The organism is Paenibacillus sp. J31R120, assembly GCF_056269225.1.
The window spans coordinates 1-57,671 of sequence record NZ_JBWDNN010000007.1 but is presented as its reverse complement, the minus strand read 5'-3'; the positions used below and the strand labels follow the sequence as shown (position 1 = coordinate 57,671).

The window sequence follows — 57,671 nt, the reverse complement described above, 5'->3', positions numbered from 1 at the left end:
GCCGCGCTCTGCGGACTCATAGATGGCGCTTAAAATTTTGATCATATCCACGCCATGCTCCGGTGTAATAATCGGCTTCTCGCGGCCCAGCACGCATGCGATGAAGTGGTGAATGTTCGCCGTATGCTGCGGGACTTCGTCTGACTTGAAGTGCGGCTGTTGATTGATCAGCGTGCCCTCGTTCTCCGTGAAGAGGCTAAGCTTGTCATTCACGAGGCTGAAGCCGCCTTCCGTACCGCGCCATTCGAGGAATTTCTTTTCCTCTTCGATATTGGAAGCCCAGCTGAATTCGATCTGCAGCGAAGCGCCGTTATCGAACCGGATGAAGCCGGCCGCCAAGTCTTCTACGTCGAAGGTGCCTGCCGGAATCTTGCCCGAGGCATCCGGACGATCTGCGAACTTGCGATAAGTGGACCCCGATACCGTCACCGGCTTCGGATTGCCGCTTAGCCACATCGCCATGTCGATCATATGCACGCCGAGATCGATTAACGGGCCGCCTCCCGACAGCTCCTTCGTTGTGAACCAGCCGCCGCGTCCCGGAATGCCCCGGCGGCGAATCCAGCCGCAGCGGCCCATGTAGAGCTCGCCCATTTGGCCTTGCTCGATGATGCGCTTGGCGAACTTCGCCGACTCGGTGAAGCGATTGTTGCGCATGACCATAAGCAGCTTGCCGGAAGCGCGGGCGGCGTCGGCCATCTTCTGCGCTTCAATCGGATTAATCGCATCAGGCTTCTCGCAGAAGACATGCTTGCCTTGCTGCAAGGCCGCAATCGCAATCTCCGAATGCAGCAGGTTTGGCGTGCTGATGTCTACGATATCGATGGAGGGGTCCGCAAGCAGCTCCTTGTAATCCTCATACACCTTTGTCCCCGGATATTCAAGCGCCAGCGCTTCTGCGGAAGCGCGGAACGGGTCGCAGAACGCTACGATTTCGACTTCTTTATGAGTAAGCCAGCCCGGTAAATGTACAGCTTTGAATATGCCGCCGGTGCCAATAGCGCCAACTTTCAATGTCATGATGATCTCTCCTTAAGTGGATGTATCGGTTGTTGTCATGTGCAAACAAAATTAGGTTTGGGATGCATCCCTATCGTATCACGAAAGCGCCTTCCTATGCGCGATCCTCACTTGATCCATCTTGTCCTTTTCTTATCCATTTTTGCCTTTCACTATCCTTAGGCTGGCATAGACGTTGTCTTCTTCGCAGGCCGGTCAGTACTCCATAACAGTCGCTGGATGACAAGGCCGATCAGACCAATCCCTCCGACAGACAGACCTACATACAAGAAAGTGGTGGAGGCGCCCCATAGTCCGATCAGAACCCCGCCGGAGAGTGGAGCGATCACGAAGATCACGCTGCTCAAGGAATCGAATATGCCGCTAACCCTGCCTATGGCATCAGGCGGCGTCTCCTTCTGCAAGATATAGTTCATGCCGGTCGACGTGAATCCCGTTCCGATTCCGCCGACGAAGGAAGCACACAGAAGGAGCCATATCGGCGAGCCCGGCTGGAACAGCCCCGCCGCTGCAAACATGACGCCGATCAGCAAGACTCCTCCGCCTAGCAGCCACCCATAGGCGGAGAGCTGCTGGAATCGGCGCAGCCAGGCTACGCTGGTGAGGCCACCCAGTCCAATCGCGGTCACTAGCCAGCCCACCAGTTGAGGCTGGTCAGGCGCAATGTCTCGCAGCAGGACGGTGATCTGGGCGTCAATCATCTGAATGCCCGCCAGCCCAATGAGGCAGAAGAGGAGACTGACCTGCAGCGTGCGGCTGCGCAGCAGAAGATGCCAGCCATCGCGCCACGCGGCACGCAGCGTAAGGGTGGTCCCGGATGAGGAATCGGCGGCGGCGGTTCGCCCTTCCCTCACAGGAATGCGCAGAAGCAGCAGCGCCGACAGGATGTAGCAGACAGCATTGACGGCCATACACGCCGAAGGGGATAGGGCCGCGGCGACAGATGCGCCAAGCAGCGGGCCAAGCACCTTCGACAGCTGGAAGACGGCGCCATTCAGAGAGGTGGCTTGCAGCAGCTGATCGGGCGCCACCACATTTCTTGTCATCGCTTGCTGAGCGGGATAATGAAAGACGCGGGCAGTAGAACGGATCGTAATGAGCCCAAGCAGCACCCAGGCATTCGGCGCGAAGATGAGCAAGATCGTGAACATGGCGCGAATCAGGTCGGTAGCAATCATGAGATTCCGCTTGTTCCAACGGTCCGCCAGAATGCCGGCCAACTGGCTGAACAGAATGCTCGGCACGGCGAAGGAGAGCGGAACGAGCGCCAGCGTCATGGCATCCGCCTTCCAGATGAAACCGAGCAGAATGGAGACTGCCATAAAGTCGAAGTAGTCCCCGAATGCTGCGAGACCGTATGCGGCGAACATTTTGGCGAATGAGCGATTCTTTTTTAACATATGAAAAAACCCCCTGACGACATCATTGAGATGATCGTAGCAAGGGAATGTCAGAGAATGATCAGAGGCACTCGCGAAGCAGGCGTTCCGTCTTGGCAAGCAGACTGTTGAATTGATATTGCTCGCCTAGCTGGTCCCATTGCCGCTGATAATTTTTGCGATAGGCTTCATCGCAGGAATACCTGCCCAGGAAGGACAGGACCAATCTCAGATTGGCAAGCAGATGGGGGATGAACTGTGTCCGTCTCGTTATCTCGATACCGTCATCCAGCGCTTGTCTTGCCGAGCGGATGTCTCCATCCCGGTAATGGAGCATCGCCTTGGCGACGAGACAAGCTCCCCGTTCCCGCTGAATCGGGTGGAGGGCAAGCAGCTCCTCGCAGGCCCCCAGCTTGACGGCAGCTTCTTGAAGCTGGCCTTCCTCAATATGCAGGTACATTTCTTTCAACATAAATACGGCTGTAAAGCTCGGGGAGTTAAGTTCAGCGATGTCGTCTCGAATGGCATCCAGCTCTTCGCGCGCTTTGTCCAGCATTCCGGCTTCAATGTACAAGATAACCGCGTTTAGTCGCAAGTCGATTCTCCATGCCGGCGATAGCATCTTGCCCTTCGCAATCAACCCTTCAAAGTAAGGGATCGAGACGGTCGGCTCTGATTGAAGGGCTGAGTAGATAAAGACCGCGTAAGCCGCTTTTTGCCAGCTGTTGATGCTGTCCGTCGCCAGCAGCCATTCGAAGTCTCCCCTGACGAAGTGGAGATACACATCGTAGTACGGATCGCCGGGCAGGCTAAGCACCTCCCGATGCGCCGATAAGAGCTGCAGGGCCGCTCCCATGCCCAGGCTATGGTATTTTGAGAACATGCGATTTACATCGGCTGCGAATTGATCATCCTGCAGAAGAGGGCTGTCTCCCCTGGCCGCGGAATGGCGCACTAGCTTGTAGCCTTGGCCGCGAATCGTCTCAATCTGAAGCAGATGCGACCACGCCGCTACCTTTTTGCGAACCCGGTAGATATGATCGTCCACCGTCCGGTCACTTGGTTCTTCAAGCGGCCAGACCGCTTCGAGCAAGGCATCCCTGGAGAAGGAACGTCCCGAATGCTCATAGAGGTAACGGAGCAGGGCGAATTCCTTGGGCAGAAGCGAGATGCGTTCTCCCGCGTAAACGGCTTCATAGCGATCCGGCTCAAAATGAATCATCATGTTCCTCCTTGCCTTTCAATTGCACATAGGCTCTCTTTATAGAGATGATGGCATGGGCAATGGGAGAAAGCAAGAGGGGCTAGTCAAAACGCCAGGCACGATGCAATCCGCTCATCCTTGAAAATAAGCGGTTCAGGAACATATCCGTTTGCCGCATGATTTGGTCCAGGTTAGGATTCTCCAATGTGCCGTTTCCAGGATGACAGCCTATCGCCAAGTCGTTTAGTTTCGTATAGTGAATCAATAGGTCGTCTCCAGGGTTCGTATCTGTATGGATGCATGCGATTAAGTCCAACATCGTGAGATTGGCGTGCAGCTTGAACCTATTCTCGTGCAAACACAGTGCTCTCAGCATGGCTTGGAATGCGGAGTTGCAGAGCTGTAGAGAAGTACGGCTCTGATTGTGATCCTGCATCCGATAGGCCAGCAGCATATGGTAATACGATAGGGTATAATACCCTTCGATTTTACGCTGAACGTGATTTTCCACGATTGCAGCCTCCTTGCCCCTGAAAAAGTACAATCTTCCCAATAATACCTATAGATATCGAAAATATCAATGATATCATTTGTTTGGTGTTTACCTTTCAGAAACTTGTCTACACTTTTGTCATAGAGAGAGGTGAGCCATCATGAAGGACAGAGAAGTACTGAAGCTTGTAGGAACCCGTATTCGGGTGCTGCGGAAGGAGAAAGGGCTCTCGCAAGAGTCGCTTGGAGAGAAGGGCGGATTTCATTTTTCCTATATCGGGCAGATTGAACGGGGCGAGAAGAATGTGTCGCTCTTGAATCTTGCCAAGATCGCAGAGTCGCTTGATGTGAATTTGATCCAGCTATTTGCTTACATAGATGAGGGATTTGAGGCTACGCCACTTGATGAAAGCATTCAGGAAATCGTGGGTATGCTTCGTGAGGCTAATGAAGAGAAGGCAAGGCTCGCCAGAAATGTGTTGAGAGAGATTATAAAAGGCAATTCTTCGGTATAGGGTGTTCTATCCCATTGTATACGTCAATCTTGCCTCTTTACCTATGAGGAAAAACAAAAGTGCACCGCTCAGCATAGTCGTGACCTCCCAGGGAGAAGTCCACTGTACGTTGAAGCGGTGCACCTTGTTATTTATGAGACTGAGTCTTTCGTTATGCCCAAGCTAGCGGAAAAGGCTTGCACTTCCGCTATATCCTTATATCGAAATATGGCAAGCTCGCCTTGTCTCCTGACCTATGCATCTACCCGTTTTTTTGAGATGGCCTATGGTGAAATTGCGACATTAAAAACTGAAAATTTCCGCAATATAAACATTTTACTCCGCAGTCTTAAGGCGAAATCCGCAGAATATGCTCTATACGGGTCTTCAAATAAAAGGAAATTGGGAGGAACGGAAATGGCTGTCGGATTGGTACTTAGCGGCGGAGGAGCGCGCGGAGATTTTCAGGTAGGAGCGGTGCGTTACCTCTACGAACGCAACATTAAACCCACTGTTATCACAGGCACATCGGTGGGAGCGATTAATGCAATCAAGCTTACGGAAGGCGAGGGAGACGGCAATGATGCCTCTCGAGGTCTGCACGGACTGATGGGCATATGGCGTGAATTGAAAACAAGTGCGGATATGTGGAAAGAGGAAGCTTGGCTAGTGAACGTTCAGAACTCGGAAATTATTAAGTTTTTGAACGAGTCGGCTGGCCGCCAGCTCGGCACGGTTGCTTTGGAGGTTGCGAAGCTGGGACTGGGGCCGATCGGCTGGGCATGGGTCGCCTATGATATTGCTCAGGTAGTGGGCGATTTGGATGAGTTGAAACGCGAGCTTGGCAAAGTAGTCAACGCACAGGCTCGTTCCTTATACAATCTGGGACCGATTTTGTCTAAGCTGAATGATCCCGCCAAGCTGGATTTGAACAAGGTGAGACAGAGCGGTATTAAGCTGCGGTTGGGTGTTGTCGCCCTGGAGAGCGGCGCTCTGCGCTATGTGACCGAGACGGGTCAACTGCTGGAACGCGACAGCGTCAGCTATGTGCAGACGGGACCCATGCTGGCGCCAGAATGCCGTCCAATCGCAGATACGATTAAGAACCTGGAACTCAGCAGGGCCAATCTTCAGGAAGAGCTTCATAGAGCTGCTACCGGGGAGAAAGCGCAGCTGGTCGCACAGATACGCGATCTGAACGCCCAAATCTCGCATCAGAGCAACTTGTTGTCCGCGTGCAAAGCGGCACATCCTTCTCAGACCAATTCCTTGAATGTCAGCTTGATTCAAGGCACGCTCGCATCGGCTTCCATTCCGCTGGCTTTCCCGCCTGTTAAGCTTGGCGGTGAGAATTACGTAGACGGCGGCGTACGGGAGATTGCGCCGATTCAGGCGGCTATTCAGGCTGGTGCTACTGACATTTATGCCGTACTGGCATCGGATAGCCGAATGGACCCTGCCCGCAGCGCTATTGGCGGACATCTGCTGCCATCCTTTGACGTAGGTGTCGCGAATGTAGGGGATGTCATTAACCGTTCGACAAGCGATATTATGACCAATGAAATTGTACTTAACGAGGTAGAGCCGCATAACGGCTGGAGCCCGGGCATTAACGTGACCATTATTCAGCCTGATAATGATATTCACGATATTATGACGATTGACCCCGGCCTCATCGATATTCGCATGGCACATGGCTATATGAGAGCAGACGATACGTATCAGGCTAAGCAAAATAATGCGCCGGGCTATAAGCAGTTGGCAGAGCAGTATTCCCGTGACCGGAATACGATTCTGATCTATGAGACGCGACATGAGATCTGGAAGCTGGAGTATGCAGCGAACGGCTTCAAGCTGGAATATGACAGCAACGGCAGGCCTGTCCATCCTGCTAAGAGGATGGAGGCTAGCCTGCAGGCGATGCGCGAGGTTCGCGCGCTCAAAAATATCCTGCGCGACCTGGTGCGCGAGCGTCAGCAAAAAGGGGGTTATGTTCCGTCGGAGGCCGAGAGCTGGTGGACGACATGGGAGCGCCATCCCTGGACGCCGGAACGCGGCTTGTGGCTGTCCACAGGTCCCGTGGCGCAAGGCGATGATATGCTGGCGGGGGAGATGCTTGCTTTCGAACAAGGCATTCATTCGCCGAACGGACAGTATTCGTTCGTCTTTCAAGGAGACGGCAATCTCGTCCTGTACAAGATTACGAAAACGACAGGTTCACTATCGCCTCAATGCCGTCCGATCGCTACGGAAATATCGAATTTGCAAAATAACGTCGCTCTTCTGCAAGCGGAATTATCTACAGCATCGCCGAGGGAGAAGCCAGGTATCTTGGCCGAAATTCGCCAGTTGAACACGCTCATTGGGCAAAAGCAGACAGCGCTGAATACCTGCAACGTAACCTACCCGCCGCAGGTGAATATTCAGCGGACGGCTATCTGGGCAAGCGGCACAGGCGCGCCGGCAGGCGTGTGCATCATGCAGCCGGACGGGAATTTGGTTGTTTACGATGAGCTTAACCGCTCCCGCTGGCATTCCAATACCTTCAATCACCCTGGCAGCCGCCTAGTCGTACAAGACGACGGCAATGTCGTCATCTATCGCCCGGATGGCCGGGCGGTGTGGTCGACGAGAGGATAGAGATGTCAATCGCCGCACGCTTCCAGTAACGGGAGCGTGCGGCGATTTTTTTGGACTAATTAAATTTCACCAGAAACTTCGTCATCCAGGCAATATATTGAGCACCTGGTATAAAGAGCAGCTGCGCAAGCAGCGTACCCAGCAGACGTGAGACAATCATGATGACGGAGATGCCTTTGAGATGCAAGTAGCTGCCCCGGCCGTTCACGACATCGTCGGCGAGCACCGATATTTTGGGATCGATGAAGAGGGCCAGCAGAATGGTAGCGATTCCGTTAATCAGTCCGGAAGCCATCATGGTGGCTCCGGATCGGTCGGGAGCGAGCAGTGATGCGTATAACGCCGATAAAACTCCGATTGTGTACACGGCCGTGACGATCATATTGAAGAAAAACAGCCGGAGCGGCACATCCTTTATCTTGATATCTTTGAGATAGGAGAGCTTCGGAACATGAATGTGCTTAATGCCTCGTCTGATATATTCAAGAGAGAAGCCCTTTTTGACCAGAGATGGAATAGAGCCGCGCTCCTGGGACATATGGATGATTGCCCGGGAGAAGAGGGCGGTGAACGTAGGGAGCAATATAATACCCACAATTGTACCGAGCGTAGAAGCGCCAATCAGCACCCGGTACTGCTGCTCCACGAAAGCAAGTGTATTTTCCTTGGGAGCGGTGTCAATCAGACTGCCTGTGACGGGCAGCTGCATCATATTCGCCATGCGCGAGACGATGACCATCATGTTGAACAGCGACAGCGCCGAGGCGATCAGCTTAACCCTGGCTCCCGACAGCCGCACGGCATAGGCAAGCGTCTCAATGCTATGAATGATGAGGATAAATAAGGCGATAAATAGAACTTTGCCTGTTAGAGCATCCAATGCGCACACTTCTCTCTAGTTATCTGTATATGGGTGCTATTGTACCATATCCTACCTTTTCCTCCTATAAGCTCCCGGCGAAATTCCATACCGCTCCCGGAACAACCGGTGGAAGTACGCATAGCTGCCAAGTCCGGTCTCCGCTGCAATTTGCTCCAGTGACATAGGGCTGTGATCCAGCAGCTTAATCGCATGGCTGAGGCGCAGCTGCTGTGCGTAGCCAATTATCGAGACGCCAAAATGCGCCTTGAACAGATGGACGGCCCGGGATACGCTGAGGCCGGTATGCTGGGCTACTTGGTCCAGCGTCAGCGGCTCCGTCGCATGCTCCTCGATATATTGCCTCATGCGAAGAGCATGAAAGGCGAGCGGCGACTGGCCCTCCGGCGATTCCTCGACTGCCCGGTCGATCAGCATGAGCAGCGACCACACCAGTGCCGAGGTGATGTCAGGATTGCCGCCGTCAAGACGCCTCTTCTCCAATATGATCTGGTACCACACGGCCCTCAGCCGATTGTCCTCGGCAATCTTGGTCAGAGTAGGCCGCTTCTTCTGATCCCACCACTGGCGCATGCCGGGACCGTTGCTCATGACGTAATAATCGCCGGAGAGCTTGGGTGCCCCTTGCAGGTATCCGATGCGCAGATCGTAGATATCTCCCGGTTGGAACAGCAGCAGGTCCCCCGGACGAATCTCCTTCATCTCGCCATGGACAAGCGCCTGGCAGATCCCCTCAACCTGAAGCCTTATAATATAAGTATCTAAACCAGTGCCATAAGTTTGGCGGAACGGCTCCTCATGTCTGGAAAACTCACTCAATTGGACGTTAATGGGATTCATCGACATTCACTCTCCCTCCACTATCATTATAACATTCAATCAGATTGTTGATGTATTCGATTATATTGTTTCTACAAAGAAGGGAGGGGCTCCCATTATAATGAAAGCATCACGGATCAAGGAAGGGGCATACATTCCCTATGATTACTCGTACAGTTACAACGATTCAGACATCGCAAGGTACACAAGACCGGCTGACGGAGGTTGCATCGTTATCGCTGCGGCCCGATGAGGCCGGTGTAGAGAACCAAGTGATTAACGTATATGAAGACGTCGAATACCAGTCGATTATCGGCTTCGGCGGTGCAATCACCGAGGCTTCCGCTGTGACTGCCGCGAAGCTGAGTGAAGAGAATAGCAATCGTATCCTGAATGCTTATTATGACGCGGAAGAGGGTATTGGCTATACGATTTGCCGCACACATATCAATAGCTGCGATTTTGCGCTGGGCAATTACACTTACATAGAAGATGGCGATGTCGAGCTGAAGACCTTCGACATTAGCCATGACCGCGAAGTTATCATTCCATACATCCAAAAGGCCAAGCAACTGGCTGGCGAAGACTTTACGTTCTACGCCTCGCCTTGGAGCCCTCCCGCATGGATGAAGACCAATGGGGAGATGAACCACGGCGGCAAGCTGAAGCCGGAATACTGGGATGTCTGGGCGCGCTATTATATCAAGTTCATGGAAGCCTATGAGGCGGAAGGTCTGCCGCTATGGGGACTGACGGTGCAGAACGAAGCGAAGGCGGTGCAAATTTGGGATTCATGTATCTACACAGCTGAGGAAGAGCGTGATTTTGTCCGCGACCATCTGGGACCAGAGCTGCACAAGTCGGGCCGCCAGGACGTCAAGGTCATGATCTGGGATCATAACAAGGAGCGCGTGTATGATCGCGCGAAGACGGCATTCGAAGATGCAGAAGCGTCCAAGTACATTTGGGGCCTTGGTTTCCACTGGTATTCCGGTGACCACTTCGATGCCTTGTCGGCTGTGAAGCATCGCTTCCCGAACAAAGGGCTGATGTTCACCGAAGGCTGCCATGAGGGCGGCGTACAGCTTGGCTCGTGGAAGAGCGGCGAGCGTTATGCGCATGACATTATCGGCAATCTGAACAACGGCATGGAAGGCTGGACAGACTGGAACATCGTTTTGGACGAGCAGGGTGGCCCGAACCACGTAGGCAACTACTGTGACGCACCAATAATCGCCGACACGAAGTCGGATTCCTTGACGTTCCAATCGTCGTACTACTACATCGGGCATTTCAGCAAATACATTCGTCCGGGCGCTGTTCGTGTCGCTTGCTCCAAATATACAGAAGCATTGCAAACCACGGCATTCAAAAACCCGAACGGCGAGCTTGTGGTTGTGATCTTGAACCGTTCCGACGATCAGCACCCGTATGTGCTTCGCAACAACGAGCAAATCGCGGAAGGGCATATTCCTGCGCATTCTATTCAAACGCTGATTTTCCCAAGTGTATGAAGGGGGACTGAGAAAGCATGACCGCAACTTCTAAAAGCAATTGGCTGACAACGGCCATCCTTGATCAAGCGAAGCAAATTCTGTCCGGTTTGACTCTGGAAGAGAAGGTCGGGCAGATGACGCAATACGATTGGGGCTATAACCCGATCAACCCGGAGACAGGGGTGTCCCAGCGAGACCTGCTGGTCGAGGAAATTCGCCAAGGCCGAGTCGGCTCGATCTTTAATTTGGCCGGTGCCGAGCAAGCGAATGAACTGCAGAAGCTCATTCAAGAGAATACAGCGAGCCGTATTCCGCTCTTGATTGGACGTGACGTCATTCACGGCTATAAGACGGTATTCCCGATTCCGCTGGCGCAGGCATCGGCATGGAATCCGGATCTGGCGAGAAGAACAGCGGAAGCGGCATCCCGCGAATCGATGGCGGATGGCGTAGCTTGGGTATTCGCGCCAATGATCGATATTAGCCGTGATCCCAGATGGGGACGCATCGCCGAGAGTATCGGCGAGGACCCGTTGCTGACAGGCGAATATGCGAAGGCTTGGGTTGAAGGCTCGCAAATCGATGACGGAGCAGGCCAGGCTACCGCAAGCTGTCCGAAGCACTATGCTGCGTACGGACTTGCGGAAGCGGGGCGCGACTACAATACCGTCGACCTGTCCGATCGCGTATTGCGCGAGGTGATTCTGCCGCCGTTCCGCGAAGCGGTGGACGCCGGGGCGCTGAGCATCATGGCTTCTTTCAACGAAGTGAATGGCATTCCGGCTTGTGCCAACGAATATTTGCTGAAGACGATTTTGCGTGATGAGTGGGGCTTTGAGGGCATTGTAGCGAGTGATTATAATGCCCTTCAGGAGCTGATCACGCATGGCGTCGCCGGCAGCGAAGAAGAAGCTTGCGAGCGCAGTATCTTGGCGGGATGCGATATGGACATGCATTCCGGCTTCTATATGCGCTACCTGCCGAAGCTGGTCCGTGAGGGCCGCGTGCCGGAGAGCGTCGTAGATGAGTCGGTGCTGCGCATTCTCACGGTTAAGATCAAGCTGGGCTTGTTCGAGCAGCCATACGTGATGGTTCCAACGGAAGAGGCGGCTACTGCGGCACGCGCTTCGTTCACGGAGCTTGCGCGCGAAGCGGCGAGAGAGTCGATTGTATTGCTTCACAACGAAGGGAAGACGTTGCCGCTGAGCAAGCAAGTTGCGTCGGTTGCTGTGATCGGGCCGCTCGCGGACAACCGCAAGGACCCGCTCGGCTGCTGGGCATTCGACGGCAATCCGGAGGATGTCGTCAGCTTGCTGGAGGGCGTCCGGTCGGCTGTTGGAGCTGACGCCGCGATTCATTATGCGGAAGGCTGCTCCATGGAGTCAGACGGCGAGGAGGGCTTCGAGGCTGCGCTTGATGCGGCTCGTCAAGCGGATGTCGTTGTGCTGGCACTGGGCGAGGCGCTGGAGATGAGCGGCGAGTCCCGATCCCGGACGTCGCTGGACCTGCCAGGTGCGCAGCGCAAGCTCGTCGAGGCTGTGGCTGAGCTGGGCAAGCCGGTTACGGCGGTGCTGCTGAGCGGCAGACCGCTCGCACTGCCTTGGCTGCAGGAGAAGGCTGATGCCATCGTGCAGGCTTGGCATCTCGGCGTACAAAGCGGTCATGCGATTGCCGATGTGTTATTCGGCGATTACAACCCGGGCGGGCGCCTGCCAGTCACCTTCCCGCATAATGTCGGCCAGGTTCCAATCTATTACTACCGCAAGAAGACGGGCCGTCCGCCGGGCGGCGTCTACTCTTCTTACTACATCGATTCGACGACAGAGCCGCTGTATCCGTTCGGTTATGGCCTGAGCTATACACCGTTCAAGTACAGCGACATTACAGCCGACCGGACCACAATTGCGACTGATGGCGAGCTGACTCTTTCAGTAACGGTATCGAACGTCGGCGACCGTATGGGCGAGGAAGTCGTGCAGGTCTATGTGCGGGACGAGGTAGCGAGCGTCACCCAGCCGCTGAAGAAATTGATTGGCTTCAGTAAAGTGAGCATAGGGCCAAACGAATCGGCTACACTCAACTTCAAGGTTGGCAGGGAGCAGCTTGCCATTATCGATCAGCATATGAAGCTGACCGTCGAGCCGGGCGACTTCACGCTGTGGGTTGGACCGAACTCCAGCGAGGGACAATCGATTACTTTAAAGGTAGTATAACGCAAGGAGGGCTTCTGCTTATTTCAACAGAAGCCCTTTTTTGATTTTTATGCGCAAAGACGGCGATGCACATGGCGATCTGATGATCGCGCTGGTTTATATGCTTAAGGCGGGCGCGATTAGTGGCAGGAGGCAACGTTATTTCACCAGTTGAGGCGGTTACGAGTATTTAGCGTTTCCCAGCACCACTAATTCTGAGTTTCCATCCTTTTGACGTAATTAGTGTTGTGTAGCAGCGTTAATTCACCTTTGGAGCATTCTAGCGCCTTTCGCCATACCTGATTCAGGTTAAAGTGTAGCTGGTAAGCCAGTTATTTCAGTTCGCTACAGGCCCCCAAAGCGCCCGCGTCCAAGCGAGACTCATGCCGAGACGCTCCATGTTGTGCTGGCTGGAGCTGCCGAAGCTGGCTTGGCCTGCCACGAGGTCGCAGCCGGCTTGATGAGCCTCATGAAGCCGCCACTTTAGAAGGGCGGTCTGCAGTCCTTTCCGCCTGTATTCAGGCAACGTAGCAGCCAGCGCAAGCGAGGCTGTACCCTCATGGATATGCATGACGCCTACTGCAGCCGGGATGTCGTTCCAGTTCGCCAGGAAGAGCTTCCAGCCGGAGCGGTTCAGCAAGCCGATATTGTTGTTGACGAAGTGATGCTTATCGTCCAGGCTCATACCAGCGCCGACGCAATGAACACGGGCATAAAGATCAAAGTCCGCTTCATTCTCAATAGGCTGGATCGTAATAGAAGCGGACAGCTCCGGTTGCTCTGCACATGGAAGCCCGTACAGCACGGATTGAAAGCCCATCTGGAGTAACCCTTTCCCAGCCAAGTGCTGAAGCGTCTCTGCGTTGTTGCCGGCAGGATCAATATCCATCTGAAAGCGACGCTCCCTCGCTCGATAGAAGGCTAGAATTTCGTCGAGATGGCCGATATCCTCATGCGAGAATCCTCTTACCGAATTGAACAGTCCCCAAGGCATCGTTCTAATATAGAAGGCTGTTGTGTTGCCGAGCTTCAACATTTCTACCCCTTCGGGATTGCCGATCCTCTCGCCAATCGAGCTAATACGCGATGTCATAAATGCTGCCTCGGATTGTTGAATACGTGCTGTTAACGTTTCATTTAGAACAGGAGGTCTCATTGTACAGTCACACATCCTTTTCAGATTTTACGGTGAACGCCGTGAGTAAGGGGCTATTGACTGCCCTTGCTCTTCTGTTGATCGGGTATGATGAATGATACGCTCGTTCCCTCGTCAGGCGTGCTCTGAATCAACAAGCCTTGACCATACAGCTGGAGGAGTCTGCGGTTCGTGTTGGAGACGCCGATTCCGCTCTTGCCGCTCATTGTCCGGTTCAGCAATTGGTGAATTTTGTCCGGACTAATGCCAATCCCGTTATCCTGCACCTCTATCCGCGTTCCTTGGTGTTGCCGCGCGACCTGGATCAGCACGGTGCCGCCTTTTCGGCGTTTCAGCAATCCATGCTTGACGGCGTTCTCGATCAGCGGCTGAATGGTCAGCGGAGGAAGCAACGGATTGAGGCCGGGCTCCACTTCCCATTCCACGGTCAAGCGCTCTCCGAACCGCTCCTGCTCAACGAAGAGATACGCCTTGGCGAGATCCAGCTCATGGGATAGCTCAACCAATTCCTCTGTATTCAGAAAATCAAAGCTGATGCGAAGATACGAAGAGAAGGCTTCAACGAGTGAACGCATCTTTTCGGTATTCGTCATGCTTAGCGCCATAATCGAATTGAGCGTGTTGAATAAGAAATGCGGATGAATCTGTGCCTGCAGATAAGCGGCCTCCATACGCAGCCGTTTGTGTATCGATTGCTTGAGTGTGATCAGCGCTTTAATCCGGTATTTTAACTCCAAAGCGTCTACCGGCTTGGTCACATAATCATTGGCACCTGAAGCAAAGCCGGTATAGATATCGGTAGACTGGCTGCGTGCGGTCAGCAGCAATACCGGAAGTTCGGATAAGGAATAGTGCTCCCTGATCTTCTGAGTCAGTTCATAACCGGACATCTGCGGCATCATCACATCGGCAATGACAAGATCCCAAGTCCGAGTCGGCAGCAGCTCCAATGCTTCGCGTGCGGAATGGACAGTGGTCAGCTGATAGGGCTCTGCCGACAGGATGCCGGCCAACACGCTCAGGTTGACCGGATCATCGTCCACGGCAAGAATATGAACCTTGCTGTCATTCAGCAGCGAAGGAATGGATTCCTGCGTGAATGATGCTGGATCGTACAGCGAGCCGATCCCGGCAGCCATCTCCGCCTCGCTGTCAATGGCTGCGGATAGGGCCGGATTAAGTGCAGATGCCAGATGCTCCGCGCCTGCAAGCGGAAGCTCGAAGCTGAATGTCGAGCCATGGCCGGGTGTTGACCGGACGGCGAGCTCGCCGCCGTGAAGCTCGATCAGTTGCTTGCATATGCTGAGGCCAAGTCCCATGCCTCTGCCGTCGCTAACCCCGTAGGCTCCTTGCTCGTAAGGAAGGAATATGCGTGCCTGGGTCTCTTCATCTATGCCAACACCAGTATCGGCTACATGAATCATCACAAAGCCGTCACGGACTTCAGCGGATATGTCGATCTGGCCTTCTTCCGTGTACTTCAACGCGTTGTGCAGCAGATTATAGAGAATTTGCACCAGCCGCTTCTCATCGGCCATGACAAGCGGCGTGGAGTCCGGAATGTTCATTTGCAGTTGAACGGGCTTGCCCTCCATAAGAAACGCCAGCATGGCCATAATGCCTGGAACCAACGCCTGAATATGCATCGGTTCTTGCTTCAGTATGATGCGATGCTCCTTGAGCCGTGCGACATCGAGCAGATCGCCCAGCATATGGGACATGCGCCGGCTAATCTGGATCAACAGCTCCATATCTTTGATGCTGCTGGCGTCCATCCGTTCCTTTTCTTTCATAACAACGGTTTCGGCGATATTCATAATGCCGTGCAGAGGCGTCCGAAGCTCATGCGACGTATTGGCCAGGAATTGGTCCTTCAGTTTATCTTCCTTCTTCAATTGTTCATAAAGCCCGGAGTTTTCTCTGGACTGGCGGTAATACTTCTTGAACCAATAAGTAGAGAAACCAATCATGGCCGCCATAATATCGAACGGATAATAAGCGGTTGTCACATCTTTCGATGTAGAGGCGAAGCTCCATAGCAGATTGGAAATAATGCTTACGGCTGACAGCACCAGAAATACGATATCAATGTCATTTTTCTTATGAAAGATCATGCCGCCAGCAACTCCGGCAAACCATATAAACGGCACGAAGAAAAAGAAGTAAATGATCTTATAAGTGATCAAGATGTCGATCAAATACGCCGGAGTCGCAAACACTACGGCTGTAAAGGCAACAAGGGATACCGTGAAGGCACGAATCCATATATTTCCTGGCTTTGCTGCCGAAAATCGTCTGAACAAGAGCAGGATAAGAAAAATCTGCCACATGAGAGAGACCAGCCTGATCTTTATCGCCCAAGTGTAGTTGATGGGCAGCCACAGCATAAGCAAGTGGTCGTGACCGGCAGCGATAGAGACGCCAACGGCAATCAGCAGCAAGCCGGTAAGCAGCAGGGTGCGCTCTTTCCGATTAAAGTAGTAAAGAATAAATGCGTACAGGCTGTGCAAAACAAGCAATACAACCGTAACCAACTGGAATCCAATCGAATACCATCGGACTGTGTCTATCGCAGCGAGCGAGCCGAACCGAAGGGATCGAATAATACCGCCCTTGCTTGGCTTGTCGTAGTTGGCGACGCGAATAAGCACATCAAGCTCCGTTGTGCCCTCCACCGAATAGGTAGCTGTATAGGACACGCTCTTCGGGGTATAGTCGTCAGCCTTGGCGGCAGGCTGGCCTACGATGGCCAATGTATTTCCATTAATCTCAACTTCCGATGAGGCTTGAATCCCCTTCAGCCAGATCGATACGGGCTGCACGAGCGGGTCGGTCAGAATGCGCAGGCGATACGTGCCATAGCCGTAGGCATATCCCTTCTCATGGTTCAATAGATTTCCCCAGCTGCCAGGTACTTGAATGGACTGCGGTGTCGGGGCATCGGTGTGCACATCCTGGCTCGACAACAATTGCTCCGGATAGAAGAGCCATTCCCCGTCCATATAGAAAGAGTGAGAGGCTTCCAAATCTATACCGCGCATGTCCAGCACGCCATTCACAATCGAATGAGACTTCGAGGTAGGGAAGATATCCGACCATGCCCACCGAAGCCCAGTGAGGCAGCCTAGAAATAGAATAGCTATTATTAAATAAGCAATCGTTTTATGTTTGAGTAGTCGCGTCGTCATAATCATAAAATTCGACATAAGCGGCTAACAATCCTTTAGGCTATGTGGATTGCACAGAAGATTGCAGAGGTTGAAGTGGCCGGTTGTTTCATACCGCGAATGACAAGTATTTCAACATAGAATGAGCAAATCCATTGATAGGTTTGAAAGGATGGCCCATAAGCTTTACACTATAACGAAGCGGGTTAGAGATAGGAGGAATGTCTTGGATCATATCGGGATTTTCATAGCGATTATTCTGGCCGCTTCGATCTTGCAGACTAGTACCGGCTTTGGTTTCTCGATCATGGCAACGCCATTTTTACTTCTGTTATTTCAGCCTCAAGAAGCGATCCAGATCAACATTATTTTGTCTCTGGTGATCTCGGTATCCTTAATTGTGAAGATAAGAAGAGACATCGATTTCATGCTTCTCAAAAGATTTACCGCAGGCAGCATAGCGGGTGTGCCCTTTGGGTTGCTAATTCTGTTGTCTGTGGACATCAACACCTTCACATTAGGAGTGAGTATCCTTCTGCTGGCGTTAACCGCACTGCTGATATTCAGATTCAAAGTGAGAGCGACAAGGCGGCGGGATTATATCGTAGGCGGCATATCCGGATTGCTCACGACCAGCATCGGAATGCCGGGGCCGCCGTTATTGCTGTATTTCACGGGAACGGATGCGGAGAAGGGGAAGATAAGAGCCACTACACTCGCTTTTTATTTGTTTATTTATTTCGTAAGTTTGTTGACCCAGATGATCTTTGCAGGCACGAGTGAGAGGACTTGGACATGGAGTCTTTATGCCATTCCGATTGTGTTCCTCGGTTTGCTGATTGGCCAGATATTGTTCAAAAAGTTGAATCAACGCATATTCCGAATCATAACGTACATTCTGCTGAGCGGAACGGGGCTATATCTGCTTGTCGATAGTCTGGCCAAGCTGTAAGCAGCGGTGGCGGGCGACCCCTATGAAGATCATAAGGAAAATCAAAACCGGCCCCTGTGCACAGGAGCCGGTTTCTTCATGCTTATATTTAGAGAAAAAATGATTTCAATCGAAGAACTTTATTATACAACGCCTTGCTCGATCATCGCGTCTGCTACGCGTACGAAGCCTGCGATGTTGGCGCCGACAACAAGGTTGCCCGGGTAGCCGTACTTCTCGGCTTCGGCCATGCTGTTGTGGTAGATGCGGCGCATAATGTCATGCAGCTTCGCGTCTACTTCCTCGAATGTCCAGGACAAGCGCATGCTGTTCTGCGACATCTCCAGCGAGGAGACAGCTACGCCGCCTGCATTCGCGGCTTTCGCCGGTCCGAACAGGACGCCGTTGTTCAAGAATACGTCGATCGCGTCAAGCGTCGATGGCATGTTCGCGCCTTCGCCAACTGCCACTACGCCGTTCTTCACGAGCAGCTCGGCCGCTTTGTCGTCGATCTCGTTCTGCGTTGCGCACGGAAGCGCGATATCGCAAGGAATTGTCCAGATGTTCTCACAGCCTGGCGTGTATACAGCATCAGGATGAGTCAGGACGTATTCGCTAATGCGCTTGCGCTCTACTTCCTTCAGCTGCTTCACAAGTGCAAGGTCGATGCCCTTCGGATCGTAGATATAGCCGTTGGAGTCGCTGCATGCAACGACATGTGCACCGAATTGCTGTGCCTTCTCAATCGCGTAGATGGATACGTTGCCGGAGCCGGAGACGACGACGGTACGATCCTGGAAGCTCATGTCTTTGGCTTGCAGCATTTCGTTGACGAAGTAGACGCAGCCGTAGCCCGTTGCTTCTTTACGCGCAAGGCTTCCGCCGTAGAGGAGGCCTTTGCCCGTCAATACGCCGGCTTCATTGCCGCTCTTGATCCGCTTGTATTGGCCGAACATATATCCGATCTCGCGAGCGCCCACACCGATGTCGCCAGCTGGTACATCCATGTATGGACCGATATAACGGTATAGCTCGGTCATGAAGCTTTGCGTGAAGCGCATAACTTCGCCTTCCGATTTGCCCTTCGGATCGAAGTCGGAGCCGCCTTTGCCGCCACCGATTGGTTGGCCGGTCAAGGAGTTCTTGAAGATCTGCTCGAATCCAAGGAACTTGATAATGCTCGCGTTCACGGAAGGGTGGAAGCGAAGTCCGCCTTTGTAAGGGCCTAGTGCGCTGTTGAATTGAACGCGGAATCCGCGGTTGACTTGTGGCTTGCCCTTGTCGTCAACCCAAGGTACGCGGAAGTATACGACGCGCTCAGGCTCGGTAATTCTCTCCAGGATGCTGTGCTTCATGTAATGCGGATTGGCCTCAATGACAGGGATCAGGGAGTCAAGAATTTCTTTCACCGATTGGAAAAATTCCCGCTCCCCTTGATTGCGGTTGAGAATCGTTTCATAGACCGACTGGACATATTCCTTGGCGGTCTGCTCCTTTACCAATACATTGTTCACGTGGGTGGACGCTCCTTCTATCGAGAAAATGACTAGCTAGTTACTTTCTATCTATCAAACCGAGAGATTACAGAAGATCGCGGCGAAGCTCTTCGCCGGATTTAGGCGACAGGTAAGCGAACGGAATATCGAATACCGTCTTCGCTCCGTTTTGACCTTCTTGGCTCAATCGGTTGGCAGCTCTTGCATAGGCAACGAGTACGCTTGCCGTGAATTCAGGGTTGCTTTCCAGCTTCAGGCCGAAATCGATAATTTGCTTTGTTCCTGCACCGGTTACACCGCTGCGAATAACGAATCCGCCATGCGGCATGCCCTGATGCTCGGCATTCAGCTGTTCCTCGGTAATAAACGTTACAGTTGTATCGTAGTCTGAGAAGTAGTTCGGCATGGACACAATCGTCTCGCGGATCACGTCTTGGTCAGCGCCTTCTTCCGCCACGACATAGCACTGACGAAGGTGCTTCTCGCGTGTCGTAAGCTCTGGCGTCTCTCCATCGCGGATGCGGTCGATAACGGACTGGACTGGAACGGTGTATTGCACGCCGGCTTTAACGCCCGGTACGCGGCGAATCGCATCGGAGTGGCCTTGGCTTACGCCTTTGCCCCAGAATGTGTACTCGGTGCCTTCAGGTAGAATGGATTGGCCCAGCAAACGATTGAGCGAGAATAAGCCTGGGTCCCAGCCTGTGGAGATGACGCTCAGATTGCCGCCTTGCTTTGCTGCAGCGTTAACCGCGTCGTAGAACTCCGGAATTTTCGCGTGTGTATCGAAGCTGTCCACTGTGTTGAACATGCTAGCGAAGAATGGAGTCTGCTCAGGCAGGTCTGTTGCGGAGCCCCCGCACAGAATCATGACGTCGACTTTGCCTTTGTATTGTTCTGCTGCCGAAATGTGCTCGAATTTCACGCTGCCTGTTGCCAGCTGCTCTGGCTGTCTGCGCGTAAATACTGCAACGAGCTCCATATCCGGATTTTGCGCCAGGGCCTTCTCGACCCCTTTGCCTAAGTTGCCGTAGCCTACGATGCCAATCTTGATTCTACCCATGTTAAATCCTCCTAAAATAATGCGAGATTCAGCCTAATGCCAGTCACTCTCTCAGAGCGCGATTTCGTATTATTTTAAGTTTTTTAACGCAATAATGCAAATTAATAATAACATAGTACAAACCAGTTCGGGAGGAATTAGAAAGATATGGTGTTTTTTTGTTCAAAAACCGAACGATTCAAATATCGTGGAAGCCGCATGGAATAAGGCTTTATTGCTGTGACAGAGTAGTGAATTAACTCGTTTAAGCGACGCGAAAAAATTTTTTTATCGCGTACATTTAAGGGCCTTGGCGGATAGTGGGAAGGGTATAATAAGGGGATAAAGAAGACGAATTTCTCATAACGATGTTTTCCAAAGGAGATATCATGACGGACCAAAAACCGAACATAGCCGCTGGCTGGAACTTTGACAATAGTTATGCCGGCTTGCCGGAATTGTTTTATAGCAGGATGGAGCCGAACCCTGTACCCGAACCGGAGCTGATCGTGCTTAATGAACCGCTTGCCGCGTCGCTTGGTCTGAATGTGGAGGCGCTGAAGAGCGAGGAGGGCATAGCTGCATTCGCAGGTAATACGATGCCTTCAGGCTCGCTGCCGCTTGCTCAGGCGTATGCGGGGCATCAATTCGGACATTTCACCATGCTGGGAGATGGACGGGCCATGCTCATCGGAGAGCAATTGACACCCGCTGACGAGCGATTCGATATCCAGCTGAAAGGATCGGGGCGAACGCCATACTCCCGCGGAGGTGACGGTAAGGCGTCGCTTGGGCCGATGCTGCGCGAGTATATCATCAGCGAGGCGATGCACGGGCTTGGTATTCCGACGACACGCAGCCTGGCCGTCGTCACGACAGGCGAGCCGATCTACCGCGAGACGGAGCTGCCGGGCGCTGTTCTGACGCGTGTGGCGGCCAGCCATATCCGCGTCGGGACGTTCCAGTACGCTGCGGGAGGCGGGACTGTGGAGGACCTGCGGGCGCTGGCTGATTACACATGGGATCGGCATTATGCGGACGCCGATCCAGGCGACAATCGCTATCTGGCCCTGCTGAAGGAAGTCATCAAGCGCCAGGGCGTGCTTATTGCCAAGTGGCAGCTGGCTGGCTTTATCCATGGTGTGATGAACACGGACAATATGACGCTTAGCGGAGAGGCAATCGATTACGGCCCGTGCGCGTTTATGGATGCTTACGATCCTGCGACCGTGTTCAGCTCTATCGATACGCAAGGACGCTATGCCTATGGCAATCAGCCCAATATCGCTGCATGGAATCTGGCAAGGCTTGCGGAAGCGCTGCTGCCGCTTCTTCACAAAGAGGAAGAGAAGGCAGTTGAGCTGGCGGAGGATGCGATCAAAGGATTCATCGACAGCTTCTACAGCCACTGGATGAACGGCATGCGGGCAAAGCTGGGGCTGTTCCATGAGGAAGCGGACGACGAGTCTCTCATCAAAGCTCTTCTGGATCTGATGACAGAGCATCATGCGGATTATACGAACACCTTTAAGGCATTGACATTCGGCAAGCAGGAGGATGTGGCGATGTCCTGCAGCGAAGGTTTTCGCGAATGGTACGCCCGCTGGCAGGAGCGTCAGGGCCGCCAGCAGCAGTCGGCTGAAGAGGTGCAGCGGCTCATGAAGGCGAGCAACCCTGCCGTCATCCCGCGCAACCACCGGGTGGAGGAAGCGCTGGAGGCGGCTGTGGAGGAAGGTGACCTCTCCGTGATGCATAGACTGCTTGCGGTACTGCGCAATCCCTACGCTCATACGCCTGAGCAGGAGGAATATGCGGCACTGTCCGAGCCGTCGGCTTATCCGTACCGCACCTTCTGCGGAACGTAGCTGCGGACCGATTCGAAGCAGGAGGAAAATGGACAAAAAGGACCTCGCAGGAGGTCCTTTTGTCGTCTCGAATAATCCTCTGTTATCCCGGACATTATACCCGAGGAATAGGAGCCAAATTCCTAGTTCTGACTATAGTCATGCGAGCGTTATTCATGGTGCCTGCGTCTAGTCTTAATCCAGTGGAATCAGCTTGGCTTCAATCTCGGCGCGGCGTCCTTCCAGAAAAGGCGGCAAATCTAGCGCATGCCCCAGCTCCCCCACAGTCGAGTCGGCGGTAAAGCCCGGCCCGTCCGTAGCCATCTCGATCAATATCCCGTTGGATTCGCGGAAGTACAGGCTTTGGAAGTAATAGCGGTCCACAACGCCTGTCGAGCGGAAGCCGTGCTGCTGAATGAAGGCATCCCAGTAGCGAAGCTCACCCTCGTCCTTGACGCGAATGGCGAGGTGATGAACGCTCCCTTTGCCTGGTCTCTCGTTCGGTCCGTCTTCCTGCTTCACGACGATCTCGCCGAATACCTCCCCCGGGACGGATTGATAGATCGCCTCCCCGCTTGTGCGGATTGCTTCTGTATACCCCAGTATATCGCGGAGTGTACGTGCGGTGTCCTCCAGATTACGTACGGTGAACTCGACGCTACCCATCCCGAGAATATGATGCTCTTGATCCACGCTTGATCCATCCCAAGGGGCCCAATGATCCGGAACGGCTTCTCCGTTGTGATTGATCAGGACAAGGCGGAGACCTTCCTCGTCTTCGAAGAGCAAGGCGTCCCGTCCAGCATAACGGGTAATCTCTCCGTGTTGAACGTCATGCTGCTCGAAGCGCTTTTTCCAGTATTGGAGGCTGTCCATGGACGGCACGAGCAAGCCGATGCGTGTGATTGCATTCGTGCCGCGGACCGTGGCGGCAAGCCGGGGCATCTCGAAGAAGGATAGTTCTGTGCCTGCTGCGCCGGTCAAATCGCCGTAGAAGAGATGGTACATGGACGGGTCATCTTGATTGACCGTCTTCTTCACGCGGCGAAGTCCCAGGATGTTTTGGTAAAAATGATTATTGCCTTGTGCATGCTTGGTCAACATAGAGATGTGATGATGGCCGGTAATCGTCGGCATATGTCATTCCTCCTTTTATAACTTGACTAGTCAACTGATAATCAAAATAATTACTCAGGCGGTACTTCTTTTGTCCCGCTATGCTTATGGACGCGTGTCATGAGCGTGTATAGGGTCTGTTGTTCTTCTTTGCTCAGCACTTCCTCGAAGAAGGACGATTGAAAGGCCAGTTGCTCCGGCATCGCCAGCTCCAGTACGGCTTCTCCTTTTTCCGAGAGAGAGATCGTCTTCGTCTTCCAATCCTGCTTGCGAACGATGTAGCCTTCCTTCTCCAGACGCTCCAGCATGCGCGAGATGCCGCCTTGCGTCACCGTCACTTTCTCTGCAAGCTCTATCTGGGGAAGCGGCTGATAAGCGCGAATCTGCATCAGGGCATCGAATTGAGCGGTTGTAAGGCCGAACCGCTTCAAGAATGTGTTCGACATCTGATTGCTTTGATTTGTAAATCGCATCAACCGCAGCCAAATTAACGAGCCAATTGTATTGTTCTGCATCTGATCTCCCTCGCAATCGCTTATCTTAGTTATCACTTTACTACTCAATTGATGAATAGGCAAGGAGACTCTATACAATATCTTATTTTGACATAAATACTAATAATTGCTATATTAAAGGTGGACGTCCAATCTTGTGTTAAATAGAGGAGTACTCCTGATTTTATTCCAATTATAGAAATAGGAGAGAGATTATGAGAAACATTCAAAAGAAACTGGTGGCGTTAGGTTTAACGCTTGTTCTGTCCTTATCCTTATTCGGAGCGGCCAGCGCTGAGCCGGCAGTTGCTTGCGAGAAACCGGGCGATTTTACGCTGACGGCAACCCCGGGCAATCGCTCCATGGCGCTGTCGTGGACACCGTCTGCAGGCGCTGACGCTTATGATGTCTATTATTCCCCAAGAGCGCCATTCGCTGCTCAAAATATTCAAGCTACGAGCTTCACCGTAACTGAGCTGCGCAATGGCTATATCGGATATTCCTTTGGCATTATCGCCAAAAATGAATGCGGCACGACTTGGTCCAATTCCATTAATCAAGTGGCGACATCGGCCACTGGAGCACCTGCCAAGCCTAGTATAGAGCTAAATGACAATAAATTGCATACAATCGGTGAATTTGTCATCAAATGGACAATTTGGAACGGCAATAAAGCGACCTCCGGCCGTCTCTTGGAGAATGGACAAGAGGTGTCCCTGCATTACTACGAGGAGATTGGCAATACGTCTGGACAGTCGGGAAGCTGGACCTTCAGACGCCCGCCGGGAACCTATACGTATCAAGTCGAGCTCATTAATCCGTTCGGCACTGTTCTAAGCGATACAGTTACCGTCGTCGTACCGTAAAGCATCGCAATCAAGGACCTCCACCCGCATTGAGGGTGGAGGTTTTTGCTGTTCCTGCACGGCAGACGGCTCTATCTCATCCATCCATTTTTTTAGTATACGGGAAGATCGTCATATTAGTATAATGATGTCGAATAGGATTATATTGGATAAATGTATGTTTGATCGATAACTTCTATAACACGTTGTCCTGGCAGCGCGGACACAATAGGGGGCTAGCGGATATGAAACGTTATAAGGAGCAGCACGTCTGGCTGGATTTGATCGGATACGCTTTTCTGATTGGCGGCTCATTTATCCTCTCTACGTTAGGTGTGGCTATCGTTCAGAACCTCATGGAGGAGGGCTTTACGTGGAGCGACCTTAATACGAATGCCGCTACAATCGTCGGCGTGCTGCTTGCCCTGATTCTGCTTGCTGTCGTGACCCGTCAGGAGAAAAAGAGATCGTTATGGGAGTTTTGCGGCTTTCGCGCCATCGGGATGCGGCGAATCGGGCTTTTTATCGGACTTGGGATGCTGCTTAGCCTTATGTTCGGAATTATTCTTGCGCTCGATGTATGGGGGCAGCTTGCCGTCAGCCACGAGCAGAAAGTATCAAATGAGCTGGCCTCCGATCCCATTCTTCTGGTAGGGGTCACGGCCGGCATTCTAATTCCGTTCATGGAGGAAATGATGCTGCGGGGACTCGTTCTGCGGACGCTTCATCATGTCTACTCCCTTACAACAGCCGTGATTGCGCAGGCTGTTCTCTTTGCGCTGCTCCATACTTATCCCCTTCAAATGAGCTATACCTTTCTGCTAGGTCTTCTATTTGCATGGGCTGCGCTTCGTATGAAGAGCCTATGGGCTTCCGTCATCATGCATATATCCTTTAATTTAACCACGCTTCTGATCATAAGTGCGATCCGCAAGTATGAGTCGGCCGGGCTATTGGTAGGCTCAACCATGATCGCGATCCTTCTGATTGGCATGGGTCTGCTGCCGAGTGGCAAGAATCCTCAAGGGAGTACGCCTTATTTTTCTGGAAAATGAACCTTTCCGCTTCTGTCGGCCAATATAGGCTGAAAGGGGCGGTTGCTATTTGCGCATCAAACAGATCATTTTCATCATTTTGATTATATTGGTTGTTCTCACAGCGCTTCTCCCTCAGATGACCCATGCCACTCCCATCTTGAATGAATCATGGATAGACAAGGAAGCAGAGCAAGGCATGCGGGATTATCATATCCCGGGTCTTGCTGTCGGCGTGGTGAAGGATGGACGGATTGTGTTCCTGAAAGGCTACGGGAAGGCGGATGATACAGGCAGAGATGTGGCACCGGAGACGCCGTTTATACTGGGCTCGGTCAGCAAGCCTATTACGGCTGCAGCCATTATGCAGCTCTCCGAGCGGGGCATGTTGAAGCTGGACGAGCCGGTACGGACCTATTTGCCGTGGCTGCAGTTGGACGGTCTGGCGGACAGCCGAGAGGTGACAGTGCGGGATTTGCTCAGACAAACAAGCGGATTGTCTACCTACGATGGCCGGGTTATTTTGGCGGCAAAAGGTCATACGGCTGAAGAAATTATGCTGCGGCAAGGTAAGCCCAAGCTGGAGGGACAACCGGGGGAACGCTTCCGCTATTCCAATGTGAACTATATGCTGCTTGGCACTATTATCGAGCATGTATCAGGCGAGTCGTATGCGGCCTATATCGAGAAGCATATCTTCAAGCCTCTTGATATGACAGACAGCTATGCTGATCCCGCTGCAGCCCGTGAGAATGGTCTTGCAAGCGGGTATCAGACCGTGTTCGGCAAGCTGATGGAGACGGAGCCGAGCATTTCGCCCGCTCTTGTTCCTGCTGGCTATTTGGCCGCTTCTGTGAAGGACATGACCCACTTCCTGCTGTCTCAAATGAATGGAGGCCAATATGACGATGTAACCGTATTGTCGGCAGCCAGCACGGGACTGATGCAGCGATATGAGACGGGATTCCCCTATGGCATGGGTTGGTTTACAAGTCCGGGTCTGATCTTGCATGGCGGCGATGCCGAGCATTTTCATTCCGATGTCATAATGGATTTGGATTCCGGCTGGGGAATTGTCGTACTGATGAATACGAACGATGCGCTGCTTACGACCATCTACGGCAGTGGGTATGGCGATTTGTCCATTCGACTGTTGCAGGCGGTTAGCGATGGGGCTTTGTATTCGACCTACTTAATGGCTGAGCCGGTGAAGTTTGGGGCCGCAGGCGTGTACATGAACGCCGGTATGGCTGCGCTGGCGCTATGGCTGCTCTGGTCGTTATACCGGCTTGTGCGCAAGCGGAATTCGGACCGGTTATATCCTTCATGGTTTTTTGTAAGAGAGATTCTGATTACGGTTGCCTATCTGCTTGGTCCGGTACTGTTTTTGCTTCGATTGCCGGAGCAGATAGGTACGCCATGGGGGACTATTCTGCGGTTTGTTCCCGGCTGGGGGCATGCTCTGCTGATCTTGCCTATGCTGTTTATGATAATTGGGCTGCTGAAGATGGTTCTGTTGTACCGCATACGTCGGCGATTGGGTAATGACCAAGGGGTTATCAACGGGCTGCGATAAGCAGTCCTTTTTTGGTTGATGGGAGGAGGAAGCGTTATGATGAAAGTAGTGCATGCAGGAATGGGCGAATATCCCTTATACTATTAGCGAAATAGATAGAAAACGCACATCATGGAATCGAATAAATTAAATATAGAAAAAATATACAGGCAGGTGTAAGATATGATTGAAAAAGTAATGGAAATTGTACGCGAAGCAAGCGATTTATTTAAGAATAAAGAATTTACCGTGCTCAGCAAGGGCTCGGCATCGAATCAGGTGACTTCCGTCGATTTGTCGGTGCAGGAGTTTTTGAAGGAGCGTCTGACGCCGCTTATAGAGAATTGCGGTTTTATTGGCGAGGAGAGCGAAGAGGACGATTACGATCATGACTATCTATGGATCGTGGACCCGATTGACGGGACGTCCAATTTCATACGGGATATCGGGCTTAGCGTCATTTCCGTTGGTCTTGTGAAGGATGGCGTGCCTGTATTGGGCGTCGTCTATCATCCGTACCGGGATGAGATGTTTTATGCCCAGCAAGGGAAGGGCGCTTACGTGAACGGAAGGCCGATGAAGGTATCCGATCATGATTTGTCCCATTCGTTATTTTGTACCGCTATGAGCCTCTACAATAAGGATCTTGCGGGGTCTTGCTTCCGCATCATCGAGAAGGTGTACGAGGACTGCGACGATATTCGCCGTCTGGGGTCGGCTGCGCTGGAGCTTGCTTATTTGGCGGCTGGGCGAGTCGATCTGTATTTTGAGATGCGTGTCTTCCCATGGGACTTTGCAGCAGGCGAGGTGCTGATCCGGGAAGCAGGCGGTTATGTCGGAACTGTCGAGTTCGATCGAACCGTCTTCACTCGTCCGATTCCGCTCATCTGCGCGAATTCGAGAGAGAATTATGATTACTTGAAGCGAGTCGTTACGGACGAGGTACCGAAGATTCCGTACGACCAATAGGACATGACGAGGCGGGGGCTGTCAGGGTGGCTGACCAGGAGAACACGAAGAAATTCAAGTACAAGGACTATAAGATAGACGAAGAGACCATTGACGCCGAAAAGGATTATCATCTGGAGCAGGCATACAGTCTATGTGTTAATGAGCTTGGCCTTCAGCAGACGAAGAGAGACCAGATTATCGCATTTTACATTGCCATTATCAGCTTTGTCATTCCAGCCATTATTGATTTAAGCCTTTCTACTTTTATTAAGGGTCTCAGCTTCCTCGCCTTGTTTATACTGGGTATTATGCTTGCTTGGGTTGTGGTGAGATACCGGGTGTACAAGGAAGTGTACTGGATTACTTCTCGCGTCATCAAGCAGCTCTATAATTTCGAGAAAGAAGCGATTAACAAAGAGCTCGTCCAGCATATGTTCTATCGGAATTTGAAGATGAGCATGGACTCGGTATTTGTATATCGTACCAATAAAAAGGTTAGCGGATGGGGGTCCTACCGCAAGAACCTGTATAGCTCCGAGACCATTCTGTTCCATATTCTCGTTTTGATTAGTTCTGTCGTGCTCGGGATCGGCGTGTATATGCTTTTATTTGACTTTCCCGTTGCTCGCGAGATCGTGGCATTAGTCCTAGCGCTTATGAATCTGCTGTATTTTACTAGACATTACTATAAGCAACTAACTAAGATCTACGATGCTGTATTCAATGACGATGACGATGATAAATCCTTCAATGCGGTTTTTAGCAAAGCATGGTTTTTACATTTCCATTTGGATTTCAATGAAAATAAGAAAGACTCGGAAGGCTTAACGGCGTAAGCTTTCCGGGTCTTTTTTACGTCTCTGCGTTTGCCTGCCGAACGGCTTCTTTCACAATGAGATAGGCCAGATTGTGGTCCTCCATGACATGGGCGGCCAATTCGGGCTCCACCCATATTCTTGCCGTGCATTCATGCTCCTGAAGATAAGGGAGGCATGCCGTGACGTCAGCTCGGTAGAAGAGCTGATAGCCGATCAGCGGATATTTGCCGTTCGGATCGAACCTCAGATTCTCCTCGTGGCTAACTTGAATGGCGCCAATCAAGCGAAGGTCCTCACATCTGACATAGCCCTCCTCCATACACTCCCGGGTGACGGTTTCCTCGGGCGATTCTCCGTCCTCTACATGCCCGCCTGGCAGGTTGAAGCCCCGGCCAGTGACATGCACCAGCATGATTTTGCCTTGATCCATGCATACGCCATGGACGCTTGTGACGAGGGCGGGATCAGGGCTGTCGGTCCCTGGCAGCCAGGTTAATTTCACATTATGACCGCCCCAGTCGGCGTAAATGGTAGTTGCCATGCTAGAACCTCCAATCATGCTAATGTGCTTCCGATACCAAAAGCAGTCTGTCTTATTTTAATACAACGCTTGGATGAAAAGCGATGGAACGCGCGCAGTTGCTGGAAACCACTCTACTCCGGAGCGGTTTTATTTCCGGCTGAGGTATGATACATTAGGCAGTACTTGAAGGGACCGGCAAGTACCCTATCGATAAGGAGACCCTGCATGCAGCCATTCACGAGACGCGTCATTCACATCATACAGAACATACCGGAGGGGTATGTGATGACCTACGGGCAAATTGCCGAAGCCGCCGGCAGCCCGCGAGGAGCGAGACAGGTTGTCCGTATTCTCCACTCGATGAGCGCCGCCCATAAGCTGCCCTGGCACAGAGTGGTGAATGCCAAAGGCATGATTGCCCTCATGGATGAGGAGTCACGCTTTAAGCAGATCCTGTATCTAAGCAGCGAAGGCGTATTGGCGGATGAAGAGGGCCGTGTGGATCTGGAGCAGTACCGTTATCAGCCGGGAGAGGTAATGGATTGGACGGATGAAGAGCAGCATTAGCGGGTTTAGCCCCATAGGAGCAATAAGAAAGAGCGCCGGACAGGGCGCTCTTTTCGCTTTTTTATAATGACCTTACGCTTTTAAAATATCATGATCCACATACCGCTCGCCATTCAGCTCGCTGATGACGTTAATCGCGACCTTGGCGCCATCGCCGGCTGTGACAATGGTATGCACGCTTACGCCTGCCACTGTGCCTGCTGCCCAGATGCCCGGAACGGATGTTTTGCCGCTAGCGTCGATGTCAATAACGGTTTTAATCCGCGGCTCTGTGCCGTCCTTGGTGGCGATGCCCGCCTTATCGGCCAGATCCACGCTTAATCCGGTGGCGAGAATGACATGACTTGCCTCGTAGCTTTGATTTTCTGTCTCTACATGAATGCCGGACTCTGTTTGGACGAGATTGACCACAGTATCCTGAATGATCTCCGCGCCGAACTCGGCGGCTTGCTTCTTGCCGGTCTCCACCAGATCGGGCCCGGTAATATCGGGAGCGCCGTAATGGTTACGGAGAAGGGCTTTCTTGGTGATGCTCTTGTCATTGTCAAAAAGGAGCGTTTTCTTGCCAGACTTGGCGGCATAGATAGCCGCGCTTGCCCCTGCGGGCCCTGCGCCAATAATAACGATATCGTACATATTCATCTACTCTCCTTCGGCATAGTGGGATAAGTGCGAATACGTGACTATTATAATAGATTCCAGAAGGAATGGACAGCTTGGGTCCCGCCTCAAAGGTGTGTCGTCTGCCGAAGGACTAGGCGTCTGGCGCTTCTGATTACTTTAAAATAAACGTCCCCGTCACCGGATTATGGTCGCTATGCTCGAAGGCTAGAGACGTGCCCGCAACCTGCGCAATCTCGACGTTAGGCGAGACGAAGAAGCCGTCGATGACCGCCAGGAAGTTCACGCCTTCCTCATAGGCGGCGTCGAGGGTTCGAACGGTAGGCACAGCCGGATCGACTGCCCACTGGAAGCCGTCAGGGCCGAATGTCTCCGGGAACGGCTGCAGCCACTCCGGCCACTCCTGCTGTGCAGGGAAGGCGTCTGGATCCGTAGACGGCAGAGAGTGGTTCCAGTCGCCGCCAACTATGATGTAATTCCCTTTAGTGGCCTCACTCTCCAGATAGTCGCCGAGAAAGTCGAGCTGCTGCTTGCGTATCCGGCCTCCTTTGTCAAAGGCAGACAAATGCAAATTCACAAGCACTAGCTCCTTGCCGTTATCGACGGGCAGTCTGCTCTCGATGAAGCCGCGATCCAGCTCGAACAGCTGCACCGGCCAGCTTTCCTTGCCCGGCAGATCGTAGCGGGTATGGGAGCTGGCTGTGAAGGACGACAGCGTCAGCAGTCCGCTCTTCACCGAACCCATCGGCTGCGTCAAGGGAACGGGCACCCACGGAACCTTATAGTTATAGGCAAAGGTTTGGTCATAGTCTTGCAAGCCATCGCCAATCCGCTGAGCCTCGTCGACCTTATAGCTGCGGGAAGACTTTCGGTCTACCTCCTGCAGCAGAATAAGCCGGGAGTCTGATTCTCTCAGAAAGTGGATCGCCGCTTCCAGATTAGCCTCTGTCTGCTCTTTGCTGGCGGCTCTCGACCTCGTACCGCCATCCATGAAGAAGTCCTGTCCACGGTCCAGGCCGGCATAGCCAATATTGAAGGTCGTGATCTTGAATGGCTCGTTGCGCTTAATGCCCGCCGACTGTCGGCTTTCATGGGGCAGCTGCACCTGAGCTGGCGGCTTATAGTCTATCGCGGTGATGTAAATCAGGAATACGGCTAGTAGAGTGATACCCGTGATCGCAATCCAGAGCAGCCACTTGATGATTTTTTTGAGCATGGTATGTAAAGCCTCCTAGGCAAACCTGTAGTGGGATATTTCGTGCGTATTCCTTTTTGCGCTTTTTAAAATGTACTATATTTCCATCTATTCTAGAAGAGTTCATTCTCCAGAGCGTCTAGCAACACCATTGCGCAAACGTTGTCATTTTGGCGAGAATTTGTGGAATTTTGTTTCCTTAGCCCAAATGGGACGATAAAAGGATTGACAGCGCTTTATTTTGGAGCTTAAAATGACGGTAAGCAAACGCTTTCAAGTTGATTTTTGCCATTTCGGCAGTCCGGATTTCGATACTTGGGTTCGTTTGTTTTTATTTTGCGCAAAATGCAAACGTTTGCGCAAAGAAAGGGGACTAATGCATGGCTATGAAGAGCAAGTTCAGAAGGCTGATGGCGATTGTCTTGATCGCGGCGCTGACCTGGACGACGATGGGCATTCCGCCCGCACAGGCGAGCGGTGAGCTGCCCGGCAAGGTGACAGTGGTGGGTACGCTGCAGACAGCGCTTGGCGCTGCCGGAGACTGGGACCCATCTTCGGATGATACGGCAATGACTTATGCGGGAGGAGGAGAATATCGGCTTACCGGCACGCTGCCTGCCGGGGATTATTCGTACAAGGTGGCGCTGAACGGCACGTGGGACGAAAGCTATGGTTACGGCAACTATACGAATCCGGCTGGTGTAGAGGACGGCGGCAATATTGTGCTTCATCTCGCTGAAGAGACGGAGGTCACATTCTACTACAACCATACGACCCGGAAAATTGCAGATTCCACATACTACTCGCCGCTGCCGGGGGAGCAGACTCCGAGAGTAGTGGGCGACCTGCAGACGGCGCTCGGTGATGCGGGCAATTGGAGCCCGGCTGACGCGTCGCTTATGCTGACAGATGAAGATTACGATGGCGTGTATGAAGCCGTCGCGACGCTGCCTGGCGGTAGCTACGAGTATAAGATCATTCTCGGCAACAGCTGGGATACGGCGACCGCTTATCCTGGCTCGAATGCTGTATTGGCGCTGCCAGAGGAGCTGCCGGTTACGTTCACGTACGATGCGGCAACGCATGAAGTTAATGCCCGCTATAACGTACCGGTCGATCCCGACACGGACCCGGTACCGGAGGGGCATCTTCGTATTCACTATCAGCGTGTGGACCTAAGCTATGATGGCTTCGGCCTATGGCTATGGGATCACGTAGCTTCGCCATCGGCGAACTGGCCATCCGGCGCAACAGCTTTCCCTGCAGACAAGCGGGATAGCTACGGAGCTTATGTAGATGTGCCGCTTGCCGATGATGCGTCCAAAGTTGGTTTCCTGATAGTGCATCGTACGACGGGAGAGAAGGATGGCGGCGACAAGTCAGTTGTGCTGTCATCCGTTGCGAACAACCAGATTTGGATCAAGCAAGGCGACGATAAGGTCTATTCTTCGCCGACTGGCGAAGTAACCAAGGCTATTGTAGCGGCGGAGATCATATCGGACAACGAATTGCTGTTAGGCTTCACGACGACAGAAGGCATGCAAGCAGAGGGCTTGCTCCAATCGGTCACGATAGAAGACAAGAACGGCGATCCGCTGACAGCGGCTTCGGCAACGATTACCGGCCAGACGACTGTTCAAATCACGCTGTCTGGGAACGTTGATCTGGAGCTGGTGCCGCTGTCTATAACCTATGAGGGAAGAACGGTTGCGGCGAATGTGAGCTGGAGGCTGATCGATCATAAGTATGCCTACAATGGCAATGATCTTGGTGCGACCTACCATAACGGCAGCGTGACGCTGAAGCTGTGGGCACCTAAGGCAAGCGAAGTAACCGTGAGCTTCTACGACAAGAACGATGCCACGAAGCCTGTGGGAACGACAGAGCTTACACTAGGCGAGCATGGCGTATGGGCTGCAACTGTGGCTCCAAGCGGCTTGTCTGGCAGCTCGGTCACCGATCTGCGCGGCTATTATTATCAATACGAAGTGACGAATGACGGCGTAACGAAGCAAGTGCTTGATCCGTACGCCAAATCAATGGCCGAGTTCCGCGTCAATACGAAAGGCGAGGCAGGCCCGGATGGCGATACAGTGGGCAAGGCTGCCATTATTGATTTGAGCGGCACAGACCCGGCTGGCTTCGGCTATGCATCCATCGACGGCTACGGGCAACGCGAGGATGCGATTATATGGGAGGCGCATGTTCGCGACTTCACCTCCGATCCGTCCATTGAAGGCGATCTGGAATCGCGCTGGGGCTCGTACAAGGCATTTATCGACAAGCTGTCTTATATCCAGTCACTCGGCGTCACACATATTCAGCTGCTGCCGGTTATGGCGTGGTACTACGGCGATGAAGCAGCGATGGACGTGCGCGAGCTGGCGTATTCCGCCAAAGACAATGAATACAACTGGGGTTACGACCCGCATAGCTATTTCTCGCCAGACGGCGCTTATTCCGAGAATGCGAAGGACCCTGAGCTTCGCGTGAAGGAACTGAAAGAGCTGATCCATGCGATTCACGAAGCAGGCATGGGCGTGGTGCTGGACGTCGTCTATACGCATATGGCGAAGTCGGATTTCCTGAATGACATCGTGCCGAACTATTATGCTTTTCAGCGTCCTGACGGCTCGTTCATCGGAGGCTTCGGCAACAACCTGGCGACTAATCACGCCATGGCCGAGAAGTTGATGGTCGATTCCGTGAAGTATTGGTTTGAGGAATACAAAATTGACGGCATGCGCTGGGATATGATGGGCGATGCGACGTATCCTTCCGTACAGAAGGCGTACGATGCGGCTGCTGAGCTGAATCCGAATGCACTCTTTATCGGCGAAGGATGGCGCACATTCGCCGGACATGAAGCTGATCCGTCGCTCGCCGGCATGGGCGCCGATCAGGATTGGATGGATAAGACGGATGATGTCGGCGTATTCTCCGACGAGATCCGCAACGAGCTGAAGTCCGGCTTTGGATCTGAGGGCGAGCCGCGGTTCATTACAGGCGGCGCCAGAAGCATCCAGACCATCCTGAACAATATTAAAGGACAGCCAAGCAACACGGCTTTCGACGATCCGGGCGATATTGTGCCGTATATTGAGGCGCATGACAATCTGCCGCTATACGACGTAATTGCACAATCGATCAAGAAAGACCCTGCCATTAAGGAAAATGATCTGGAAATTCACCAGCGCATTCGACTTGGCAATCTGCTCGTATTGACATCGCAAGGTACGGCTTTCCTTCATGCCGGCCAAGAGTATGGTCGTACGAAGCAGTGGCTGGCGCCGGGGACACCGGAGCATAAGTACCACGCGCTGGAGGATCAGGAAGGTCAGGTATTCGGGTATTTCGTCCATGACTCCTACGATTCGTCGGATGCAATCAACATGTTCGACTGGACGAAGGCAACAGATGAGACGGCTTTTCCCGTCAACCATGTGACAAGCGAATATACGAAAGGGCTGATCGAGCTTCGCAGATATACGGATGCGTTCCGTCTGGGCGACCAGGACTTGGTGAACTCCAATGTTACACTGATCGATGCTCCGGAGATCGGGGACACTGATCTTCTGATCGGCTACAAAAACATCGCCATGGACGGAACAGGCCATTACTATGTCTTCGTTAATACCGACGATGAGAGCAGAACGTTGACGCTCCCGGCTGACTTGACGGGCGGTACGGTCATTGTCGATAACGACGAGGCTGGCACGATAGCCGTATCCGATCCATCGGGCTTTACACTAACAAAACAGTCGCTTACAATCGATCCGCTAAGCTCGGTCGTTATCCGTATGGATGCGGCGGCGCAAGCGCTTGTATCGATTCAGCTAGATAGCAGCAAGCAGACGCTTAAGGTTGATGGCAGCCATACCGTCTCGGTGTACGCTCAGTACGAGGGCGGCAGCCGGGAGAAAGTGAAGAGTGGGGCAAGCTTTGTCTCCGACAAGCCAGCCGTAGCCACCGTGTCTTCAGCAGGCGTCATTAAGGCAGTCAGCCCGGGCCGTGCGACGATTACCGTCGAATACAAGGGCTTCCAGGCAACGGTGCAGATTGAGGTTGCCGAGCCAGATACGGTTCGTACGCTTCAATTCAACTACATTCGTCCTGATGGAGACTATAAGGACTGGAACATTTGGGTGTGGAACACGGGCGCACAAGACGGCGAAGTGTTGTTCGATAAGGTAGAGAACGGCGTCGCCACCGCTACTATTGAATTACATGATGATGCCACTGGTGTCGGCTTCGTCCTTCGCAAGGGTACGGACTGGGATACGGCGAAGCAAGACATTACGTATGACCGTGTCATCCCGCTGACCGATGGCGATCGCTACATGAAAGTGAATGTGAATAGCATGGTTGGCGAACTGGACGTATTCCCGTCCATCTACGGTCCTTACCTGCATGACGGGAATATCACGTTCCGCTATCGTGACGCCAGCCTGTTCAGCAAGGGGCTGATGGATACAATCGAAGGTGTTCAGGTGAAAATCGGCGGCAAGTCGTACGATATGGCTTACGACGAATCCAGAGAATGGTTCACTTATACGCTTCGGAATGTATCTCCGGGCAACTATGAATACAGCTATCTGGTTACGAAGGGTGGCGGGACTACAGAAGTAAGCGACCCGGCGAACACACAGGACGGCAAGTCCGAGGTTGTGTATAAAAAGCCGGCCGTTACGCTCTCGGGTAACGTAAAGCCAGGCGCCATTACGTATGACGAGAATGCTGTGCTTCGCATCAGCGCTGCCAGCGCGGAGCCGCTGGCATTCCGCGAGGGCTATATGGACCTGACCACATTGGGCGGTTCGGCAACGACACCATTCAACGTGGAGCTGATGGCTCATACGATTGCCGTGAAACAATCGATAACCGCAGGCGTAAAGACCATACCGGTGACACTTGTGGACCAATATGGCAATGCGTATACGCAGCGGATTCAAGTAACGGTCAAACCAAGAACGTTCGCAGGGGATCTGGATTTCGACTGGGATGAGTCGCGTATTTACTTCCTGCTGACGGACCGTTTCCATGACGGAGACGAGACCAATAACATCAACGTAGACAAGTCGCATCTTGAAGCTTATCATGGCGGCGACTTCAGAGGCCTAATCGACAAGCTCGATTACTTGGATGAGCTGGGCATCAACACGCTCTGGATTACGCCAATTGTAGACAATATCGACTTCAACCAAGGCACCGGCTTCGGCGGCAAGCAGTATGGTTATCACGGCTATTGGGCGAAGGACTTCACAAAGCTCGACGAGCATTTGGGCGATATGGAGACCTTCAAGGAACTGATTGAGAAGGCGCATGACCGCGGTATCAAAATCATGGTCGATGTCGTCCTCAATCATACTGGCTATGGCTTGAAGCCCGGAGACAATCAGCCAGGCGTGACGGAGGAAGACAAGGCGCGTTTTGCAGATATGCTGCGAACGAACGGCTTGTCAGCGAACATTAACCCGATTAAAGGCGAGCTTGACGGCCTGCCGGACTTTATGACGGAGAATGCCGACGTGCGCGAGCAGATTATCGAATGGCAGACGGGCTGGCTGGAGAGAGCCAGAACGGATCGCGGCGACACCATCGATTACTTCCGCGTCGATACGGTGAAGCATGTGGAGACGACGACTTGGGTCGCCTTCAAAAACGCGCTGACCGCCATCGATCCAAGCTTCAAGCTGCTAGGCGAATATTTCGGCGGCACGGTGGAAGGCGACGGCGGCATGCTGGCAAGCGGCCAGATGGATGCGCTGCTCGATTTCGGCTTCAAGGCACAAGCGAAAAACTTTGCGAATGGCAGCATCGACGCGGTGGACGCGTATTTGCAAGACCGTGAATCCAAGCTGTCGAATACGACAATGATGGCACAATTTCTGAGCAGCCACGACGAGGACGGCTTCCTGTCCCATTATGTGGATGGCGACAAGAGCAAGCTGATGATTGCAGCCGCGCTGCAAATCACGGCGAAGGGCATGCCGGTCATCTACTATGGCGAGGAGCTCGGCCGCTCCGGCGCGAACGCACGGGATATGAGCAAGGGCCAATTCAGCGAGAACCGGGGCGACATGCCTTGGGATCGCTTGGACGAAGAGCAGAAGCTGCATGAGCACTATACGAAGCTGCTCAACATTCGGGCGAAGTACTCCAAGCTCTATGCGAAAGGCGATCGTACGAGGCTGGCAGGCTCGGATGAGCTGGGTTATCTGGCCTTCAGCAAGAAATACGGCAATGACAATATCGTAACGGCGATTAATACATCTGAAGAAGCGGCAGCCGTGACGCTTCCTGTTCCATTCGTGCCGGGTACGACGGCAGTGAATGAGTATAGCGGCGATACGTATACGGTCGCATCCAACCGCACCGTTGCAATTGAGCTTCCAGGCCGAGCGGACGGCGGCACGGTCATTCTGAGCGGTGTCTCACCGAAGCCACCACAGCAAGGCGGCGGTGATCCGGTTATGGAGACCCCGCAATGGCCGGGAGCGGACGTCATTCAAGACAGCGTACTCACAACGGGAACAGAAGGCAAAACAACGGTCAAACTGTCAAACGGCAACACCTCCGCTATTCTTCCTCTGCAAGCTGCCAAGCTGCTGGGAGACCGCGATCTGGAGCTGGCAGCTGACGGACTGACTGTCCTGTTGCCCAATGAAGTGCTGGCCGCTGCAGCAGCACTGCTGCCTGCGGGCAATTCGGCTGAGAATACGGTCCTCCGATTCCAGGCGAAGCCGTTGACAAACGGGGAGCTTGAAGCGTTGCTTGGCAAGCAGGACCGGGAAGGCTGGTCGTTCAAGCAAGGTTCGACCGCTTACGCATTCCGCATCTCTCTCCTGCAAGACAATAGTGAAGTAGGTGTGCTATCGCAGTTTGAAGAGCCAGTTACGGTCACCTTTGCCGTAGAAGCAGGCATCAATGGCGAGCTAAGCGGGATCTACTTCATCAGCGAGAATGGCACCGCAACTTATGTAGGCGGAGACCTGCATGAGGGAGCTATGAAGGCGAAGCTGAATCACTTTAGCGCGTATGGCGTGCTGGAAGCCGGCCGCAGCTTCACCGATGTGCCAAGCAGCCACTGGGCGACGCAGGCCATTAAGTCTCTAGCTGTGAAGGGCATTATCGAAGGCATGAACAGCAAGCAGTTTGCGCCGGAAGCCCAAGTGACGCGCGCCCAATTCGCGACAATGCTCGTACGGGCGCTGGACGGAGAGGCGGGCAAGAAACCTGCGACAGGTGTCTTCGCCGATGTGCCTCAAGATGCTTGGTATGCGCCATATGCGGAAGCAGCCTTCCGTCTTGGCATCGTAACGGGCCGCACTGAGGAACGGTTTGCGCCGAATGATGCCATTACTCGCGAAGAGATGGCGGTCATGCTGCTCCGCGCTTATCGCGCAATGGAAGGCAAGGCGGCATCTAAGGATGCGCCATCCTTCGCCGATCAGAACCAGATTAGCGATTGGGCACTGGAGGACGTCCGTACAGCCTCCGAGCTTGGTCTTGTGCAAGGACGTACAGACGGACGCTTTGCCCCGCAAGAGAATCTGACGCGCGCAGAGAGCGCGCAAGCGATCTACAATGTACTGAACCGCGATTAAGCGGATGCCGCACAGCACAACTGCTGCTGCAAAACAGAGAGGACCCCGATCATTGGTCGGGGTCTTTTTCATGTGGCACGTCCCTAAAGGTTTTAGCTATTTTAGGAGCATTGCATCAATTGCCCATATAATAGTATTGGATTTATAGAGGGAGCGGTCCTATGATAAAACAAACGAAGTCCAAACTTATTATGCCGAAAGGTCTCCCTTCCACAGAGAAGTCTCTCCATTCGAGGCTGATCTGCTGGACGTGGATATAACCGAATGAGCATGGGGCCGGTATACCCGGGAGTTAAGTCCCTTTTTGCCATTCGTGGAGGGTTCCGTCTTCATTCTGCCGCGGTTGACGCCGATGGGTTTCATGTAAGCGCTCACTTAAACCGGAAAATCGTCATTAAGGAAGATTAGCTATGACTTCACAAGCATGAAGCGGCAATACGCTTCACATCGGGGGGAGAGCGTGTTATGAAATGGGCGCACAGGCTGTCGAACAAGTCCATACGCTTCAAGCTGCTGGTCGGGTTTCTCTTATTTGTCATTCCGCTTCAGCTGCTTCTGATCTTCGATAACTATTACGCGATGAGGGTCGTAAGCGAGCAAGTAGCCAACTCCAACCGTAATCTGGCCGCCCTCTATATGGATCAGATTGACCGGAATCTGGAGGAAGTGGACAAGTATTTGCGAACAACGGTCGCTTTTGAAAGCGATTTAATTATGTTGGATAATTCGAGGGAAACCAGTAGCGATAACTATTATTTGGCCAAAATCAACTTGTTCAACAAGCTGGAGCGCGATATCAATACGTACAAGGAAATGGATTATCTGTTCGTCTATTCCTCCGTCAATCAGGAGCTGATTACGAATCAGCCGCCGGGGGAGACCATGGATCGGCTGAAGGAGGTCCGGGAGGGCATGACGGACATGCTGCTGGAGCGGGAATCGTGGCCGAAGCAGGCATTCGAGAAGTGGTTCCCCTACCAGCTTGGCGAGGACTATTACATTACCAAAATCCAGAAAATCGGCAATGTCTATATTGGCGGCTGGGTGAAGGCCTCGAAGCTGATGAGCCCGCTGGGCTTGCTGGATATGGGGCCGGAGGGAAAGTCGCTGCTGGTGACGGATAGCATGGTGCCGATGAACGGAGTCATGCCCATTGATAACGGGGAGGATTACCTGCAAGTCAGCACTCAATCTGAGCAGGGGCAGTTCTCCTTGCTTATCTTGATTCCGTACAACGTCATACTGGAACATTTGCCATTTCTCCAACGCATCTGGTATGTAGTCATTCTTGGGGCGCTCATTATATTGCCGATCTTCTATATGTTCCTGCGGCAGAACATTCTAATCCCGATCAACCGGATCGTGACGGTTATGCGCAGGGTACGCGACGGCAATCTGGATCAACGGGTCGAGCGCCATCCCGTCTCCTCGGAATTTGAATTAATGAATGACGTGTTCAACAGCATGGTGGATCAGATCAAAGCGTTGAAAATCAATGTCTACGAAGAGAAGCTGCTCAGCCAGCAAGCGGAGCTGAAGCATCTACAGCTGCAGATTAATCCGCATTTTTTCTTGAATGCGCTGAATACGATTTATAACCTGGCTCAATTCCGCAACTACCAGCTGATCCAGGATATGTCGGACTACTTGATTCAATATATGAGATTCATGTTCCAGAGCAATCTGAAGCTGGTTACAGTGGCGGATGAGATTGCGCATACCCGCAATTACTTGAACATTCAAGCGATGCGGTTCCAGGACGGCTTTACGTACGAAATTGGCAGCGATGATGAGTCGCTAATGCAGGCGCGCATTCCGCCGCTTATGATTCAGACGTTCGTGGAGAATACGATCAAGCATGCGATTACGATGGATGAGCCTATTCATCTAAGCGTTGATATCAGGCGGGATGAGGCGGATGGGCTGCGCTTGATTATTCGGGATACCGGGCAAGGCTTCCCGGACGAGGCGCTGGGCAAGTGGCAGCAAGAACCCGCCGCGGAGCATCATGGAAGCGATCATATCGGCATATGGAATGCAAGACGGCGACTTCGGCTCATCTATGAGGACAAAGCTCAGCTGCAATTGTCCAATCATCCGGACGGTGGAGCGAAGGTCGAGATTCGGCTTCCGCTTCTGCTCGAAGACCAGCCCTAAGGAGGGATACGATGTATCAATTATTGATCGTTGACGATGAGATCCATGCGGTAAGAGCCGTTCAAGGGGGGGTGAACTGGGAGGAGCTGTCGATCTCCCGTATTCATATCGCCCACAATATGAAGCAAGCGAAGGATATCTTCGCGGAGCATCCCATTGATATTATGATTTGCGATATTGAGATGCCCCAGGGAAGCGGCATTGAGCTGCTGTCGTGGGTGAGGGAGGAGCATGCGCTCACGGAATCCATCTTTCTCACCTGTCACTCCAACTTTGATTACGCGAAGGAAGCGCTGCAGCTGGGCAGCCTGGATTATATGCTGAAGCCGGTCAAGTTCCAGGAACTTCGGAGCGTGGTACAGAAGGGAGTCGAGAAGGTAGGCGAGAAGCGGGAGCAGCATATGAGCAAGGCGGAGGGGCAGTACTACTCCATGCTCTGGCAGACGCATCGCCCCGTCTTGATGGAGCGCTTCTGGCATGACGTGATGGACCGCCGCCAATCCTCGCATCCTGATCGCATACGGGACGCGCTCCATAGCCAAAGCCTGCCGATCAAGGAGACGGAAGCCTTCTTGCCTGTATTGGTCTACGTACAGCGGTGGGCGGAGAAGCTGAGCCTTCGCGACGAGAAGCTGATGGAGTACGCGCTTCGCAATACCGCAGACGAAATCATTTGGCGAGGCTGCGAGCACCGTCCGTTTGTACGCATGAGCGGTGATCTGTATGTCGCCATTCTGCCCGCAGACCCTCCGGGAGACGAGCGGGAATGGCTGAGGGAAATATTGATTGACTATATTGCGGCCTGCAATCGCTACTTCCGCTGCGACATCTCCTGTTACATCGGCGAGCCCGGTATGCCGCATGAGATCGCCACGCGGTATGACAGCCTCATTCGGATGAAGGACAATGTGCTGAACCGCAGCAATGACGTCCTCTTCTGGAGCGAGGAGCTCGTCAGTTCGCAATCGATCGACGTGATTCGTATGAACGTGTGGCTGAAAATGCTGGAGCAAGGCGCTTATGACGCCATTCTCTCGGAGTCGGAGCATTATTTGCAATCGCTGCAGGAGGTAGGCTGTCTGAAAGCGGAGGTGCTGCAGCAGTTTCTCCAAAATTTCCTGCAGATGCTGTATCACTTCTTTCAGTACAAAGAATGGCAGGCTTATCAGGTGCTTGGCGAGGAAGTGTCGCTGGAGCGCATGTCGCAGGCCGTTCGTTCGCTAACGGATCTGCAGATATGGACCAAAACGTCGTTGACCCGGACGATCGTCTACGCCCGCAATACAGAGGACAATGCGACTGTGATGGATAAAGTAAAGTCCTTTATCTCGCAGCATGTCAGCCAGAGCATCTCTCGTGAGGATATTGCGAGGCATGTGCATCTCCATCCTGACTATTTGTCGCGGCTGTTCAAGAAAGAGATCGGTCAATCGATCGTGGAATATATATTGGACGAAAAGATGGCTATTGCGAGAGAGCTGCTGACCGGCACGGAGCTGTCCGTCAGCGATGTCGCTTCGTCTGTAGGGTATTCGAATTTCTCCTACTTTTCGAAGGTGTTCAAGAGCACCGTTCAGATGAATCCGAATGAATATCGCAAAGCAGCAAGAAAGGCGCCCGGCAGGAAGCCGTAATATCGGCGGGACAGAAAGCCGGGCCGTCGGCAAGAGTCGGCGGTGCGGCAGGCCAAAGGCAAGACAGACGGGAAAGAATCAACAGTGTGCAGAACAGAGGCTATGCCATCCAGATCGGACAAGCCGTCCCCATAGCAATTCCCTTACCCCATTCTGACGAGAAGTCAGAATATTGCGATGAACTGGTCAGTATGTTGGCGGTTAGCGCTTACATGATCCTCTACAATAGGTGTTGTAGCCGGCGTTACGATCATGTGAAAGAGGGAGGGAGGCTGGCCATGAAGGCGATGGCTAACGGGAGTACCCTGAAGAAAGCTATGAAATACAAGATGTTGTACATCATGTTAATTCCCGGCATTGTCTATCTGCTGATTAACAACTATGTGCCTATGCTAGGAATGATCATCGCGTTCAAGGACATCAACTTTGCAAAGGGGATTCTCGGCAGCGACTGGGTAGGCTTCAAAAATTTCGAATATCTGTTCAAGACAGCAGATGCCTACATCATTACCCGCAATACGATCCTGTACAACCTCGTCTTTATCGTTGTGAATCTGGTGGTTGCGGTTGGGCTGGCGATTCTCTTGAATGAAATGAAGAACCGGTTTCTGTCGCGGTTCTATCAAAGCGTCGTCTTGCTCCCGTATCTGATTTCATCGGTTATTATCGGTTATCTGGTATTCTCGCTGCTTAGTGCAGAGACGGGATTAATGAACAAGACGATCATGCCTTGGCTCGGCATTGATCCAGTTATGTGGTACAACGAGCCTGGGTATTGGCCTTACATTCTGACCTTTGTGAAAATATGGAGCACCGCAGGATATCTATGCATTATCTACTTCGCGGCTGTGGTCGGCATCGACCAGGAGTATTACGAAGCGGCGACGCTTGACGGGGCGAACAAGTTCCAGCAGATCCTGAAGATTACGATCCCGTTAATTACCCCGGTCATTGTCATTATGACGCTCATGCAGATCGGACGTATTTTCTACTCGGACTTTGGCTTGTTCTATCAAGTTACCCTGGACTCGGGCGTGCTGTTGCCGACGACCAACGTCATTGATACCTATGTCTATCGTTCCTTGCTGCGTAATGGCGATATCGGCATGTCATCCGCTGCCGGACTGTACCAGTCCGTGGTTGGATTTATCATTATTCTTGCATCCAATTATGCTGTGAAAAAAATTAATCCGGATAATTCGTTGTTCTAAGGGGGGAGACAGAGACTATGCGCGCCAATCGATTGGAACAGACGGTTATTCATATCATTTTCTTTCTTTTCGCTTGCATCTGCTTAATTCCGTTCGCTGTGCTCATCTCCGCTTCCTTGACTAGCGAGAGCGCGATTATCCAGAATGGCTACTCCATCTGGCCTAGCGTGTTCAGCGTGGAGAGCTACCGCTACTTGCTGAAGGAGCCGATGATGATTCTGAATGCATACGGCATCTCCATCTTCGTCACGGTGCTTGGTACGGCGGTAAGCCTGATCATGATGACCTTGCTGGCGTATCCCATCTCCAGAAAGGATCTGCCGTTCCGTAACGTCATCGCATTCATTGTGTTCTTCACGATGCTCTTCAATGGCGGTCTCGTGCCAACGTATCTCATGTATACGAATGTCTTCGAGATCAAAAACACGCTAACCGCTTATTTGGTGCCGGGCCTGCTAGTCAGTGCGTTCTTCGTCATCCTGATCCGGACCTTCTTCACGATGAACATTCCGACAGAGGTCATCGAATCAGCGAAGATTGACGGCGCGGGAGAGTTCCGCATCTTCTACGGCATCGTGCTTCCGTTATCGAAGCCCGTGCTGGGGGCCGTAGGCATCTTCCAAATTATCAACTATTGGAATGACTGGTTCAATGGGCTGATCTATATTACCGACAGCAAGCTGCATAGCATACAGGTCATGTTGAATACGATTCTGCTTAACTCGCAGTACCTGATGACGAATGTTCAGGCGGCGGACAACATGGTTGAAGCCGGGGATATTCCGAGTCATGGCCTGAAGATGGCCATTGCGGTAATTGGCGTCATTCCAATCTTGATTACGTATCCGTTCTTCCAAAAATACTTTGCGAAGGGACTTACGGTTGGGGCGGTAAAGGGCTAGCGCCCGGATGAATAGCAACGACATACGAATGGCCAAAAAAAGGGGAGGCTTGGGATATGTTCAAAAAAATCAGCACAACGGTATTGGCACTGACGATGACGGCAAGCTTGGTGCTTGCAGGCTGCGGCAAGTCGAATGAGCCCGCGAATAATGGGCAGAACGGGACGGACGACGGAGGATTGCCGCCTTACGAGATTAATATGGTGTTCTATGGCCCGCCGCAGAAGGATCTGGACGAGGTTGCTGCAGAAATGAGCAAGATCACGAAGGAAAAGATCAATGCGACGGTGAAGTTAGTCAGAATTGAACCGGCTGCGTGGGCGGAGCAGTCCATTCTCATGCTGACGGGCAATGAACAAGTCGATTTGATTGTGACTGGCGGAGGTGATTATTCCAGGCAAGTGGCGCAAGGGCAGCTGGTGGCGCTGGATGAATTAGTCCAGAAGCACGGGCAGGGTATCGTGAAGGCATTCGAGCCTGAGGTGCTGGGCGCGTCGAAGGTGAACGGGCAAACCTATGCCATTCCGACCAACCGGGATTTTGCATCCCATCCCATTATACTGATGCGCCAGGATATGCTGGATAAGTACAAGCTCGATATTAGCAACATTAAGACTATTGATGATCTGGACGCTATCTACAAAGTTATTCATGAGAATGAACCGAATGTCAATGTACTGGGCAAAGCAAGCGCAGCTGCCTCTATTGCGAACAGGCTGCTTGAGACCAGATGGGATATCCTTGGCGACTACATTGGCGTACTTCCTAATCTGGATGAGCTGAAGGTCGTTAATCTGTACGAGACGCCGGAGTATGCCGATATGCTGAATACGATCAGAAGATGGTATCAGGCCGGCTACATCCATAAGGATGCGGCGACAAGCAAGGAGACAGCGGTTGATTACATTAAGGCAAATATCGGATTCTCGGTTATCAATAAAGGAAAGCCGGGCGCGGTCGGTCAGACGGAGAACAGAGTCGACACAAAGCTGGCTTCGGTGGATATCGGCTCGCAGATTACGAGCACTACCTCCATTACAAGCATCATGCTCGGCATTCCGACCAACTCGAAGGACCCGGATCGGGCGATGATGTTCCTGGACCTGCTTTACTCTGACCCGGATCTGGTCAACCTGATCAACTGGGGCATTCAAGACAAGCACTACGTCAAGGTCGGAGACAGCTCGATCGACTTCCCGCCGGGCGTGGACGCTTCCAATAGCGGATTCAATCTCAGACAAGGCTGGATGTTCGGCAATCAGCTCTTATCCTACACTTGGGCGACGGATGTGCCGAATCTGTGGCAAGAGATGGATAAGTACAACCGAGAAGCGAAGAAATCGGCAGCGCTGGGCTTCACCTACAATCCGATTCCGGTGAAGACAGAGCTGGCAGCCATTACGAATGTTACCCGCCAATATGCAATGGGTCTGGAGACCGGCACGATTGATCCTGAGGTGAATCTGCCGAAGTTCATCGCCGCTCTGAAGGCCGCCGGCATTGACAAGGTGATTGCAGAGAAGCAGAAGCAGCTGGACGAGTGGGCCAAAAATAAGTAATCGGGAGGCAATTCTATGAAGCTTTCAATCGGTGGATATTCATTCAACAATACGTTTGTGGAAGGAAAAATGGATATATTCGGCTACCTGGAGACGGTCAAGTACCGCTATGGACTGGACACGGTCGATCTGTACAACGGCTTCTTCGTGGATAAGAGCAAGCCGGTCTGGAAGCTGGCCGATGAGGATTATCTGGTGAAGATTCGCGAGGCGCTGGATGAGAAGGGGATGACGGTCGTCAACTTTGCAATCGATACGGCCTCCCTATGGGATACGGACGAGGAGAAGCGCGAGCTGCAGTACCAGAACGCGCTGGAGCATCTGAAGGCTGCAAAAATATTGGGTGCCAAAACAGTCCGTATCGACACTGGGGGCTCGTATTCCAAGGAAGAGAATGGCGACTTCTATGAGATGAGCAATGAGCAATACGAGCATTTGGTGACGAGATACCAGGAGTATTGCAAGATTGGCGCCGACTACGGCTTCAAGGTTGGTCCCGAGAACCATATGGGACCGTCGCTGAACCCGCACTTTCTGAAGCAAATTGCCGAAGGCATTAATCATCCGAACTTTGGTGTGCTGCTTCATGTGGACCGCTGGAAGGTTGATCCGGCGCGCGGCGATGAGATCATCGCCCCGTGGGCCTGCCATATTCACTTTGGCGGCAATACGCTAGCGATGGAGGAACGTGCGACGGCGATTGCGAAGATGCTGGTCGGTACAGGCTACGACGCTTATTGGGCAGTCGAGCATAATGCTCCGAGGAATCAGTATATCGAGGTGGAGTGGACGCTAGCCGCGATGAAAAAAGTATTGGGCAACGTACAATAGGAGGCGAACGCAGCGTGAGCAAAGTTAGAATCGGTATTGTCGGCGTAGGACTAATCGGACAGACACACTTGAGCAACTATGCGAAGATCCAGGACGCCGAAGTGGTGGCGGTCTGCGATATTAATGAACAAGCGGCGCAAGCCGTGGCTAGCCAGTTCGGTATTCCGGATGTGTATACAGATTTCCGCGAGCTGCTGAAGCGGGATGACATTGATGCCATCGACGTCTGTCTGCATAACAACTTCCATGCCCCGGTGACGAACGAGGCGCTTCAGGCCGGGAAGCATGTATACTGCGAGAAGCCAATCGCGGGTACGTACTACGACGGCGTAACGATGCTGGAGACGGCTAAAGCCACTGGTAATATGCTTCATATTCAGCTGAATACGTTATATAAGAAAGAGACAAAAGCGGCGAAAGCCTTAATCGAGGAAGGAAGCCTAGGCAAGCTGTATCACGCCAGATCGACCGGCTTCCGCCGCCGCGGGCGTCCGTTCGTGGACGGTTACGGAACGAAGTTCTTCAACCGCAAGGAGACGGCTGCGGGCGGCGCACTGCTGGATATGGGCGTCTATCACATTGCACAGATTCTGTATCTGCTTGGCGTTCCGACGCTGAAGAGCGTCTCCGGCAAGGTGTATCAGGAGATGGATATGAACGAGGCAAGACGCGAGGAATCCCAGTTCGACGTAGAGGAGCTTGGCCTTGGCTTCGTCCGCTTCGAGGAAGGCGTGACGCTTGACCTGATCGAGGCGTGGTCGGTCCATATGGGCGGCTTCGAGGGCTCCAGCGTGCTGGGCAGCAAAGGCGGGGTTCGCCTGCCTTCTTACTCCTCCATCTCGCAGACAAGCGCTCTGACCTTCCATACGACGGTAGCCGACATGGATCTGGACAGCACGGTTAATCTGGATGACATGGATCTGCGCTGGGGCAGGCTGAAGCCGGATTATGACGCTTATGCCTCCTCACAGCAGCATTGGATTGCTGCGATTCAAGGCCGAGTGCCGTTGCTCCCTACGGCGGAGATCGCGCTGCAGACGATGCTGATCAGCGAAGGTGTATACCTGTCGGATCAACTGGGACGTGAAGTGACAGCAGAAGAAATTATCGCGCATTCACAATCTACCAATGTCTTAGTATAAGGGATGAAGGGAACATGTCGGACCACACGATAAGCCGTAATATGCTGGGAATGCTGAAGGTATTCAACTTTGTGCTCTATGGGGCCCTTGCGATCTACAGCACGTTCTTTGCGCTCTATCTCAAGGATATCGGGCTTTCCAATGTACAGATTGGATTACTGGTAGCAGGCGGCCCGCTCATCGGGCTGGTAGCCAATCCATTCTGGGCGTATTGGGCGGATCGTCTTCGCAACAATAAACGTATCCTGATTATTTGCTTAATCGGCAATTTCGTCTGTATGCAGTTCGTCTTCATGACGGAATCTTATACGTTGATCTATACGCTTATGCTGTTTTATTTCGCCTTCCAGAGCCCGCTGTTCACGCAGAGTAACAGCCTCATTCTGAATGTCATCGAAGGAACGAACCGTAAATTCGGGGAGTTCCGGGCATGGGGCTCGCTGGGATGGGCGCTGATCGCAGTCACGGCAGGGCCGATCATCGGCTGGCTGGGTATCAGCAAGCTGTGGATCGTATTTGATGTGATGCTGCTGTTCGCTATCTTCTTTACCTTTCTCATGCCAAGCGGCAATGAAAGACCGCTGAAGCAGAAGTTCTCGAATAAAGGGTATCTGAAGGTATTTCAGAACAAATATTTTCTCATGTTTGTGTGCCTGGGTGTCCTGATCTCCATTCCCAATTCAATCAATATGACCTTCCTTGGCATCTACATTAAGGGCTTGGGGGGAACGGATACGGTTGTGGGATGGTCCGCCTTTGCGACGGCGATTCTGGAAGTGCCCGTGTTCCTGTTGCTGGATAAATACTTGAAGAAGAATTCCCGTACGATGCTGGGCTGGCTGGTCATTATTAGCGCTCTCTTTTCGGTCCGGTGGCTGCTCATGTCCCTTGCAAGCTCAGCGATTCAAGTCATCTTCATCCAACTGCTGCATTCCATCACGTTCGGCGGGTACTACTATATCGGTACGCAGCTTACATCCCATCTGGTGCCTGCCGAATACCGGTCGAGCGGCCAGGCCGTCTACGGTCTGACATGGGGCGGGGTATCCGGCATTGTCGCCGGGGTGCTTGGCGGCTGGATGTTCGAGAACTTGGGCGCATCGACACTGTACCGGATTTGTTTTGCCCTTACATTATGCGGCGTGCTAGGTTTCTTCCTGCTGAGGCAGCTGTTCCTCAGAGCGGAGAATTCACTCGGCGCATCCAATAGACAACAGACGATGTAAGGATAGGGAAATAGGTGAGAGTTGAGAAACCCGTAAGTCGGTGCTCCGCGTGGAGCAGCCGCTTACGGGTTTTCGGCGTGTCCGGGTAGGCAGTAACGTTCATTCAGGGTACACTAGTCACTAGTAATCATTCAGGTATTGGGAAATTTAGTATATGGCTATAACCCTTGTATAGGAGAGATGCGATTTATGATAGATGGCTTGTATGGAAGAGAGACATTGAACGATACGGAGCTGGATGCGATCGGCCTGCTGGCCGATACCTGCAATCGGCATGAGGGAATTGAGCTGAAGCTCAACTGGAATATGCTGCGCGAGCGTTCAGGCACGGAGACGAGTGATTTTCTCTATTACCAAGCTGGCCGGTTGGTTGGCTTTCTGGGCATCTATCAATTCCAGTCCACGGAAGTGGAGATTAGCGGCATGGTGCATCCGAAGTATCGGCGCCAGGGCATATTCAGCCAGCTGGTACAGGCTGCGAGAGAGGAGTGCCTGCGAAGGAATGTGCCGAAGCTGGTCTTTATGTGCCAGCAGGGAACAGCCTCTGCCAAGGTGGTTATGGACCATTGGTCCATACCCTATGTCTACTCGGAATACTGGATGCAGCTATTGGAGCCGCCTGTCCAGGAGGACCGCGAGCATATTGGAGTCTTGAAGCTTCGTGAAGCTGATTCAGACGATGATGCTGTCATTGTAAGATTAAATGTGGAAGGCTTCGGACTATCGGAGGAGGATGCGGCGAATCTGCTGGAGAAGCCGAATGGGACGCGGACGAGCCGCGTCTATATAGCGGATATCGAAGGGGAGGAGGGCGCTCGCCGAACCGTCGGGAAGGTTCATGCCCGCGTCGTGAACGGCAGCGCGTTCATCTATGGATTTGTCGTAGCTGCCAGCGAGCGTGGACGCGGGTATGGCAGAACCATTCTGGAGCAGGCGATTGAGGTCATTCGAGCCGAGGACCCGCAAGCGTCCATTGCCCTTGAAGTGGCTGTGAAGAATGAACGTGCGCTAGGGCTGTATGAGTCCACAGGATTCCGCATCAGCAAAGCAACGGATTATTATGAATGGATAGCTACGACGAGTTCGTGATTACTTTCTGATTTGAGGTTGAGTACGGGTAGGCGCAGCGAAGCGTCTATGCTCAACCTTTTTCTAGAATAGTCGGATTAAGCTGAAGCATACGTTCCGCAGTTGCCCATAGCTCTGGCAAGAATTGCAGCACGGCTTCAGCTCTGCTTGCCATGGCGGATGCATCTGTCACGCCAAGATCATCGGTTAGCGCCTGAAGGGCGGGCAAGTAAATCTGCCGTAAGTGGGGCGCATCGGCGGCGAAAATTTGATGGCATCTGGCGAAGGTTGCCGCAATCCAGAATACCGCTTCATGGTGCTGGCCAGAGCGAATCAGCTCATAGCTGCCGTCAATGGCAATCGGTTTCGACAGAGCGGAAATGTCGGAACGGAAGAAGAAGGGAGTGCGCACTACTTCAGTAGCGGCATCGAAGGTACGGGAAAGCTCGTCTAGATGATGCTCCACGCGCGAGGCTGACAGATGACTGCAGCCGAGCAATCGCAGCAGCTGCGGGTACAGATGCTGCTGGCCATACTCTTTCAGAACTTCTCGAGCAGCGGCATAGCGCAGCCGAATGGTGGGATTGCGAAGAGCGGCTACGAGCAGAACGTGGGTGGTCACGCCAGTCGGGAACAGCCATGCCGTCAAGCGGTCATGCAGCGGGGTATGAACGTCGAGCGCTCCGAGCCCGTTTGCGATTCGGTCACGGGCACTTTCACAACGCCGCCGCACCCATGCCATCTCGCCAAATCTTACTCCTACTTCGGCCTGAAGCTTGCGCAATTGCCCTGTAGGATCGGTGATGATCGTATCTTTGCGGAAGCCTCCTGCCAGATGATAGGAAGCGAGCACCTCTTCCGCTGAGGCGAGCTGGTTCCAGGATACCAAGGTCACTTCGATCAGCGCGTCTTGAAATACCAGTTTGCCGGGCTTGACCGGCGGCTCGTCCTCCGCGGTGACGACCACGATATCGACATCCGAGCTGGCGGGGAGCTCGGCGTCATCCGGCATATCGATCGTCGAGCCGCTGAAATAAGCGCCGCGAAACCATTCTTGTGGAGCGGCATGCGCCTGTATCCATTCAGCCGCTGCCTTGCGCGCGTCCTTCACTTTCATGTGGATGATCCTCCTTAGAGAGATGATCCCCTCTCTTCTTCTGAATGAAGAAGAGAGGGGATGTCTTCGTTTGTTTGCCCTATTTTCTTCCTATTAGAATCGTGACATCCAAGGTAAGCTCAAGGGAACTTAGCTCCTGCAAAGACTGGAGGCTCCTTGTGTCCGCATACCAAGACAACGGGGTCATCGCAATGGCGTGAGGGATGAGAGAGGCATCAAGCTGCGATCGGGTGCGCAGCGGAAGCGATTGTATCAGCTTGAAGTTATCCCGAAATCTCTCTTCCAGCCTGGTGCCGGAGTACGGCCTGCTAGATGTGCGGAAAGCCGTGCGCAGCTCTTGCAGATGCTCGTTGCCAGGAATGACCTTGATTAGAAATCCATCATCCTTCAGCAAGCGTTGGCATTGTGCATAGTTGGAAGGCGAAAGAATATTGAGTATGAAGTCGAAGCTGCCATCCCCGAGCGGACTTCGAGCCAGATCGGCGACGCACCATAGGAGATGGGGCTGACGGCTGGCGGCCATTCTGACGCCTTCTTTGGCAATATCCAGTCCGACGCCCGCCGTACCAATGCAGCCTGCGGCCTGCATCATGTCCAGGATGCGGGCCAGATGTGAGCCTTCCCCGCATCCCATATCAAGCAGACGGAGGGGTTGGTTTCGAATTTGTGCAAGGATTTGGTCGGTTATCAGACGATCGAGAGCCTCGAAGAAGCCGCTCTGGCTCACGATGCTTCTGGAGCGGAATAGGGTTTGATCGTATTTAGACGCCGCAGGACGCGGCAGGAAATTAATATAGCCTTGCTTTGCGATATCGAAGCTATGACCTTCGCGGCAAATGAGTTTCCGAAGTTCCTCGACACGCATTGAGTATGAACAGAGCGGACATTGGAATAAGCTGCTGTGAATGCTCATTGCTTCGGCAGCAAGAATACGATTGCGTTTGTTCAGCACAAATAAACACCCTTCCATTCGTTTTCGTGAATGAAAAAGGCACAGCAAAATAAACCTGACTTCTTCTCTCAGAAAAAAAGCCGAGCTTTATCTACCGTGCCGCTCATTAACGCAAACGAATGTAATGAATCATGGTGAATATAGCCTCCAATCGCAAAGACCTGATCAGCGATACTACACCAGCATAACATGAACGCTGTTCCGGCGGCGAGGAACATACCGGTCGGCAGAGCTGTCCAGATTCGTTATAATGGAGAAAGCAAGACGGTTAGGCAGATTAGGCAAGGAGGAATGAACAAATGAGTTCTGAGAAGGAAAAGATGATTCGGGGCGAGCTCTACATGGCGGTTGATCCGGAGCTGACTGAGGATCGGCTAAATGCCAGAAGGCTGAGCCGCTTGTATAATCAAACCTTGGAGACGGAAGACGGCAAACGAAAAGTGATCCTGAAGGAGCTGTTCGGCTCAACGGGAGAGAATCTTTATATAGAACCAACCTTCCGCTGCGATTACGGATATAACATCCATGTGGGAGAGAACTTCTACGCCAACTTCGATTGCGTCATTCTGGATGTATGCGAGGTCAGAATCGGCGATAATTGCTTCCTCGCTCCTGGCGTACATATCTATACGGCCACTCATCCGTTGAACGCTCAAGAACGCATATCGGGAGCCGAGTTCGGGAAGCCTGTCACGATCGGCCATAATGTCTGGCTTGGAGGACGTGCAGTCATTAACCCCGGGATAAGCATCGGCGACAATGTCGTGGTCGCATCCGGTGCGGTGGTAACCAAGGATGTGCCCGCCAATGTCGTCGTCGGCGGCAATCCGGCAAGAGTCATTAAAACCATCGACGTGTAAATCTCCCTATAGAATCGAAAAAGGCTGCCTTTGGGCAGCTTTTTTCTTTGAGCGCCTGTTATCATTCATTAACGATGAGGCCGAATAGCGCTGCGAATACATACGCTTGCTCGCGCGAGATGATGCAGCCCTTCAAATCCTCGATATTAACGCTAAGTCCGTTGAACTCACAGTCGCTTAGATCCATGCCGCTTAACGGCGTGCCGGAGAACTGGGCGCGATCAATATTGCAGCGGGACAGCTCGGTCTTCTGAAGCTTGGCGAAGCAGAAGTCAGCTCGGCTGAGCGAGCTGTCCTGGATGATGAATTGCTTCGTATTCGATACTCGCAGAGAAGCATAGTCGGCAAGGGCGTTGTCGATCAGCACATTGCGAATTGTGGCCCCTGTTAGCTGCATGCCGATCATTTTGCAATCGCGGAATTCGGTGCGATGGAGGACAGCGTCCGTCCAGTCGGCGTTGGAGAAATCGCATTTCTCGAAGATGACGTCGGTCAGCTCCATTCTAGCCCAAGACGTATCCGCAAAGGTCACATTCCGAAATATGATTTTCTCGAACGTAACCCGGTCAATATCACGTTCGTCGAAGGAGCAATCCTGGATGATGCCCATCTCCACGAAATCCTGGACAGTTAGATCTGGCTTTGGCTGAATGGGCAGTTCAGCTGGCAAAATGGGGGTTTCGATTTTCATCGTTTTCTTCTTCGTCATGGCTTTCATCTCCTACACATTAAGGCTCCGGTCGATAGATGTTTACTCCTACTAGCATAGCAGAGTCGTGAATCAATAGGGAAGAAGCAGTGTGCGCAGAATGCGGAATATGTTCTATTGCTAACCGGCTTGTGATAAGCATTGTTTATATGGGATATAGAAAAGATGAAATTTTGCTTATCAGCTGAGCATGGTAAAGTGGATAAAAATAACAGCGGGAGTGATCGTCATGGGATTGGATGTCATTGCGGATTATTTTCGTCAATTTGCCAAGGATTGCAGCGGTTCAAGCCGTCTGTATGAGTCTCTGTCAGAGCGGATTGCCGGAGACCGGGAGCTTCTTCAATTATCATCTCAGGCTAAGAAGGGCCAGCCTATTCCCAATCTGTTGTTCGGAGCGGTTCACTATTTGCTGATGAAAGGCAAGGCGCATCCACTGGCTAAGTACTATGGAACTTTTGTAGCTGAACCTGATGCAGCCGAAGAGGCTTTCCCGGCATTCAAGCAGTTCTGTGAGCAGTACAGAGATGACATCCTGCCAATTCTGGCGATCAAAAATGTGCAGACGAACGAGGTTAGGCGTTGTGCTTATCTGTATCCCGTCTTCTGCTCAATCTACGCGTCGATGCAGCGGCCGCTATCTTTGATAGAGATTGGCACGAGCGCCGGGCTGCAACTGCATTGGGACCGTTACGGCTATTCCTACTCCTCTAAGCCAGGCAGGATTTATGGCAATCCGGATTCTGAGCTGGTGCTCTCCTCGGAGATGAGAGGGAGGGATTGGCCGGAATTGCTGCTCCTAAGTCCACCGGTAACCAACCGGGTTGGCATCGATCTGCATGTGAATGATCTCTCGGAAGCGGAAGACTGTCTGTGGCTTCAAGCATTGATCTGGCCAGAGCATGCCGAGCGCAGAACAAGCTTCGATAAAGCCGCTTCTATTGCAAGAAGAGAAGGGGCGCGGCTCGTTCAAGGCAACGGGGTGAAGCTGCTTGCCGAGCTGGCGGGAGAAACCGATTCGGAATCGGTATTATGCGTCTTCCATACCCACGTGGCAAATCAATTGTCCGAGCGTGACAAAGAGGAGTTGCTTCTGACAATCGAGGGATTGGGACGTCAGCGGGATGTATGCCATATTTACAATAATATGCGGGATCGGCAACTACACGTGGATAGCTACAAGGGTGGCGTACGACAAGAGATTATTGTTGCAGAAACAGACGGTCACGGCCGTTGGTTTAACAGGATTTAGCCTTGATTTTGGCTTAAAGTTGGCATGACTGACTGAAAATAAATTGTGTACAACGAAAAATGGATTTAATTTTCAGAAATGCTCATGTTTTTCAGAAAAAAATCCGTTATATTATTTGTATAAATAATGGGGAGGAAGTGACATGCAGAAAGTTGTCGTAGCTTGGCTCTTAATAGGCTGCATGATGTTCTCGGCGGCAGCCGGAGCCTATGCGCAGGATGAAACAACGAAAAATTTTCAAGACTTAAAGGACTTGGATGCGGCGACAAAGGCAAAGTTTGACGCCTTAATTCAAGCAGGTGTGTTCGATGGAACCGGCAACGGGCAATTTGGTATCCAAGAGGAAATGAATCGCGCTCAATTTGCCAAAGTTGCCGCTTTGATTTTTGGTCTCAATGTGGACACATCACTCAAGAGCTCCAGCTTCAGTGACGTTCAGGCGAATGATCCGTCTAACGGGTTTGCGCTGCCGTATATTGAAGCAATAAAGAAAGCCGGCATTACGACGGGCACAGGCTCGGGAGAGTTCAACCCTGCGGGCAACGTGACCAAGGAACAGCTGGCTACATTTTTGGTGCGCGGATTAGGGTTGGCGGGAGAAGCCAATCCAAAACCCGGAACGAATACCAATGTATCGGACTGGGCCAAAGGCTATGTTCAGCTAGCGCTTGATTTAAAGCTGCTCAACGGTGGCCAGACAGGTGAATTCGACGGCAGGTCCCAAGTCAAAAGGGATGAGCTGATCCAAGCTTCGTTTGAAACCAAGAAACAGGTTGAGCCTTCGCCAGCACTCTCCGGCGTATCGGTAGACGGGACGAGCGAGCTGAAGCTGACGTTCACAGGCGCGATTGATCCCCAATCGATTGATCTGTCTCAATTCAGCATCAACGGCTACGCCCTGAGCAATCAGGAGGATCGCTTCACGCTATCCGAGGATGGCAAAACGCTGATCATCACGTTCCGACCGGGCTTCCACTGGGGCTCCGGCTCGAATCCGGTGATTGAGATTGGTGCCGTGCAATCGCCATTCGGGCATAAGCTGGATGATAAAGCGCCAACGCCAGTTGTGTCGGTTACCAATCCGCCAGCGCCTTATATACCGGCGCCGACGCCAAGCCCGACAACGGCTCCGACCGGAACACCAGAACCAACGGTGACGCCGAAACCGAGCGAAAGCACGGGACCGACGGAGTCGCCAGTAACGACCGCAACACCAAAGCCTTCGGAGTCGCCGAAACCGAGCGAAAGCACGGGACCGACGGAGTCGCCAGTAACGACCGCAACACCAAAGCCTTCGGAGTCGCCGAAACCGAGCGAAAGCACGGGACCGACGGAGTCGCCAGTAACGACCGCAACACCAAAGCCTTCGGAGTCGCCGAAACCGAGCGAAAGCACGGGACCGACGGAGTCGCCAGTAACGACCGCAACACCAAAGCCTTCGGAGTCGCCGAAACCGAGCGAAAGCACGGGACC

At 52.6% G+C, this 57,671-nt stretch carries 43 protein-coding genes (1 of these 43 running past the window's edge); 25 read left to right on the top strand and 18 right to left on the bottom strand.

The window, feature by feature from the left end; genetic code table 11:
* The 4 genes from AC0YNW_RS22090 to AC0YNW_RS22075 all read right to left on the bottom strand — a co-directional run.
* On the bottom strand, nucleotides 1-1,020 hold the 5' portion of the coding sequence (locus tag AC0YNW_RS22090; protein ID WP_475833784.1) for a Gfo/Idh/MocA family protein. The gene continues 18 nt to the left of window position 1, outside the view; the window shows 1,020 of its 1,038 coding nt (coding positions 1-1,020); its start codon is at nucleotides 1,018-1,020; its stop codon lies off the left edge, out of view.
* A 158-nt stretch (nucleotides 1,021-1,178) separates the two neighbouring features.
* The gene (locus AC0YNW_RS22085) at nucleotides 1,179-2,420 is read right to left on the bottom strand and encodes an MFS transporter (RefSeq protein WP_475833783.1); all 1,242 of its coding nucleotides are present in this window, start codon (nucleotides 2,418-2,420) and stop codon (nucleotides 1,179-1,181) included.
* Between the two features lie 61 nt (nucleotides 2,421-2,481).
* Nucleotides 2,482-3,624, bottom strand: coding sequence for a winged helix-turn-helix domain-containing protein (locus tag AC0YNW_RS22080; RefSeq protein WP_475833782.1), 1,143 nt, complete (start codon nucleotides 3,622-3,624; stop codon nucleotides 2,482-2,484).
* Nucleotides 3,625-3,703: 79 nt separating this feature from the next.
* On the bottom strand, nucleotides 3,704-4,114 hold the full coding sequence (locus tag AC0YNW_RS22075; protein WP_475833781.1) for a hypothetical protein: 411 nt from the start codon (nucleotides 4,112-4,114) through the stop codon (nucleotides 3,704-3,706).
* A gap of 142 nt (nucleotides 4,115-4,256) precedes the next feature.
* Here AC0YNW_RS22075 and AC0YNW_RS22070 point away from each other — a divergent pair, with 142 nt between their 5' ends.
* Nucleotides 4,257-4,610, top strand: coding sequence for a helix-turn-helix domain-containing protein (locus tag AC0YNW_RS22070; RefSeq protein ID WP_475833780.1), 354 nt, complete (start codon nucleotides 4,257-4,259; stop codon nucleotides 4,608-4,610).
* 396 nt (nucleotides 4,611-5,006) lie between these two features.
* A complete protein-coding gene (locus tag AC0YNW_RS22065) occupies nucleotides 5,007-7,229 on the top strand; it encodes a patatin-like phospholipase family protein (RefSeq protein WP_475833779.1) in 2,223 nt (740 codons plus the stop codon).
* A gap of 55 nt (nucleotides 7,230-7,284) precedes the next feature.
* Here AC0YNW_RS22065 and AC0YNW_RS22060 read toward each other — a convergent pair whose 3' ends face one another.
* Together AC0YNW_RS22060 and AC0YNW_RS22055 are read right to left on the bottom strand one after the other, a co-directional pair.
* Nucleotides 7,285-8,109 carry a lipid II flippase Amj family protein gene (locus tag AC0YNW_RS22060; RefSeq protein WP_475833778.1) on the bottom strand — a complete coding sequence of 275 codons (825 nt, stop codon included), beginning with the start codon at nucleotides 8,107-8,109 and terminating at the stop codon, nucleotides 7,285-7,287.
* Nucleotides 8,110-8,160: 51 nt separating this feature from the next.
* Nucleotides 8,161-8,955: a helix-turn-helix domain-containing protein gene (locus tag AC0YNW_RS22055; RefSeq protein WP_475833777.1), complete on the bottom strand. Its 795-nt coding sequence runs from the start codon at nucleotides 8,953-8,955 to the stop codon at nucleotides 8,161-8,163.
* A 134-nt stretch (nucleotides 8,956-9,089) separates the two neighbouring features.
* Between AC0YNW_RS22055 and AC0YNW_RS22050 the strand changes: the two genes are divergently transcribed.
* Both AC0YNW_RS22050 and bglX read left to right on the top strand, forming a co-directional pair.
* The gene (locus tag AC0YNW_RS22050; RefSeq protein WP_475833776.1) at nucleotides 9,090-10,442 is read left to right on the top strand and encodes a glycoside hydrolase family 30 protein; all 1,353 of its coding nucleotides are present in this window, start codon (nucleotides 9,090-9,092) and stop codon (nucleotides 10,440-10,442) included.
* Nucleotides 10,443-10,459: 17 nt separating this feature from the next.
* Nucleotides 10,460-12,637 carry a beta-glucosidase BglX gene (gene bglX, locus AC0YNW_RS22045; protein ID WP_475833775.1) on the top strand — a complete coding sequence of 726 codons (2,178 nt, stop codon included), beginning with the start codon at nucleotides 10,460-10,462 and terminating at the stop codon, nucleotides 12,635-12,637.
* A gap of 316 nt (nucleotides 12,638-12,953) precedes the next feature.
* Here bglX and AC0YNW_RS22040 read toward each other — a convergent pair whose 3' ends face one another.
* Together AC0YNW_RS22040 and AC0YNW_RS22035 are read right to left on the bottom strand one after the other, a co-directional pair.
* Nucleotides 12,954-13,709 carry a GNAT family N-acetyltransferase gene (locus AC0YNW_RS22040; protein WP_475833774.1) on the bottom strand — a complete coding sequence of 252 codons (756 nt, stop codon included), beginning with the start codon at nucleotides 13,707-13,709 and terminating at the stop codon, nucleotides 12,954-12,956.
* Nucleotides 13,710-13,825: 116 nt separating this feature from the next.
* Nucleotides 13,826-16,978 (bottom strand): ATP-binding response regulator, encoded by a 3,153-nt coding sequence (locus tag AC0YNW_RS22035; RefSeq protein WP_475833773.1) that lies wholly within the window; start codon nucleotides 16,976-16,978, stop codon nucleotides 13,826-13,828.
* Between the two features lie 187 nt (nucleotides 16,979-17,165).
* On the opposite strand from AC0YNW_RS22035, the gene AC0YNW_RS22030 reads away from it, so the two are divergent.
* Nucleotides 17,166-17,891: a sulfite exporter TauE/SafE family protein gene (locus AC0YNW_RS22030; protein WP_475833772.1), complete on the top strand. Its 726-nt coding sequence runs from the start codon at nucleotides 17,166-17,168 to the stop codon at nucleotides 17,889-17,891.
* Nucleotides 17,892-18,013: 122 nt separating this feature from the next.
* Here AC0YNW_RS22030 and gdhA read toward each other — a convergent pair whose 3' ends face one another.
* The gene (gdhA, locus tag AC0YNW_RS22025; protein WP_475833771.1) at nucleotides 18,014-19,384 is read right to left on the bottom strand and encodes an NADP-specific glutamate dehydrogenase; all 1,371 of its coding nucleotides are present in this window, start codon (nucleotides 19,382-19,384) and stop codon (nucleotides 18,014-18,016) included.
* Between the two features lie 67 nt (nucleotides 19,385-19,451).
* Nucleotides 19,452-20,429, bottom strand: a complete 978-nt coding sequence (locus AC0YNW_RS22020) for a diaminopimelate dehydrogenase (protein WP_387477297.1) — start codon at nucleotides 20,427-20,429, stop codon at nucleotides 19,452-19,454.
* A gap of 368 nt (nucleotides 20,430-20,797) precedes the next feature.
* On the opposite strand from AC0YNW_RS22020, the gene AC0YNW_RS22015 reads away from it, so the two are divergent.
* On the top strand, nucleotides 20,798-22,273 hold the full coding sequence (locus tag AC0YNW_RS22015) for a protein adenylyltransferase SelO (protein WP_475833770.1): 1,476 nt from the start codon (nucleotides 20,798-20,800) through the stop codon (nucleotides 22,271-22,273).
* Between the two features lie 174 nt (nucleotides 22,274-22,447).
* On the opposite strand, the gene AC0YNW_RS22010 is transcribed toward AC0YNW_RS22015, so the two are convergent.
* Together AC0YNW_RS22010 and AC0YNW_RS22005 are read right to left on the bottom strand one after the other, a co-directional pair.
* Nucleotides 22,448-23,389 (bottom strand): ring-cleaving dioxygenase, encoded by a 942-nt coding sequence (locus AC0YNW_RS22010; RefSeq protein ID WP_475833769.1) that lies wholly within the window; start codon nucleotides 23,387-23,389, stop codon nucleotides 22,448-22,450.
* 50 nt (nucleotides 23,390-23,439) lie between these two features.
* Nucleotides 23,440-23,883, bottom strand: coding sequence for a MarR family winged helix-turn-helix transcriptional regulator (locus AC0YNW_RS22005; RefSeq protein WP_475833768.1), 444 nt, complete (start codon nucleotides 23,881-23,883; stop codon nucleotides 23,440-23,442).
* A gap of 194 nt (nucleotides 23,884-24,077) precedes the next feature.
* On the opposite strand from AC0YNW_RS22005, the gene AC0YNW_RS22000 reads away from it, so the two are divergent.
* From AC0YNW_RS22000 to AC0YNW_RS21980, 5 genes are all read left to right on the top strand, one after another.
* The gene (locus AC0YNW_RS22000; protein ID WP_387477305.1) at nucleotides 24,078-24,728 is read left to right on the top strand and encodes a fibronectin type III domain-containing protein; all 651 of its coding nucleotides are present in this window, start codon (nucleotides 24,078-24,080) and stop codon (nucleotides 24,726-24,728) included.
* Nucleotides 24,729-24,952: 224 nt separating this feature from the next.
* Nucleotides 24,953-25,762, top strand: coding sequence for a lysostaphin resistance A-like protein (locus tag AC0YNW_RS21995; protein WP_475833767.1), 810 nt, complete (start codon nucleotides 24,953-24,955; stop codon nucleotides 25,760-25,762).
* A 49-nt stretch (nucleotides 25,763-25,811) separates the two neighbouring features.
* Nucleotides 25,812-27,317: a serine hydrolase domain-containing protein gene (locus AC0YNW_RS21990; protein WP_475833766.1), complete on the top strand. Its 1,506-nt coding sequence runs from the start codon at nucleotides 25,812-25,814 to the stop codon at nucleotides 27,315-27,317.
* A gap of 162 nt (nucleotides 27,318-27,479) precedes the next feature.
* Nucleotides 27,480-28,265, top strand: a complete 786-nt coding sequence (locus AC0YNW_RS21985) for an inositol monophosphatase family protein (RefSeq protein ID WP_475833765.1) — start codon at nucleotides 27,480-27,482, stop codon at nucleotides 28,263-28,265.
* Nucleotides 28,266-28,291: 26 nt separating this feature from the next.
* On the top strand, nucleotides 28,292-29,083 hold the full coding sequence (locus tag AC0YNW_RS21980) for a hypothetical protein (RefSeq protein WP_475833764.1): 792 nt from the start codon (nucleotides 28,292-28,294) through the stop codon (nucleotides 29,081-29,083).
* Between the two features lie 16 nt (nucleotides 29,084-29,099).
* On the opposite strand, the gene AC0YNW_RS21975 is transcribed toward AC0YNW_RS21980, so the two are convergent.
* Nucleotides 29,100-29,606: an NUDIX hydrolase gene (locus tag AC0YNW_RS21975; protein ID WP_475833763.1), complete on the bottom strand. Its 507-nt coding sequence runs from the start codon at nucleotides 29,604-29,606 to the stop codon at nucleotides 29,100-29,102.
* A 207-nt stretch (nucleotides 29,607-29,813) separates the two neighbouring features.
* On the opposite strand from AC0YNW_RS21975, the gene AC0YNW_RS21970 reads away from it, so the two are divergent.
* A complete protein-coding gene (locus AC0YNW_RS21970; RefSeq protein WP_475833762.1) occupies nucleotides 29,814-30,155 on the top strand; it encodes an MGMT family protein in 342 nt (113 codons plus the stop codon).
* Between the two features lie 72 nt (nucleotides 30,156-30,227).
* Here the strand turns inward: AC0YNW_RS21970 and AC0YNW_RS21965 are convergent, their stop codons facing one another.
* Nucleotides 30,228-30,791: an FAD-dependent oxidoreductase gene (locus tag AC0YNW_RS21965; protein WP_475833927.1), complete on the bottom strand. Its 564-nt coding sequence runs from the start codon at nucleotides 30,789-30,791 to the stop codon at nucleotides 30,228-30,230.
* 139 nt (nucleotides 30,792-30,930) lie between these two features.
* The gene (locus AC0YNW_RS21960) at nucleotides 30,931-31,992 is read right to left on the bottom strand and encodes an endonuclease/exonuclease/phosphatase family protein (protein WP_475833761.1); all 1,062 of its coding nucleotides are present in this window, start codon (nucleotides 31,990-31,992) and stop codon (nucleotides 30,931-30,933) included.
* A 359-nt stretch (nucleotides 31,993-32,351) separates the two neighbouring features.
* Between AC0YNW_RS21960 and AC0YNW_RS21955 the strand changes: the two genes are divergently transcribed.
* The 10 genes from AC0YNW_RS21955 to AC0YNW_RS21910 all read left to right on the top strand — a co-directional run bounded on the left by AC0YNW_RS21955 (nucleotide 32,352) and on the right by AC0YNW_RS21910 (nucleotide 51,329).
* A complete protein-coding gene (locus AC0YNW_RS21955; protein ID WP_475833760.1) occupies nucleotides 32,352-39,578 on the top strand; it encodes an alpha-amylase family glycosyl hydrolase in 7,227 nt (2,408 codons plus the stop codon).
* 465 nt (nucleotides 39,579-40,043) lie between these two features.
* Entirely contained in the window at nucleotides 40,044-41,735 is a 1,692-nt protein-coding gene (locus AC0YNW_RS21950) for a sensor histidine kinase (RefSeq protein ID WP_475833759.1), read from the top strand.
* A gap of 11 nt (nucleotides 41,736-41,746) precedes the next feature.
* Nucleotides 41,747-43,369 (top strand): response regulator, encoded by a 1,623-nt coding sequence (locus AC0YNW_RS21945; protein ID WP_475833758.1) that lies wholly within the window; start codon nucleotides 41,747-41,749, stop codon nucleotides 43,367-43,369.
* Nucleotides 43,370-43,656: 287 nt separating this feature from the next.
* Nucleotides 43,657-44,580 carry an ABC transporter permease gene (locus tag AC0YNW_RS21940; protein ID WP_387477610.1) on the top strand — a complete coding sequence of 308 codons (924 nt, stop codon included), beginning with the start codon at nucleotides 43,657-43,659 and terminating at the stop codon, nucleotides 44,578-44,580.
* Nucleotides 44,581-44,597: 17 nt separating this feature from the next.
* On the top strand, nucleotides 44,598-45,482 hold the full coding sequence (locus AC0YNW_RS21935; RefSeq protein WP_119801886.1) for a carbohydrate ABC transporter permease: 885 nt from the start codon (nucleotides 44,598-44,600) through the stop codon (nucleotides 45,480-45,482).
* Between the two features lie 56 nt (nucleotides 45,483-45,538).
* A complete protein-coding gene (locus AC0YNW_RS21930) occupies nucleotides 45,539-47,041 on the top strand; it encodes an ABC transporter substrate-binding protein (protein WP_387477327.1) in 1,503 nt (500 codons plus the stop codon).
* 15 nt (nucleotides 47,042-47,056) lie between these two features.
* Nucleotides 47,057-47,872, top strand: a complete 816-nt coding sequence (locus AC0YNW_RS21925) for a sugar phosphate isomerase/epimerase family protein (RefSeq protein ID WP_387477329.1) — start codon at nucleotides 47,057-47,059, stop codon at nucleotides 47,870-47,872.
* 14 nt (nucleotides 47,873-47,886) lie between these two features.
* Nucleotides 47,887-49,014 (top strand): Gfo/Idh/MocA family protein, encoded by a 1,128-nt coding sequence (locus AC0YNW_RS21920; RefSeq protein ID WP_387477331.1) that lies wholly within the window; start codon nucleotides 47,887-47,889, stop codon nucleotides 49,012-49,014.
* A 14-nt stretch (nucleotides 49,015-49,028) separates the two neighbouring features.
* Nucleotides 49,029-50,240: an MFS transporter gene (locus AC0YNW_RS21915; RefSeq protein WP_475833757.1), complete on the top strand. Its 1,212-nt coding sequence runs from the start codon at nucleotides 49,029-49,031 to the stop codon at nucleotides 50,238-50,240.
* Between the two features lie 189 nt (nucleotides 50,241-50,429).
* Nucleotides 50,430-51,329 (top strand): GNAT family N-acetyltransferase, encoded by a 900-nt coding sequence (locus tag AC0YNW_RS21910; RefSeq protein WP_475833756.1) that lies wholly within the window; start codon nucleotides 50,430-50,432, stop codon nucleotides 51,327-51,329.
* Between the two features lie 52 nt (nucleotides 51,330-51,381).
* Here AC0YNW_RS21910 and AC0YNW_RS21905 read toward each other — a convergent pair whose 3' ends face one another.
* Nucleotides 51,382-52,425: a hypothetical protein gene (locus tag AC0YNW_RS21905; RefSeq protein WP_475833755.1), complete on the bottom strand. Its 1,044-nt coding sequence runs from the start codon at nucleotides 52,423-52,425 to the stop codon at nucleotides 51,382-51,384.
* A 79-nt stretch (nucleotides 52,426-52,504) separates the two neighbouring features.
* Entirely contained in the window at nucleotides 52,505-53,377 is an 873-nt protein-coding gene (locus AC0YNW_RS21900) for a putative RNA methyltransferase (RefSeq protein WP_475833754.1), read from the bottom strand.
* A gap of 299 nt (nucleotides 53,378-53,676) precedes the next feature.
* Between AC0YNW_RS21900 and maa the strand changes: the two genes are divergently transcribed.
* The gene (gene maa, locus AC0YNW_RS21895) at nucleotides 53,677-54,237 is read left to right on the top strand and encodes a maltose O-acetyltransferase (protein WP_475833753.1); all 561 of its coding nucleotides are present in this window, start codon (nucleotides 53,677-53,679) and stop codon (nucleotides 54,235-54,237) included.
* A gap of 61 nt (nucleotides 54,238-54,298) precedes the next feature.
* Here the strand turns inward: maa and AC0YNW_RS21890 are convergent, their stop codons facing one another.
* Entirely contained in the window at nucleotides 54,299-54,946 is a 648-nt protein-coding gene (locus AC0YNW_RS21890) for a pentapeptide repeat-containing protein (protein ID WP_475833752.1), read from the bottom strand.
* 229 nt (nucleotides 54,947-55,175) lie between these two features.
* On the opposite strand from AC0YNW_RS21890, the gene AC0YNW_RS21885 reads away from it, so the two are divergent.
* Together AC0YNW_RS21885 and AC0YNW_RS21880 are read left to right on the top strand one after the other, a co-directional pair.
* The gene (locus tag AC0YNW_RS21885) at nucleotides 55,176-56,198 is read left to right on the top strand and encodes a DUF2332 domain-containing protein (protein WP_475833751.1); all 1,023 of its coding nucleotides are present in this window, start codon (nucleotides 55,176-55,178) and stop codon (nucleotides 56,196-56,198) included.
* 142 nt (nucleotides 56,199-56,340) lie between these two features.
* Nucleotides 56,341-57,671: S-layer homology domain-containing protein (locus AC0YNW_RS21880; protein WP_475833750.1), on the top strand; the 1,331-nt coding region annotated here is incomplete at its 3' end.

Bases quoted from the DNA above. Each gene is read 5' to 3' on its own strand.
- AC0YNW_RS22085 (WP_475833783.1), bottom strand. From the start codon at position 2,420: ATGTTAAAAAAGAATCGCTCATTCGCCAAAATGTTCGCCGCATACGGT.
- AC0YNW_RS22080 (WP_475833782.1), bottom strand. From the start codon at position 3,624: ATGATGATTCATTTTGAGCCGGATCGCTATGAAGCCGTTTACGCGGGA.
- AC0YNW_RS22070 (WP_475833780.1), top strand. From the start codon at position 4,257: ATGAAGGACAGAGAAGTACTGAAGCTTGTAGGAACCCGTATTCGGGTG.
- AC0YNW_RS22065 (WP_475833779.1), top strand. From the start codon at position 5,007: ATGGCTGTCGGATTGGTACTTAGCGGCGGAGGAGCGCGCGGAGATTTT.
- AC0YNW_RS22055 (WP_475833777.1), bottom strand. From the start codon at position 8,955: ATGTCGATGAATCCCATTAACGTCCAATTGAGTGAGTTTTCCAGACAT.
- AC0YNW_RS22050 (WP_475833776.1), top strand. From the start codon at position 9,090: ATGATTACTCGTACAGTTACAACGATTCAGACATCGCAAGGTACACAA.
- bglX (WP_475833775.1), top strand. From the start codon at position 10,460: ATGACCGCAACTTCTAAAAGCAATTGGCTGACAACGGCCATCCTTGAT.
- AC0YNW_RS22040 (WP_475833774.1), bottom strand. From the start codon at position 13,709: ATGACATCGCGTATTAGCTCGATTGGCGAGAGGATCGGCAATCCCGAA.
- AC0YNW_RS22035 (WP_475833773.1), bottom strand. From the start codon at position 16,978: ATGTCGAATTTTATGATTATGACGACGCGACTACTCAAACATAAAACG.
- AC0YNW_RS22020 (WP_387477297.1), bottom strand. From the start codon at position 20,429: ATGGGTAGAATCAAGATTGGCATCGTAGGCTACGGCAACTTAGGCAAA.
- AC0YNW_RS22015 (WP_475833770.1), top strand. From the start codon at position 20,798: ATGACGGACCAAAAACCGAACATAGCCGCTGGCTGGAACTTTGACAAT.
- AC0YNW_RS22010 (WP_475833769.1), bottom strand. From the start codon at position 23,389: ATGCCGACGATTACCGGCCATCATCACATCTCTATGTTGACCAAGCAT.
- AC0YNW_RS22005 (WP_475833768.1), bottom strand. From the start codon at position 23,883: ATGCAGAACAATACAATTGGCTCGTTAATTTGGCTGCGGTTGATGCGA.
- AC0YNW_RS22000 (WP_387477305.1), top strand. From the start codon at position 24,078: ATGAGAAACATTCAAAAGAAACTGGTGGCGTTAGGTTTAACGCTTGTT.
- AC0YNW_RS21995 (WP_475833767.1), top strand. From the start codon at position 24,953: ATGAAACGTTATAAGGAGCAGCACGTCTGGCTGGATTTGATCGGATAC.
- AC0YNW_RS21985 (WP_475833765.1), top strand. From the start codon at position 27,480: ATGATTGAAAAAGTAATGGAAATTGTACGCGAAGCAAGCGATTTATTT.
- AC0YNW_RS21975 (WP_475833763.1), bottom strand. From the start codon at position 29,606: ATGGCAACTACCATTTACGCCGACTGGGGCGGTCATAATGTGAAATTA.
- AC0YNW_RS21970 (WP_475833762.1), top strand. From the start codon at position 29,814: ATGCAGCCATTCACGAGACGCGTCATTCACATCATACAGAACATACCG.
- AC0YNW_RS21965 (WP_475833927.1), bottom strand. From the start codon at position 30,791: ATGTACGATATCGTTATTATTGGCGCAGGGCCCGCAGGGGCAAGCGCG.
- AC0YNW_RS21960 (WP_475833761.1), bottom strand. From the start codon at position 31,992: ATGCTCAAAAAAATCATCAAGTGGCTGCTCTGGATTGCGATCACGGGT.
- AC0YNW_RS21955 (WP_475833760.1), top strand. From the start codon at position 32,352: ATGGCTATGAAGAGCAAGTTCAGAAGGCTGATGGCGATTGTCTTGATC.
- AC0YNW_RS21950 (WP_475833759.1), top strand. From the start codon at position 40,044: ATGAAATGGGCGCACAGGCTGTCGAACAAGTCCATACGCTTCAAGCTG.
- AC0YNW_RS21945 (WP_475833758.1), top strand. From the start codon at position 41,747: ATGTATCAATTATTGATCGTTGACGATGAGATCCATGCGGTAAGAGCC.
- AC0YNW_RS21940 (WP_387477610.1), top strand. From the start codon at position 43,657: ATGGCTAACGGGAGTACCCTGAAGAAAGCTATGAAATACAAGATGTTG.
- AC0YNW_RS21935 (WP_119801886.1), top strand. From the start codon at position 44,598: ATGCGCGCCAATCGATTGGAACAGACGGTTATTCATATCATTTTCTTT.
- AC0YNW_RS21930 (WP_387477327.1), top strand. From the start codon at position 45,539: ATGTTCAAAAAAATCAGCACAACGGTATTGGCACTGACGATGACGGCA.
- AC0YNW_RS21925 (WP_387477329.1), top strand. From the start codon at position 47,057: ATGAAGCTTTCAATCGGTGGATATTCATTCAACAATACGTTTGTGGAA.
- AC0YNW_RS21915 (WP_475833757.1), top strand. From the start codon at position 49,029: ATGTCGGACCACACGATAAGCCGTAATATGCTGGGAATGCTGAAGGTA.
- AC0YNW_RS21910 (WP_475833756.1), top strand. From the start codon at position 50,430: ATGATAGATGGCTTGTATGGAAGAGAGACATTGAACGATACGGAGCTG.
- AC0YNW_RS21905 (WP_475833755.1), bottom strand. From the start codon at position 52,425: ATGAAAGTGAAGGACGCGCGCAAGGCAGCGGCTGAATGGATACAGGCG.
- maa (WP_475833753.1), top strand. From the start codon at position 53,677: ATGAGTTCTGAGAAGGAAAAGATGATTCGGGGCGAGCTCTACATGGCG.
- AC0YNW_RS21890 (WP_475833752.1), bottom strand. From the start codon at position 54,946: ATGACGAAGAAGAAAACGATGAAAATCGAAACCCCCATTTTGCCAGCT.
- AC0YNW_RS21885 (WP_475833751.1), top strand. From the start codon at position 55,176: ATGGGATTGGATGTCATTGCGGATTATTTTCGTCAATTTGCCAAGGAT.